This is a genomic window from Streptomyces sp. NRRL F-5650 (assembly GCF_000721365.1).
In the GTDB taxonomy this organism is placed as follows: domain Bacteria; phylum Actinomycetota; class Actinomycetes; order Streptomycetales; family Streptomycetaceae; genus Streptomyces; species Streptomyces ardesiacus.
In genome coordinates, this window is the sequence record NZ_JOGV01000004.1 from 1 (window position 1) to 56,357 (window position 56,357).

The window sequence follows — 56,357 nt, forward strand, 5'->3', positions numbered from 1 at the left end:
CTGCCGTTCTTCTACAACATCTGGAAGACCGCCAAGTACGGCAAGAAGGTCGAGGTGGACGACCCGTGGGGCTACGGCCGTTCGCTGGAGTGGGCGACCTCCTGCCCGCCGCCGCGGCACAACTTCCTCACGCTGCCGCGCATCCGCAGTGAATCCCCCGCCTTCGACCTGCACTACCCCGAGATCTCCGCGCTCGACCAGTTGGAGAACGTCGGCCACGGTGAGAAGGCCCTCGCCGGCGGCAAGGAGGCCGGGAAGTGAAGATCCAGGGCAAGATTTTCATCTGGCTGAGCGTCTTCCTGCTCGCCGTGGCGATCGTCTACGGCTACTGGTCGAAGGAGCCCGCGGGCACCACGGCGCTCTTCCTGGCCTTCGGCCTGGCCATCATGGTCGGCTTCTACCTCGCCTTCACGGCGCGGCGGGTCGACGTGGGCGCGCAGGACAACACCGAGGCGGACGTCGCGGACGACGCCGGCGAGGTCGGGTTCTTCAGCCCGCACAGCTGGCAGCCGCTGGCGCTCGGCATCGGTGGCGCCTTCGCCTTCATGGGCATCGCCCTCGGCTGGTGGCTGGTGTACTTCTCGGCACCGATCCTGCTGATCGGCCTGTTCGGCTGGGTCTTCGAGTACTACCGCGGTGAGAACCGCACCCAGTAGCACGGACCGCCCGCGAAGGGGCCCGGACACTCCGTCAGGAGGGTCCGGGCCCCTTCGTCTGTCCTACGGCCACTCACTCTTCCGGCTTATCCACCGTGCCGCCGTTGACGTCCCTCCCTAGCGTGGGCTCATGAGCAACCCGGTTCACTTCCAGGCGCGGGGGCGTACGGTCGTCGGCTGCACCCTGCTGGTGATCGCCCTCGGCGCGAGCGTCACCGCCTGCAGCGGCGACGACAACCCGTTGTCCGCCACCCCCTACGACGCGGCGGGCCAGATCTCCTTCAACGGCCCCAAGGAGGCCGGGAAGAAGGCCGACCCGGACAAACCCCTGGAGGTGGTCGCCGAGGGCGCCGACGGGCGCATCACGGACGTCACAGCCGTCGACGCGACCGGACGCCACGTCGCGGGCGAGCTGTCCGCCGACGGAGCGCGCTGGCACAGCACCTCCCCCCTGGCCGCCAACGCCAGCTACACGGTGCGCGTCAGCACCGAGGACGGGGACGGGGCGCCCGGCCGCAAGGTCCTCACCTTCGAGACCGGCAAGCCCGGCGCCAAGAAGACCCTGGACGTCGCCTTCGGGCCCAAGGCGGGCGCGTACGGCGTCGGCCAGCCCGTCACGGCGGAGCTGAGCCAGCCGGTCGAGGACCCCGCCCAGCGGGCCATAGTGGAGCGCGCCCTGAAGGTCGACTCGACGCCCGCGGTGAAGGGCGCCTGGTACTGGGTGGACGACAAGAAGCTCCACTACCGGCCCGAGGAGTACTGGCCCGCGCACGCCACCATCAAGGTGCACAGCAACCTCGAGGGCATCAAGATCGGCGACCGGATGTGGGGCGGCAGGGCCAAGCCCCTGACGATCACCACGGACGACCGCGTCGTGGCCGTCACCGACGCCGCCGCACACACGCTCACGGTCTTCCAGGACGGCGAGGAGATCCGGGAGATCCCGGTCACCACCGGCAAACCCGGCTTCGAGACCCGCGACGGCGTCAAGGTCGTCCTCGGCAAGGAATCCTTCGTACGCATGCGCAGCAGCACCGTCGGCATCGCCGAGGGCTCCTCGGAGTCGTACGACCTGCCGGTCTACTGGGCCACCCGGGTGACCTGGAGCGGCGAGTACGTGCACGCCGCCCCCTGGTCCGTGGGGTCCCAGGGCATCGCCAACGTCAGCCACGGCTGCGTCGGCATGAGCACCGACAACGCGGAGTGGTTCTTCAACACCGTCCAGGAGGGCGACCTCGTCGAGGTCGTCAACTCGGGCGGCGACACGATGGAGCCCTTCGGCAACGGCTACGGCGACTGGAACCTGGACTGGGCGAAGTGGCGCACCGGCAGCGCCCTGACGGGCGGCACGGGCAACGCGTCCGGCACGGCGGAACAGGCCAGGCTGCGGCCGGAGAGCGCCTAGCGGAGCCCGGGGGCGGCGCACCCGAGGGGGCGGAGGGGCCGCCGCGTCCCCCGGGGCCTCAGGCGCTCTGCAGCCGCTTCTCCCGCAGCAGCGAGGCCAGCGCACCCGCGAACTCGACCGGCTCCACCGGCAACGCCACCGCCGCCTCCGCCCGGCTCCAGGTCGCCAGCCAGGCGTCCTGCGGCCGTGCGATGAGCAGCAGCACCGGCGGGCACTGGAAGACCTCGTCCTTGATCTGCCGGCACATGCCCATGCCCCCCACGGGCACGGCCTCGCCGTCCAGGACGCAGACGTCGATGCCGCCCTTGTCCAGCTCCTTGAGTACGGCGGCCGGGGTCGCGCACTCCACGAACTCGACCACGGGCACGTCGGGGGCCGGCCGGCGGCCGGTCGCGAGCCGCACCTGTTCGCGGGTGTTGGAGTCGTCGCTGTAGACCAGCACCGTGGCGGTCGCCTGCATGCTTCCTCCGATACGCGGTGAGACCGGTGAAGGCTGTCGTAGCCCGTTGGGCCGGATGCTACCCCCTCGAACACCCCGTCAGCACTGGTTCGGACAGGGCTTCGACGGGCCGTTCGATGGGCCATCCGGGCAGTACAGACAGGGGGAACACACCGAACGGCACCCCCCGGGGTGAGGGCGGGATAAGCGACCGACATAATGTCGGTCGTGGCGACAGCAACGACAGTAGAAACCGGGCACGCGCACCCGTCGGTCAACCGGCCGAACCTCACCAGCGTCGGAACCATCATCTGGTTGAGTTCCGAGCTGATGTTCTTCGCGGCCCTCTTCGCGATGTACTTCACCCTGCGATCGGTGACCGGTCCGGACTTCTGGTCCGAGAAGGCCGACGCGCTGAACATCCCGTTCTCCGCGACGAACACCACGATCCTGGTGCTCTCCTCCCTCACCTGCCAGCTCGGCGTGTTCGCGGCCGAGCGCGGGGACGTGAAGAAGCTCCGGATGTGGTTCATCGTCACCTTCGTGATGGGTGCGATCTTCATCGGCGGTCAGGTGTTCGAGTACACCGAGCTGGTCAAGCACGAGGGCATCTCGCTCTCCTCGGACCCGTACGGCTCGGCGTTCTACCTGACCACCGGCTTCCACGGACTGCACGTGACGGGCGGACTGATCGCCTTCCTGCTGGTCCTCGGCCGCACCTACGCGGCCCGGAGGTTCACCCACGAGCAGGCGACCGCCGCCATCGTCGTGTCCTACTACTGGCACTTCGTCGATGTCGTCTGGATCGGCCTGTTCGCCACGATCTACCTGATCAAGTAGTCGCGGCACGCACCCGCGCAATACCAGAAGCATCGACGCAGAAGATCCTGACACCGGGGTAATCCGTGAAAAAGCTCTCCGCACGACGACGCCATCCGCTGGCGGCACTCGTCGTCCTACTCCTCGCGCTGGCATGCACAGGGGGGCTGTACGCCGCGTTCGCACCCGCGAGCAAGGCGCAGGCCGATGAAACCGCCCAGTCCCTCGCCATCGACGAGGGCAAGAAGCTCTACGCCGTCGGCTGTGCCAGTTGCCACGGCACCGGAGGGCAGGGCACCACCGACGGTCCGAGCCTGGTCGGCGTGGGCGCCGCGGCCGTCGACTTCCAGGTGGGCACCGGCCGTATGCCGGCCCAGCAGCCCGGCGCGCAGGTCCCGAAGAAGAAGGTCATCTACTCCCAGGCGGAGATCGACCAGCTCGCGGCCTACATCGCCTCGCTGGGTGCCGGTCCGGCCGTCCCCTCGGAGGAGAAGTACGGCCCCGAGGGCGCGGACATCGCCAAGGGCGGTGAGCTGTTCCGCACCAACTGCGCGCAGTGCCACAACTTCACCGGCAAGGGCGGCGCCCTGACGCACGGCAAGTTCGCGCCGACCCTCGAGGGTGTCGACCCGAAGCACATCTACGAGGCCATGCAGACCGGCCCGCAGAACATGCCCTCCTTCCCCGACACCACGCTGTCGGAGCAGAACAAGAAGGACATCATCGCCTACCTGGACGCGGTCAACGGTGACGAGACCGTGAACCCGGGCGGTCTGTCGCTCGGCGGCCTCGGGCCGGTCAGCGAGGGCCTGTTCGGCTGGATCTTCGGCCTGGGTGGCTGCATCGCCGTCGCCGTGTGGGTCGCCGCTCGGACCGCAAAGGCCAAGAAGTCATGAGTAGCCAAGACATTCCAGAAGAGAACCTGCCGGCTGAGCAGGGCGGCACGCACGTGCCGAAGCCCGCGGACGACAAGAACCCGTTCGCGGACCCGGGGCTGCCGCCCCACGAGCACCGGATCCAGGACATCGACGAGCGGGCCGCCAAGCGGTCCGAGCGCACGGTCGCCCTGCTGTTCACGGTGTCCATGCTGGCCACCCTCGGCTTCATCGCCTCGTTCGTCGCGATCCCGCACGACAAGTCGATCTACGTCTTCCCGCTCGGTCACATCAACGCGATGAACTTCGCGCTGGGCCTGACCCTGGGCGTGGCGCTGTTCACCATCGGCGCGGGCGCCGTCCACTGGGCGCGCACCCTGATGTCCGACGAGGAGGTCGCCGACGAGCGCCACCCGATCGAGGCGTCGCCGGAGACCCGCGCGAAGGTCCACGCGGACTTCAAGCAGGGCGCCAAGGAGTCGGTGATCGGCCGGCGCAAGCTGATCCGCAACACGATGCTGGGCGCGCTCACGCTGATGCCGCTCTCCGGCGTCTTCCTGCTGCGCGACCTCGGCCCGCTGCCCGGGACGAAGCTCCGCCACACGCTGTGGTCCAAGGGCAAGCTGCTGGTCAACATGAACACGAACGAGCCGATGCGCCCGTCGGACATCGGGGTCGGTTCCCTCACCTTCGCCAAGCCCGAGGGCCTGGAGGAGCACGACCACGACTTCCAGAACGAGATCGCCAAGGCGGCCCTGATGATCATCCGGCTGGAGCCGGACTCCATCAAGGACAAGCGCGAGCTCGAGTGGTCGCACGAGGGCATCGTGGCGTACTCGAAGATCTGCACCCACGTCGGTTGCCCGATCTCCCTGTACGAGCAGCAGACGCACCACGCGCTCTGCCCCTGCCACCAGTCCACCTTCGACCTTGCCGACGGCGCCCGGGTCATCTTCGGTCCCGCCGGTCACCCGCTGCCGCAACTGCGCATCGGTGTGAACGACGAGGGGTACCTCGAGGCGCTCAGCGACTTCGAGGAGCCCGTCGGTCCTGCATTCTGGGAGCGCGGATGAGTACTGCAGCCAACGACGCACCCCGCTCTCGCGGGAAGGCACCGGCCGGCGAACGGGTCGCCGACTGGGCCGACGGCCGGCTGGGGATCTACTCCCTGGCCAAGGCCAACATGCGCAAGATCTTCCCCGACCACTGGTCGTTCATGCTGGGTGAGGTCTGCCTCTACAGCTTCGTCATCATCATCCTCACGGGTGTGTACCTGACGCTGTTCTTCCACCCGTCGATGAACGAGGTCACGTACCACGGCTCGTACGTCCCCATGCAGGGACAGTTGATGAGTGAGGCGTACAAGTCGACGCTCGACATCAGCTTCGACGTGCGCGGCGGTCTGCTGATCCGGCAGATCCACCACTGGGCGGCGATCATCTTCCTCGCCGGCATGTTCGTGCACATGATGCGCGTCTTCTTCACCGGCGCGTTCCGCAAGCCGCGTGAGATCAACTGGCTGTTCGGCTTCCTGCTGTTCGTCCTCGGCATGTTCACCGGCTTCACCGGCTACTCGCTCCCGGACGACCTGCTCTCCGGCACCGGTGTCCGCTTCACCCAGGGCGCGATCCTGTCCGTGCCGATCGTCGGCACGTACATCTCGATGTTCCTGTTCGGCGGGGAGTTCCCCGGGACCGACTTCGTCGCCCGGTTCTACTCGATCCACATCCTGCTGCTGCCGGGCATCATGCTCGGGCTCGTGGTCGGCCACCTGATCCTGGTCTTCTACCACAAGCACACCCAGTTCGCGGGTCCCGGCAAGACCAACAAGAACGTCGTCGGCATGCCGCTGCTGCCGGTGTACATGGCGAAGGCGGGAGGCTTCTTCTTCCTGGTCTTCGGTGTCATCGCGGCGGTCGCCGGCCTCGTGTCGGTCAACCCGATCTGGGCCATCGGCCCCTACCGTCCGGACCAGGTGTCGACCGGCGCCCAGCCCGACTGGTACATGGGCTTCGCCGAGGGTCTGGTCCGCGCCATGCCGGGCTGGGAGATCAACTTCTGGGGTCACACACTGGTCCTCGGTGTGTTCGTCCCGCTGGTGATCTTCGGTATCTTCCTCGCGGTCATCGCCCTCTACCCGTTCATCGAGTCGTGGGTGACCGGGGACAAGCGCGAGCACCACATCCTGGACCGGCCGCGCAACGCCCCGACCCGCACCGCCTTCGGCGTCGCGTGGGTCACCGCGTACCTGATCATGCTGGTCGGTGGTGGCAACGACATCGTCGCCACGCACTTCCACCTGTCGATCAACGCGGTCACCTGGTTCGTCCGGATCGGGTTCTTCCTCGGACCGGTCCTCGCGTTCATCGTCACCAAGCGGATCTGCCTCGGCCTCCAGCGCCGGGACCGGGACAAGGTGCTGCACGGCCGCGAGTCGGGCATCATCAAGCGCCTGCCGCACGGCGAGTTCATCGAGGTGCACGAGCCGCTCAGCCAGGACCAGCTCCACACGCTCACGGCCCACGAGCAGTACCAGCCGGCCGAGATCGGCCCCACGGTCGACGAGAACGGCGTCCAGCGCAAGGTGAAGGGCACCGAGAAGCTCCGCGCCAAGCTCAGCGAGGCCTACTACGGCGAGGACTCGCAGATTCCGAAGCCGACCGTCGAGGAGTACAAGGAGATCACGAGCGGCCACGGCCACCACTGACCCTCCAGCGTCGCCACACCACAGCCGAAGGGCCCCGTCCGATCCCCGGACGGGGCCCTTCGGCCGTGTGCGGGGCTGGATAGGGTGGAAGCGAAGTCCCTGTCCACGGCTTGCCACGACACACACGATTCAGGAGCGGCTCATGAGCGCTGTGACCCCCGCTGGAGGCGACACCGCGGCGGGCCGCTCCTGGCCCGCCCTGCTGAACGGACTGCTGGACGGCCGCGACCTGTCGGCGGACGAGACCGCCTGGGCGCTGGACGTGATCATGCGCGGCGAGGCGACCGACGTGCAGATCGCCGCCTTCGCGGTGGCCCTGAGGTCCAAGGGGGAGACCGTCGAGGAGATCTCCGGTCTCGTCCGCACGATGTACGACCACGCCACGGTGATCGAGGTGCCGGGGAAGACCGTCGACATCGTCGGCACCGGCGGCGACGGCGCCAAGACGGTCAACATCTCCACCATGTCGGCGATCGTCGTGGCCGGTACGGGGGCCAAGGTCGTCAAGCACGGCAGCCGCGCCGCCTCCTCCGCGTCCGGGGCCTCCGACGTCCTGGAGAAGCTCGGGGTCAACCTGGAGCTGACGCCGAAGCGGGTGGCGGAGGTCGCCGAGGAGGCCGGGATCACCTTCTGCTTCGCGGTGAAGTTCCACCCGGCGCTGCGGCACGTGGCGGCGGCCAGAGGCCAGCTCGGCATCCGGACGGTGTTCAACTTCCTTGGCCCGCTGACCAACCCCGCCCGGGTGCGGGCCCAGGCGATCGGTGTCGCCGACGCCCGGATGGCCCCGATCATCGCCGGTGTCTTCGCCGAGCGCGGCCACTCCTCCCTGGTCTTCCGCGGCGACGACGGCCTCGACGAGCTGACCACGACCGCCACGTCCCGGGTCTGGGTCGTGCGGGACGGCCGGGTGAGCGAGGAGACCTTCGACCCGCGCGACGTCGGCATCGAGCTGGTGCCCGTCGAGGCGCTGCGCGGTGCCGACGCCTCCTACAACGCCGACGTCGCCCGCCGTGTGCTGGCCGGCGAGACCGGCCCCGTGCGGGACGCGGTGCTGCTGAACTCGGCGGCGGCCCTGGTGGCCCTGGACCCGGGCACGGGACCGCTGGCCGAGCAGATCCGGGCCGGGATGGAGCGGGCGGCCGAGGCCGTCGACTCGGGGGCGGCCAGGAGCGTCCTGGACCGCTGGGTGGCGGCGACCCAGGCGTAGCGGCCTTCCGGTGTGACGTGCGTCCCGCGATCCGGACCCGGGTTGCGGGACGCCGATCGTTTCCCCTAGGTTTTTCGACAGGTCATGAGTGACAGTCATGAGGCCCCGGCCGACTGTCCGGCAACCCTCCGTCCGTGGCGGGGTGCCCCGGGTGAAGACCAGGTCGTGGACAGCAAGGTCCACGGCAAGCGCGGACCCCTCGCGAAACCAGGGGTCCTGGGTCGTCCGAGGGAGTCTCCCGTGAACCAGCGAATGCGATAGGGCCGCAGAGCCCCGCCTCCGCACACCCTTTTCCTTGCCTTCTCGCAGCGCGTCGTCCGCGCTGGTTTCCTCACGGGAGTCCGTCATGTCCGTACCCACCGCTGTCGCCGCCCCGCTGCCCGTCCTCGGACGGGACGTCACCGTGCCGCTCGTCACCGGCGGGGAGGTCACCTACGCCGCGCTCGACTACGCCGCCAGCGCGCCCGCGCTGCAGCGGGTCTGGGACGACGTGGCCGCCTACGCCCCGTACTACGGCAGCGTCCACCGGGGCGCCGGGTACCTGTCGCAGTTGTCCACCGACCTGTTCGAGAACGCCCGCCGGACCGTCGCCGGGTTCCTGGACTGCCGGGACGAGGACCAGGTCGTCTTCACCCGGTCCACCACCGACTCCCTCAACCTGCTCGCCGCCGCGCTGCCCGCCGGGTGCCGGGTCTTCGTCTTCGAGACCGAGCACCACGCCTCGCTGCTGCCCTGGCGCCAGGCCGACGTGACCTTCCTGGACGCCCCGCGCAGCCCCGCGCAGGCCGTCGAGACCCTGGAGCGGGCCCTGGCCGCCCGGGAGCCGTACGGGCCCGCCCTGGTCTGCGTGACCGGTGCCTCCAACGTCACCGGCGAGCTGTGGCCGGTGCGTGAACTGGCCGCCGCCGCACACGCGCACGGCGCCCGGATCGTCCTGGACGCCGCCCAGCTCGCCCCGCACCACCCGGTCTCCGTGACCGGACTGGACGTCGACTGGGTCGCCTTCTCCGGGCACAAGCTGTACGCGCCCTTCGGCTCCGGCGTGCTGGCCGGGCGGGCCGACTGGCTGCGCGAGGCCGAGCCGTACCTGGCCGGCGGCGGTGCCAGCCGCAGGGTCGGGCGGCGCGCCGACGGCGGGGTGGACGTCGAGTGGCACGACAGCGCCGCCCGGCACGAGGCCGGCTCGCCCAACGTCATCGGCGCCCACGCGATCGCCTCCGCCTGCAAGGCGCTCACCGAGGCCGGGTTCGACTCGCTGGTCGCCCGCGAGGAGTACCTGATCCGGAAGGTGCGCGAGGGCCTCGCCGAGGTGCCCGAGGTGCGCGTCCTGTCCCTCTTCGGGGACGACGCCCCGCGCGTCGGGGTGCTCTCCTTCGTCGTCGAGGGCTGGAACAGCTCGCACTTCGCCGCCGCCCTCTCCGCCGAGTACGGCATCGGCGTGCGCGACGGCCTGTTCTGCGCCCACCCGCTGCTGCGCACCCTGCTCGGCAGCGACCCCCAGGCGCAGGGCGAGTGCGGCGCCCCCGAGGCGGCTCCCGGGGAGAAGTCCCTCAACGCCGTCCGGGTGAGCTTCGGCGCGGGCACCCCGGACGAGCACGTCGAGCGGTTCGTGACCGCCGTCAGGGAGCTGGTGAGCGACGGCGCCCGGTGGAACTACCGCACCGTGGACGGCCGTTGCGTGCCCGACACCGCCTCGGGCGCCGGCGCCTGAGCGGCCCGGGCCGCCCGGCCCGGCAGGCGGGACCCCAGCACCACCATCCGCAGCGCCCGCTCCGTGGCGTCCGTGAGGAGTTCCGAGGCCCGCGACAGCGCGTCCGCCAGGGCCATCGGCGCCGGCAGGATGCCGTGGCAGGCGTCCACCCCCGGCACGTCGTGCGCGCCCTCGCCGAGCGTGCCGGCCAGGGCGAGGACGGGCCGCCCGTGCAGTTTGGCGCGGCGGGCCACCTCGGCCGGGACCTTGCCGCGCGGCGTCTGGTGGTCCAGGGCGCCCTCCGCGGTGAGGACCAGGTCGGCGCGGGCCAGGCGGGCGTCGAGGTCGAGGGGGTCGAGCAGTACGTCGAAGCGGGGCAGCAGCCGGGCCCCGACCGCGGCGAGACCCGCGCCGAGGCCGCCGGAGGCGCCGGTGCCGGGGCCGTGACGCAGGTCGGTGCCGACCGGCCCGAGGTCGCGGACGAGGACGCGCGCCCAGTTCTCCAGGGCCGCCGACAGCTCCTCGACCTGCTCGGGTGTCGCCCCCTTCTGCGGGCCGAACACCCGGGCCACGCCGCGCTGCCCGCACAGCACGTTGAACGGGTTGCAGGCGACGAGCAGTTCGGTGTCCCTGAGCCGGGCGTCGAGGCCGGACGGGTCGATGCGGACCAGACGGCCCAGTTCCCTTCCCCCGTGCGGGAGTTCGAAGCCGTCCGCGTCGAGGAGCCGGGCCGCGAGCGCCTGGAGGGCGCCGGCGCCCCCGTCCGACGTACCGGAGTCGCCGCAGCCGACGAGGACGCGCCGCATCCCGGTGTCGAGGGCGGCGCGGATCAGCTCGCCGACTCCGTAGGTGGTGGTGGCGCCGGGGTCGCGCAGGGCGCGCGGGACCAGGGACAGGCCCGCGACCGCCGCCATCTCCACCACGGCCGTGTCCCCGGTGCCCAGCAGCGCGAAGTGGGTGCCGACGGGGTCGCCGACCGGGCCGGTGGCCGCCAGCGCCACCAGGCGGCCGCCGGTCGCCGAGGCCAGCGCCACGGCGGTGCCCTCGCCGCCGTCCACCAGCGGGACGCGGTCGATCTCGGCGTCCGGCAGGACCCGGCGCACGCCGGCCGCGATGGCGTCGGCGGCGGCCTGGGCGGACAAAGACTCCTTGAAGCCGCTGGGGGCCACGACGACACGGTTCAGTACAGAGGGCACGGGAACTCCTTCAACGGGTCACGGGTACGCCGAGCAGCGGCCAGACGGCGGCGGCGAAGAACAGCACGAGCGCGGCGGTCAGCGGCGCCAGGACGGCGGACAGCCGCAGCAGGTCCCGCGGGGTGTAGGTGGGGACGCCGGGGACGTCGGAGAAGAGCGTGACCGGCTTGGCGGAGGCCGGCAGCGTGTGGCAGAAACCGGCCGCCGCCGTGGACGCGAGCGCGGCGGTGACCGGGTTGACGCCGGCGCCCACGGCCGCGGCGACGACCAGCGGGACCAGGACCGAGGAGCGGGCCGAGCGGGACTGGAGCACCAGGTGCGCCGCCGTGCTCACCGCCACCACGACGCCGAGGAAGACGGCCGGTCCGACGTGCGCGGGCAGCCCCGACACCAGCCACTTCGCCGCCCCGGAGTCGGCGAGCGCGACGCCCATCGCCATGGTCGCCGCCATGAACAGCAGCAGCGACCAGGGCACGGTCTTCAGCGCGTCCTTGAGCCGTACGGTGCCCAGCACCGGGGAGGAGGCGACGACCGCGCCGATCAGCGCCACGACGGCGGGGGAGACGTGGTGCAGGGGCTCGCTGCACCACAGCGCCACCACGGTGGCGAGCAGCAGCGCGCAGCGCTTCTCCGCCTGCGTCCAGGGGCCGGTGACCGGGCTGTCGCTGTGCCGCTGTATCTCCTCGGCGGTGATGTGGACGGGGCCCTCGCGGTCCGCCCGCCGGGTGGTCGTCAGCAGGACCGTCTCGGCGGCGAGGTGGGAGGAGGCCACGGCCAGCGGCAGGCCGAGCAGCAGCCACTGGGTGAAACCGATCCGGTCGCCGGTCGCCTCCCACAGCACGGACACCGTGATCAGGTGCGCGCCCGCGCCGATGAGGGTCGCGACCGCCGACAGCAGGATCACCGTCGGGAAGAGCAGTGCCAGCATCACGACCAGGCGCTTGCGGTCCGCGAGGGCCTTGGCGAGGGCGAGGAAGACGGGCAGCGCGAGCGCCGCCCGGCCCGAGGTGGCCGGCACCGCGAACGCCGTGACGACCAGCGCGGCCGTCGTCAGGTGCGTCAACTGCCGTACGGTGCGCGCCCCGCCGACCAGGAACGCCGCCGCCCGCCCCGCGAGCCCGGTCCGGGTCACCGCCGCGGCGAGCACGAAGGCGCAGATCAGCAGCCACACCGTGGCGTCACCGAGGGTGCCGAAGAGGGTGTCGCTGCTGATCACGCCGGTCGCGGTCAGCGCGAGTCCGGCACCGAGCGCGATGTAGGTGTCGTCGATCGGCGTACCGATCCAGGCGCAGGCGGCCAGCGCGAACACGGCCAGGGTGAGGCGCGCGTCGCCGCCCGGGCCGGGGAGGGCGGAGGGGACCGCCAGCAGCGCGCACAGGGACAGGGCCACGCACAGGGCCGCCGCCAGGCGGAGGTTCGACGTCACGCCATCGACGGTGGTCCCGGGCGGTGAGCCCGCAATGAGCCGGGCATGAAGGAAACTTCACGCGGGGGCCGGTCACCCCGGCAGCCGGTACCCCATGCCCCGTACCGTCTCCACCCGCCGCGCCCCCAGTTTCTTGCGCAGCGCCCGCACGTAGACGTCCACGATGTTGGAGCCCGGGTCGAAGTCGTAGCCCCACACGTGGGAGAGGATCTGCTCCCGCGACAGGACCTGCCCCGGGTGCCGCAGGAACAGTTCGAGCAGCACGAACTCACGGGCCGTCAGGTCCACCGTCCGCTGTCCGGTGCGGGCCCGGCGGGTGCGCAGGTCCAGGGAGAGGTCGCCGGAGCGCAGCACCGTCACCTCGGGTGCCCCGGCCGCCGTACGCAGCCGCAGCCGTACCCGGGCGAGCAGTTCCTCGAAGCGGAACGGCTTGGTCATCCAGTCGTCGGCGCCGCCCTCCAGACCGGCCACCGTGTCCCGTACGGAGTCCCGCGCGGTCAGCACGATCACCGGCGTCGTCACCCTGGCCTCGCGCAGTTCGCGCAGGACCGTGAAGCCGTCCCGGCCGGGCAGCCCGATGTCCAGGACGACCAGGTCGAAACCGCCGGTGAGGGCGTACGCGCAGGCCGCGTCGCCGTCGGCGACCGCCGTGGTGGTGAAGCCGTTGGCGCGCAGGCCCTTCTCGACGAAGGAGGCGATGCGCTCCTCGTCCTCCACGATGAGGATGCGGTTCATGGTCGTGCTCCTTCCAGGACGAGTACGAAGGTGGCGCCGCCGCCCTCGGTGGCGCGCAGTTCGGCCCGGCCGCCGTGGCCCTCGGCGATGGCCCGCACGATCGACAGCCCGAGACCCGCGCCCGTGCCGCGCACCCCGCGCCGGGCCGTGCCGCGCCGGAACCGCTCGAAGATCACCTCGGCGTCCTGCGGCTGGACGCCGGGGCCCGAGTCGGCGACGTACAGCTCGATGCGGGAGCCGTCGGCGCGGGAGCCCATGCGGATCCGCCGGCCCGCCGTGGTGTGCTGCACGGCGTTCTGCGCGAGCTGCACCATGGCCTGTGTGATCCGCTGGGGGTCGACGTGGACCTCCCGGTCGGCGACGCCGTCCAGCACCCACTCCCGGTCGCCCAGGGTGCGGGCCTTCACGTAGACGTCGGCGGTGAGTTCGCCGAGCTGGACCGGTTCGGGGCGGACGAAGTCGGGGCGCTCGGCCTTGGCGAGCAGCAGCAGGTCCTCGACGATGCGGCTCATCCGGTCCAGTTCGTCGGTGACGAGGCGGACGGTCTCCTCGCGTTCCGCCGGGTCCTCGCCCATCAGTTCCAGGTGACCGCGCACGATGGTGATCGGGGTGCGCAGTTCGTGGCCCGCGTCGTCGACGAACCGGCGCTGGGTGGCGAAGGCGCGCTCCAGGCGGTCCAGCATGGCGTTGAACGTCTCGGCGAGCGCGGCCACGTCGTCGTGGCCGTGCACCGGGATGCGCCGGGTCAGGTCCTGCTCGGTGAGCTGCGCGGCGGTCGTGCGCACCAGCCGTACCGGCTTCAGGATGCGGCCCGCGACCACCCAGGCGATGCCCGTCGTCATCAGCAGGGCCACGCCGGAGATGGCGAGCAGCACCCGGAACACCTCGTCCGCGCGGGCCTGTTCGCGCCCCGGGTGGAAGGCGACCACGAACGAGGCCGCCGGTTCGCCGCCGTGGCGGGCCACGGTGACCTTGGCCCAGCGGATCTCGCCCTCGGGCCGGTGCAGGGTGCCGGTGGAGTGGGGGGAGGCGTGGATGCGGCGCCGGGCGTCGGCGTCCTTGTGCAGGGGGCGGGCGACCGGGATCTCGCGCTGCTGGATGATCTGCGTGGGCCTGCCGCCCGCCTCGCCCACCAGTCCGACCAGTTCCTCGTCCAGGTCGGCGTACTGCCGTTCCAGGAAGACCCGCAGCAGCCGGCCCGGGTCGGTGAACGGACGGCCGGTCTCGGGGTCGAAGCCCTGCTCCTCGAAGTTGGCGAACTCGCCGGCCTCCTGTGCGAGCAGGCCGTTGATCCGCTGGTCGGTGTCGCGCAGCAGGATCGAGCGGGTGGTGGCCGCCACCGAGCCCAGCGCGACCGCCATCACGAGCAGCAGCCACAGCAGGATGCGGACCCGGGCCGAGATCCGGCGGCGCTCGGGCTCACCCGTCGCCGGGTCCGTCGTCGGCGTCACCGCCCCGGTCGTCGTCATCGTCGTCATGGGAGGGGCCGTCGGTGACCGGCGGCCGTGTCACCACCTGGTCGCTGGGCGTCGGCTCGGGCGAGGAGGCGGGCCCCGGGGTGGGGGAGCCGCTCTCCAGCTCCACCTTGGCCGGGACCTCGGGCCGCTGCGGGCTGTCGGTCAGGGCGAAACTGGTCGCGGCGATGCCGAGGGGGATCAGGACGACGGCCGCGAGGGCCGCCATGCGGCGGGAGAAGACCATGCGGTGGATTCTGCGCGAGGTGTCCGGCGGGCCGGATGAGCCCTGGATGAAGGACCCTTCATGTCCGTCGGCGGACTGCTGCGGGTCCGCGGTGGCCGGTAGGGCCCGCGCGGCAGAACCGCGAGCTTCCCACTCGCCGGCGTCTCAGTTGTCCAGGCCGATGGCGAAGGCCGCTTCCAGGTCGTGCTGGGAGTACGTGCGGAACGCCACGTGGGTGTCCGTGCCCTCCACGCCCGGGATCTTGCTGATCCGGCCGGGGATCACCTCGGCCAGGTCCTCGTGCCGGCTCACCCGCACCATGGCGATCAGGTCGTAGGTGCCGGTGACGGAGAAGACCTCGCTGACGCTCTCCAGCGCGGCGATCTGCTCCGCGATCTCGGGGATGCGGTCCACGCTGGTCTTGATGAGGACGATCGCGCTGATCACGGCTGGTTCTCTCCCTCGGGCGCCGCCACTGGAACGCCCTTCACTCTAGTCGTACGCCCGAATCGCACCCAGGCGAAGGTGAAGCCCAGCCCGAAGCCCACCAGGTGGGCGAGGTAGGCCACCCCCGGGCCGTCGCCGGCCCGTCCGGCCGCCATCCACTGCAGGGTCACCCAGAACGGCAGCACGATCCACGCCGGGAAGCGCAGCGGCAGGAAGAACAGGAAGGGCAGGAGGCTGGTCACGCGGGCCCGCGGGAAGAGGAACAGGAACGCGCCGAGCACCGCGGAGATCGCCCCCGAGGCGCCGACCAGGGACTCCTGGGAGTGGGCGTTGGCGCCCGCGTAGCCCACCAGGGCCAGGTAGCCGCAGCCGAGGTAGAACAGGGCGAACTGGAGCCGGCCCATCCGCTCCTCGGTCATCGCGCCGAAGACGTAGAGGAAGAGCATGTTGCCCAGCAGGTGCACCCAGCCGCCGTGGACGAACAGCGCCGTGGCCGGGGTGAGCGCCGACCCGGGGGAGTCCTCGAACAGTTCTGCGGGGATCACGCCCCAGCGCCGGAAGTAGGCGCGCTGCGCCGCCAGCAGTTCCTCCCCGGTGCCGTACACCGGATTGAGGCCGGCCGCCGGGCTGAGCAGGAACAGCAGGCAGCAGAGGGTGATCAGCGTGTACGTCACCGGGGCCGCCCGGCGCCGGGCCGGTGCGGGGCGGACGAGCCTCCCGACCGCCGCGGCTGTTCTGCGGGCCGTCGTGCTCCAGTTGCGGATCATGAACATGAATCATGACGTAACGGGCGCAACGGGCCATAGTGCCTCGCCGCCGTGGACACGCGGGCGTCGGGCACCCGCCAGGCCGTAGGGTTACGTGCCACACGCACCGGGGGCGGCCCGGCGCGTCACCGACACTGGAAGAGAGTGAACAGCCACGATGACGGTTCCCCTGCCGACCGACACGACGCGGTGGCGCTGCACCCTCTGCGGCAACCTCACCCGCTTCGACGTGACCCGGGCCTCGAAGGTCGTCGAGTACGTGCACCTCGATCTGGCCGGCGAGCCGACGGTGGAGGAGCGCGAGGTGCTCAGTGAGACCATCGAGTCGGTGCGCTGCCGCTGGTGCAACGCCGTGGACCAGGTGGAACTCGTGGACAGGCCGGATGCCGCCTCCTGAGCGGAGCGGCCCCGCACAAGGCGGTCCCGGTCCGGGATCGCCCTGAGACATTGGGGTGACGGATGGTGGAGACACACGGCGGGGGGCCGGGCGACGGCGCCGCTGAGGTGCTCGACCGCCCGCTGCCCGACGGCGTGCGCCGCCGGGTCGTGCAGATCGTGTCCGACGGCTTCGGCTCGCTCACCCTCGGCGAGCTGCCCGCACAGCTCAGGCAGTACGCCAGGTTCGCCCCCAACCGCCGGGCGAAGTTCGCAGGCAACGCCATGGCCGCCGCCGTCGAGACCGACCCGCTCTTCCGCCAGCGCATCGGCGAGAAGCTCCGCGACGCCCAGCCGGAACTGGCCGGCGCCCTGGAGGCCGGGTCCGCGCTCCCGGCCGCCGACCCCCTGGACGTGGCCGCCGCAGCCTACGTGCTGCGCCCGCACGGCTGGGTGAAGCTCGTGACCGCCGCCGGGGAGGAGGCGCAGCGCGCGGACGCCGAGCGCGCGGGCGAGGAGAGCCGTGCGGAGCTGGAGCGGCTGCACGAGGAGCTGGCCCGGGCCCGGGAGCACACCAAGGCCGAGACCGAGCGGCTGCGCGCCGAGCTGGACGCGGCGAAGCGGGAGGCCGAGTCGCTGCACCGCAAGCTGCGCTCCGCCCTCAGCGACGTCAGACGCGGCGAGGCGGCGCTGCGCAAACTCCGGGCCGAGACGGACGCCGTCCGCTCCGAGGCGCACGCCCAGGTGTCCGCGGCCGAGAGCGAGACCCGCCGGCTCAAGGCCCGCCTCGGAGAGACGGAAGCCGCCCTGGAGGCCAGCCGCAAGGCCGCCCGCGAGGGCCGCAGCGTCGAGGACATGCGCGTACGCCTCCTGCTCGACACCCTCCTCGACGCCACCCAGGGCCTGCGCCGCGAGCTGGCGCTGCCCCCGGTGTCCGTGCGGCCCGCGGAGACCGTGGACGCGGTCGAGCCCGGCCGGATGACGCCCAAGGACATCGCCCACCGCGCCCTGTCCGAGAGCGACCCGGCGATCCTGGACCAGTTGCTGGCGCTGCCCCAGGCCCATCTGGTCGTCGACGGCTACAACGTCACCAAGACCGGCTATCCGCAGATGCCGTTGGAGAAGCAGCGGCTGCGGCTGCTCGGCCAGCTCTCCCAGTTGGCGGCGCAGACCGGCGCCGAGACGACCTGCGTCTTCGACGGGGCCGAACTCGTCGCGCCGGTGCTGCTCGCGCCGCCGCGCGGGGTGCGGGTGCTGTTCTCCAAGCCCGGGGTCACCGCCGACGAGCTGATCCGCCAGCTCGTGCGGGCCGAGCCGCCGGGCCGGCCGGTCATCGTCGTCTCCACCGACCGCGAGGTCGCCGACGGCGTCGCGCGCGCCGGCGCGCGCCCGGTGGCGTCCGCGGTGCTCCTCAAGCGGCTTTCCTAGCCCCTCATTCACTTCCGCACCAAGCGCAACGTAGGCGCTCTATGCCCGAATTGACGGAACCGTCACGCAACGTAGTGTCAGGTGAGCGTCACTGCAGGTGAGTTGTGGCGAATAACGCGGTGCGTAACCGTGATTTTTCGGCGGAGGATTTGAACTGATCACGAGTGGGTCACTAGGGTCACCCTTCGAACCCTCGAACGGGTGATCCCTCTCAAGAAGGAGCTCGTCTCCGTGGCGTCCCACCGTCGTCCCAAGCAGCCGAGCCGCACGCGCGTGACCGTGCTCACCACCGCTGCCGCCGCCGCCGTCGCTCTCAGCTCCCAGGCCGCCAACGCGGCCCCGAGCGAGAAGCCGAGCAAGGACGAGGTCAAGGCGAAGGTCGACAAGCTCTACGAGGAGGCCGAGCAGGCCACCGAGAAGTACAACGGCGCCAAGGAGAAGCAGGAGAAGCTCCAGAAGGAGATCTCCACCCTCCAGGACAACGTCGCCCGCGGCCAGGAGGAGCTCAACGAGCTGCGCGACGGCCTCGGTTCGATGGCCAGCGCCCAGTACCGCTCCGGCGGCATCGACCCCTCCCTCCAGCTCTTCCTGTCCGCCGACCCGGACAACTACCTGGACAAGGCGTCCACCCTCGACCAGCTCAGCGGCCAGCAGGTCGAGGCGCTGAAGAAGATCCAGGAGAAGCAGCGCGACCTCGCCCAGCAGCGCTCCGAGGCCTCCAAGAAGCTCAAGGACCTCTCCTCCACCCGCACCGAACTGGGCAAGAAGAAGAAGGAAGTCCAGGGCAAGCTCTCCTCCGCGCAGAAGCTGCTCAACACCCTCACCGCGCAGGAGAAGGCGGCCCTCCAGCAGGAGGAGCAGCGCGCCAACCGCACCAGCGAGCGCCAGGTCCTCACCGGCGGCAAGTCCACCCCCGCCTCCGGCCGCGCGGGCGCCGCCTTCGCCGCCGCCCAGGGCAAGATAGGCACGCCGTACGTCTACGGCGCCACCGGCCCGTCCTCCTTCGACTGCTCGGGCCTGACCTCCTGGGCGTACGCGCAGGCCGGCGTCGGCATCCCGCGCACCTCCCAGGCGCAGGCCAACTACGGCACCCGCATCTCCTCGATGAGCCAGCTCCAGGTCGGCGACCTCGTCTTCTTCTTCAACGACCTGCACCACGTCGGCCTCTACGCCGGCAACGGCCAGGTCCTGCACGCCCCGCGCACCGGCACGAACGTCCGCTACGAGTCGATGAGCACCATCGGCGGTCCGTTCATGTTCGGCGTCCGGGTCTGACCCCGGGCCCCGGGCGCCGAGGCCCCAAAGCCCACGACGTCACCCCTCCCGCAGCGCCCGTTCGGGCGAATCTCGTGCGGGCCCTGTGACCCCCCGCCCCGCCGGTGACCTGCGTCAGCGGCGGGGCGTCGTGCTGCGCGGGGCCCGAGGTCGTTGGCCGGTGCCCCGCCGTGGGGTTACTGTCTGCCGCGTTTCCCCGTCCGCCAGCGGAAGGAGTGCGGCTTCCCGTGGGGTACCATCGCCGCCTTGCACCGTCCGGGTTCGACCGCGGCTCCACCGCCGCCGTCGGCCTGCTCTCCGTGGCCGCCGCCCTCCTGGGCGCCGTACCGGCCGCCGCCGCCCCGCACGACGACCGGCGGGCGGAGGTGGACCGGCTCCACACCGAGGCGGAGCGGGCGACCGAGGCCTACAACAAGGCCGACGCGCGCACCGAGGTGCTGCGGGAGGAGGTCACGACCGCGCAGGACTCCATCGCCCGCAAGCAGGAGCGCGTCAACACCATGCGGGACGCGCTCGGTTCGCTGGCCGGCGCCCAGTACCGCTCCGGCGGCATCGATCCGTCGCTGGCGCTGCTGCTGTCCGCCGAACCGGACGACTACCTCGACCGGGCCTCCGTGCTCGACCGGATCGGCACCCGCCAGGCGGGTGAGCTGAAGCAGCTCCAGGAGGCCATGCGCGACCTCGCCCAGGACCGTGCCGAGGCGGCCGCCAAGCTCACCGAGCTGGAGAAGGGCCGCAAGGCCGTCGCCGCCCACAAGAGGACCGTGGAGCGCAAGCTCGCCAAGGCCCGCGCCCTGCTCGCCGCCCTCCCGGACGACGAACGCGCCGCCTACGAGCGCGGGTCCCGCTCGGGCCGCGAGGACCTGACCGCCCTCGCCGGTGCCGCCGCCCCCGCCTCCGGCCGGGCCGGGGCCGCCTTCGCCGCCGCCCGCTCCGCCCTCGGCAAGCCCTACGTGTGGGGCGCCAACGGCCCCTCCGGCTTCGACTGCTCCGGCCTGACCCAGTGGGCGTACGCGCAGGCCGGCGTCGGCATCCCGCGCACCTCCCAGGCGCAGACCGGCGCCGGGCGGCACGTCTCCCTGGCCGAGGCGCGCCCCGGCGACCTGGTCGCCTACCGCAGCGACGCCAGCCACATCGCCATGTACGCCGGCAACGGCCAGGTGATCCACGCCCCCCACCCCGGCGCCCCGGTGCGCTACGACCCGGTCGGCATGATGCCGATCTCCTCGATCACCAGGGTGTGACCCCACGGCGCCCTGGGGCCGCGTCCCGCCCCGCCGGTGCCGTCCGACGCCCGGCGCCCGTACGATCGGGCGGGTGGCTGGGCGAAGGCGGGTGTCGGGGGTACTGGCGGCTGTCCTGTGCCTGCTGCCCGCCGGGCTCGTGGGGTGCGGCGGGCGGAGCGCCGCCGAGTCCGACCGGGCCGAGGTCCAGCAGGTCCTGGACCGGCGTGCGGCCGCCGTCCTCGCCCACGACGCCGCCGCCTACGCCCGCACCGGCACCGGTGCCGGTCTCGGCGACCTGAGCGCGATCCCGCTGGCCGCCTGGACCTACCGGGTGCGGGCGGTGGACCGCGCCGGCGACCGGGCCACCGCCGACGTCGAACTGCGCTACCGCGTCGACGGCTACGACCGGGGCGCCGTCGCCACCGGCCGCACGATGCGGCTGAGCCGCGACGGCGCCGGCGGACAGTGGTCCGTGGACTCCGACCGGCCCGCCGGGAAGTCCGGCCAGCAGCCCTGGGACCAGGGCCCGGTCGAGGTCGTCCGCGGGAAGCACAGCCTGGTCCTCGGCGTCGGGCAGCCCACCGCCACCCTGCGCCGCTTCGCCGGCCTCGCCGACCGGGCCGTGCCCGCCGTCTCGGACGCCTGGGACGGCGACTGGGCCAGCCGGGTCGTCGTGGTCGTCCCCCGGTCCCTGGAGGGCATGGCGGGCCTGCTCGGCTCACCCGCCTCCTCCTACCGGGGCATCGCCGCCGTCACCACCGGGGAGACGGGCGGCCGGGAGCGCGCCCCCGCGGACCGGATCATCGTCAACCCGGACGCGTACGGGCTCCTCGGCGACCTCGGCAAGCAGGTCGTGCTCACCCACGAGACGACCCACGTCGCCACCCGCGCCGACACCACCTCCGCCACCCCGCTGTGGCTCTCCGAGGGGTACGCCGACTGGGTCGGGTACCGCACGAGCCACCGCACCGCCGCCGAGGCCGCCCCCGAACTGGCCGAGGCGGTCGCCGGGGGCGAGCCGCCCGCGCGGCTGCCGGCCGACGAGGACTTCGGCTTCACCGCCGACGCCCGGGCACTGGCCCGGGCGTACGAGGGCGGCTGGCTGGCCTGCCGGATGGTCGCCGAGCAGTGGGGCGAGGACCGGCTCGACGCCCTCTACCGCTCCGTGGGCGCGCACGCCGAGCGCGCCGGTGCCGTCGAGGACGCGCTGCACGACGTGCTCGGGACCACCCTCGGGGACTTCACTGCGCGCTGGCGGGAGTATCTGCGGACGCGGCTCGGCTGACCCGCCCGGACTCCCCGGCCGGCACCCGGCGCCCGCGCCGCACCGTGTCCCGCCACAGGGCACGGGCACCGACGACGGACGCGGCGACCAGCAGGCCGTTGCGGACGGACAGCAGTGCGATGCCGAGCGGGGTGCTCGTCACCACGTCGCCGAAGAGCAGCGGGAACTCCAGCACCGTCACCAGGCTCGCCACCAGCACCAGGGTGACCGGCACCCGCATCCGGCTCGCCCGGAAGCACCGGCAGACCGCCCCGAGGCCGATCAGCCACACCAGGTACTGCGGGCTGATCACCCGGCTCGTCACCGTGAACATCAGCACCGCCACGAAGGCCGCGTCCGCCGCCGTGTGCGCGGCGAACCGCGGGCGGGCCGGCCGCCGCGCCGCCGCCAGCCGCCACAGCAGCAGCCAGCCGAACGCCACCGCGCTCAGCCCCAGCGAGACCGTGCCCACCGTGCCCACGTGCGGACCCAGGAACTCCATCGAGCCGTAGTTCAGCAGCACCCCGCCCTCCCAGCCGAAGTGCCGGGCCACGTGGAAGACCAGCGAACCCAGCGACTCCACCTCGATCCCCCGCTCGCGCTGGAAGGCCAGGAACGCGAACGACCCGGGCATCGACACGGCGAACACCGCGGCGAGCCCGGCCCCGCCGAGCACCGCCGCCACCCACGGCGCGCGCCCCCGCATCCCGAGGAGCACCAGCGCCGGCCACACCTTCAGCAGCGCCCCCAGCGCGGCCAGGCCGCCCGCCACCCGGGGATGCCGCGCGGCGAGGACCAGCGCGGCCACCGCGACGGCGGTGACCATCACGTCGTAGCGGGCGTACACCGTCGGACCGAGCAGCGGGACGCCCACCACCCACACCCACGCGCCGCGCCGCGAACGTCCCGCGCCCCGGCCCGCGTGCCACAGCAGCGCGAGGACGGCCGCGTCCGTGACGCAGACCAGGACGAAGAACGCCGTCGCGTACGAGAAGAAGGGCAGCAGGGCGGGGGAGAGGATCGCGAGGGCCGCGGCGGGCGGGTACTGCCAGGTGACGTCGTCCTGGGGAAACGTTCCGGTGCGCAGGACGTCGTACCAGCCGTGGTAGATCACGGAGACGTCGCTCGTGACGTCCGGACCGGGCGAGACCAGCACCTTCAGCACCAGCAGCATCAGCACCAGCCGCGAGGCGCCCCAGGTCGACAGCAGCCACACCGGTGACCGCCCCGCGTCCATCGTCTTCACGTGCTCCCTGCCCGTCCGTGCCCGCCCTGCCTGCCGGTGCGGACATGATGACCCGGACACCTGTGCGCGTGCCACAGGAGACCGCCGCCCCCCGGCGCCCGGCGGTCGGTTCGGTAGGGTCGGCGGCGTGCGCAAGACCTTGATCGTAACGAACGACTTCCCGCCCCGTCCGGGCGGCATCCAGGCCTTCCTGCACAACATGGCGCTGCGCCTGGACCCCGACCGGCTCGTCGTCTACGCCTCCACCTGGAAGCGCGGCCGCGAGGGCGCCGAGGCCACCGCCGCCTTCGACGCCGAGCAGCCCTTCACCGTCGTACGGGACCGCACGACCATGCTGCTGCCGACGCCGGGCGCGACCCGGCGGGCGGTGGGCCTGCTGCGCGAGCACGGCTGCACCTCCGTGTGGTTCGGGGCCGCCGCACCCCTCGGCCTGATGGCACCGGCCCTGCGGAAGGCGGGCGCCGAACGCCTGGTCGCCACCACCCACGGCCACGAGGCGGGCTGGGCCCAGTTGCCCGCCGCCCGCCGACTGCTGCGCCGGATCGGGGAGTCGACGGACACGCTCACCTACCTCGGCGAGTACACCCGCTCCCGCATCGCGGGCGCGCTCACGCCGGAGGCCGCCGCGCGGATGGTGCAACTGCCGCCCGGCGTCGACGAGAAGACCTTCCACCCGGCCGCCGGCGGCGACGAGGTGCGCGCCCGCCTGGGCCTCACCGACCGCCCCGTCGTCGTCTGCGTCTCCCGGCTGGTCCCGCGCAAGGGCCAGGACACCCTGATCCGTGCCCTGCCCCGCGTCCTCGCGGCCGAGCCGGACGCGGTCCTGCTGCTCGTCGGCGGCGGCCCCTACGAGGAGGACCTGCGCCGTCTCGCCGCCGAGACCGGCGTGGCCGGCTCCGTCCACTTCACCGGCCCCGTGCCCTGGTCCGAGCTGCCCGCCCACTACGGCGCCGGCGACGTCTTCGCCATGCCCTGCCGCACCCGCCGCGGCGGCCTCGACGTGGAGGGCCTCGGCATCGTCTACCTGGAGGCCTCGGCGACCGGCCTCCCCGTCGTCGCGGGCGACTCGGGCGGCGCCCCCGACGCGGTGCTCGACGGCGAGACGGGCTGGGTGGTCCGCGGCGACGCCCCCGAGGAGTCCGCCGACCGCATCGTCGCGCTCCTGGGAGACCCGGAACTGCGCCGGAGGATGGGCGAGCGGGGCCGGGCGTGGGTGGAGGAGAAGTGGCGCTGGGACCTGCTGGCGGAGCACCTGAAGGCGTTGCTGTAACACGGCCGCCTTCGCGGCACGGGGACTGAGGACACCCAGGGGCGCGGGGCTGCGACATGTGCGGCTCCGCCGCGCTGGGCCCGACAGGCCACGACGAACGCGAAGCCGCCGACGAACCGAACCACCCGGCACCCCGCCGGGCGCCCCTACTTGGAGTAGATCGCCTCGATCTCGTCCGCGTAGTCCTTGGCGACGACATTCCGCTTCAGCTTCAACGACGGAGTCAAGTGCCCCGATTCCTCGGTGAACTGAGCCCCCAGCACCCGGAACCTGCGCACCGACTCCGCCTTCGACACCGCCGCGTTCCCGTCGTCGACCGCGTCCTGGACCGCCGCCAGCAGCTCCGGGTCCTCCCGCAGCGACATCGCCGTCGAGCCGGCCGGCTTGCCGTGCTCCGCACACCAGCGGCCCAGGAACTCCTCGTCGAGGGTGACCAGCGCGCCCACGAAGGGCCGTCCGTCGCCGACCACCATGCACTCCGCGACCAGCGCGTGCGCGCGGATGCGGTCCTCCATGACGGCGGGGGCGACGTTCTTGCCGCCGGCGGTGACGATGATCTCCTTCTTGCGGCCGGTGATCCGCAGGTAGCCGTCCTCGTCCAGGGTGCCGATGTCACCGGTGTGGAACCAGCCGTCGGCCAGCGCCTCCGCGGTCGCGCCCGGGTTGTTCCAGTACTCCTTGAACAGGTGCTCGCCGTGCAGCAGCACCTCGCCGTCGTCCGCGATGCGCACCACGGAGCCCGGCAGCGGCTGGCCGACCGTGCCGATCTTCTGCCGGTCCCAGGGGTTGAAGGCGGTGGCCGCGCAGGACTCGGTCAGCCCGTAGCCCTCCAGGACCGTGAAGCCGATGCCGCGGAAGAAGTGGCCGAGCCGCTCGCCGAGCGGGGCGCCGCCGGAGATGGCGTACTCGCCGCGCCCGCCCAGGACCGTACGGAGCTTGCCGTAGACGAGCTTGTCGAAGACCCGGTGCCTGAGCCGCAGTCCGACGGACGGACCGGACGGGGTGTCCAGGGCCTTGCTGTAGGCGATCGCCGTGTCCGCGGCCTTGTCGAAGATCCTGCCCTTGCCGTCGGCCTGCGCCTTGGCGCGCGCCGAGTTGTACACCTTCTCGAAGACGCGCGGGACGCCGAGGATCAGCGTGGGCCGGAACGCGGCCAGTTCGTCGGTGAGGTTCTTGATGTCGGGGACGCAGCCCAGCTTGATCGGCGCGATCATCGGCGCGACCTGGACCAGACGCCCGAAGACGTGCGCGAGGGGCAGGAAGAGGAGGACCGAGCACTCACCGGTGCGGAAGAGCGGACGCAGCCGTTCCACCACGTTCCCGCACTCGGCGAAGAAGCTGCGGTGGGTGAGGACACAGCCCTTGGGACGGCCGGTGGTGCCGGAGGTGTAGACGATGGTCGCGGGGTCGTCGGCCTTCGCGATCGAGCCGCGCTCCTCGACAGCCCGGTCCGTGACGTCCTGGCCCAGCTTCCCCAGGTCCTCGACGGCGCCCGCGTCGATCTGCCAGACGTTCTTGAGGGCGGGCAGCCGGTCGCGCACCGACTCGACGACCGCGGCGTGCCCGGCCGACTCCACCACGCACGCGGTGGCCCCCGAGTCGCTGAGGATCCACTGCACCTGCTCCGGCGAGCTGGTCTCGTACACCGGCACGGTGATCGCGCCCGCGCTCCAGATGGCGAAGTCCAGCAGGGTCCACTCGTAGCGCGTGCGGGACATCAGACCCACCCGGTCGCCCGGCTGGACACCGGAGGCGAGCAGGCCCTTGGCCGCGGAGTGCACCTCGGCGAGGAAGGCGCGTGCGGTCACGTCCTGCCAGGCGCCGCCCACCTTGCGGGCGATGACGGCGACGTCGGGATGCTGCGCGGCGTTTCTGCGGACGATGTCGGTCAGGTTTCCGTCCGCGGGGACCTCGTACAAGGCCGGAAGGCTGAACTCGCGCAAGACTGCTGCTCCTCATAGGGCGCCGGCGCCACGACACTGTGTGATGCGACGGTGCGGTCCAAGGCTCGGGCAAGTGCTCGGGAGAACTCATGCGCGATTCACATGGTGAAATCCCGAGCACGACTGGACTGCCCGGACGTTACCCGCCGGTATGCGTCCTCCGACAGGGGGTCCCCGCGAGATGTTCGCTGCGTCACACGGATGGGGTTTGCTTTGCGCACAGTAGTCGACGGGCCGTCCGACCAGCCAGTAACCGCAGGTCCGACCGCTACTGTTCACAACCGCCGCGCGCTGCCTACGCTTGATCGCCATGGCACCCACACCGCCCCGCAACACGACCACACGCGTCCACGTGGTCAGCGACGTCCACGGCAACGCGCGTGACCTGGCCCGGGCCGGCGAGGGCGCCGACGCCCTGATCTGCCTCGGGGACCTGGTCCTCTTCCTCGACTACGCCGACCACGCGCGCGGCATCTTCCCCGACCTGTTCGGCGTGGCCAACGCCGACCGCATCGTCGAGCTGCGCACCGCCCGGCGCTTCGCCGAGGCCCGCGAGTTCGGCGCGCGGCTGTGGGCCGGCGTCGACGGGGACCGGCGCGAGCTGATCGAGGGGGCGGTGCGCAAGCAGTACGCCGAGCTGTTCGCCGCGTTCCCCACCCCGACCTACGCCACCTACGGCAACGTCGACGTGCCCCCGCTGTGGCCCGAGTACGCCCGCCCCGGCACCACCGTCCTCGACGGGGAACGGGTGGAGATCGGCGGCCGCGTCTTCGGCTTCGTCGGCGGCGGCCTGCAAACCCCCATGAACACGCCGTACGAGATCGGCGACGAGGAGTACGCCGCCAAGATCGAGGCCGTCGGCGAGGTGGACGTGCTGTGCACCCACATCCCGCCGGACGTGCCGGAACTCGTCTACGACACCGTGGCCCGGCGCTTCGAACGCGGCAGCCGCGCGCTGCTCGACGCGATCCGCCGCACCCGTCCCCGCTACGCCCTGTTCGGGCACGTCCACCAGCCGCTGGCCCGGCGGATGCGCGTCGGGGCGACCGAGTGCGTGAACGTCGGCCACTTCGCCTCGACGGGACGGCCGTGGGTGCTGGAGTGGTGAGCGCGGGCGGCCGACCTGCGCAGGTGGGTGGTGGCATGGGCCGCCCCCGTGCGCGATAGCCTGCACGCGGCACACACGTGCGCGCGACGGGCGGCGCACGACGACCTCAGCAGCGGACCGCATCCGGAGGACCCACGGCGATGGCGGAACACACCAGCTCGAGCATCACCATCGAGGCGGCCCCGGCCGACGTCATGGCGGTGATCGCCGACTTCGAGCGCTACCCGGACTGGACGGGAGAGGTGAAGGAGGCGCAGGTCCTCGCGACCGACGCGCAGGGGCGTGCCGAGCAGGTCCGACTCGTCATGGACGCCGGGGCGATCAAGGACGACCAGACACTGGGCTACACCTGGACCGGCGAGCACGAGGTCTCCTGGACGCTGGTGAAGTCCCAGATGCTGCGCTCCCTCGACGGCTCCTACCTGCTGCGCCCGGCGGGCACGGGCACGGAGGTCACCTACCGGCTCACGGTGGACGTCAAGATCCCCATGCTCGGCATGATCAAGCGCAAGGCGGAGAAGGTCATCATCGACCGGGCCCTGGCCGGCCTGAAGAAGCGGGTCGAGTCGAAGCAGCCCTAGCCGGTTCGCGGGCAGCGGTGACGAGGCCGGCGCGCACGGGCGGCGGGGGCACCTCCCGCGCGAGCGAAGCGGGCGGGAGGGAGGCACCCGCGCGACGCCGGGCAGCGCACCCGCGTCCGGCCCCGCCCAGGCACCGGTACCGTTCCCCCTCATGCGCACCCTCCTGATCACGGGCCCCGGCGGCACCGGCCGTACCACGCTCGCCGCCGCCACCGCGCTCACCGCCGCCCGCGAGGGCACCCGCACCCTCCTGCTCGGCACCGACCGCGACGACACCCTCGGCGCCGCGCTCGGCGTGCCCACCGGGCCCGCGCCGACCCCCGTCGAACCCGGCCTCACCGCCTGGCGCCCCGACGCCGCCCAGGGCTTCCGGGACGCGCTCGCCGCCCTCCAGGACCGCGCCGCCTCCGCCCTCGACCTCCTCGGCGCCGCCCGTCTCGACCCCGAGGAACTCACCCCGCTCCCCGGCGCCGACGACCTCGCCCTGCTGCGCGCCCTGCGCGAGGCGGCCCTCGCCGAGGCGCACGACCTGCTCGTCGTCGACCTGCCGCCCGCACCCCGCGCCCTCGCCCTGCTCGCCGCGCCCGAGGAACTGCGCCGCGCCCTGCGCCTCCTGCTCCCGCCCGAACGGCAGGCCGCCCGTGCCCTGCGCCCCGTCCTCGGCCGGCTCGCGGGCGTCCCCATGCCGGCCGAGGCGCTGTACGAGGCGACCGCCCGCTGGGACCTGGAACTCGCCGCCGCCGAGGCCGTCCTGGCCGACCGGAACACCACCGTACGGCTGGTCGCCGAGCCAGGACCGGCCGGTGCCGACGCCGTCCGCGCCGCCGCCCTCGGCCTCGCCCTGCGCGGCCTGCGCACCGACCTGCTGGTCGCCAACCGCGTCCTGCCCGAGGACGTCCCGGCGGACAGTTGGCTCGGCGGCCCCCTCGCCCAGCAGCGCAAGACGCTGGCGGAGTGGCAGGGGACGTACGACGTCCGCGCCGTCGCCCACCTCGGCCGCGACCCCCGCGGCACGGACGACCTCGCCGCCCTCGGCGTGCCCGGCGTCAACCCGGCCGCCTCCCCGGTCGAGTGGCCCGTCACCGACCGGCTGGCCGAGGACGGCGTCCTGGTCTGGCACATCCCGCTGCCGGGCGCCGTGCGCGAGGAGCTCGACCTGATCCGCCGCGGGGACGAACTGGTCGTCGCCGCCGGGCCGTTCCGCCGCACCGTTCCGCTGCCGTCCGCGCTGCGCCGCTGCACCGTCGACGGGGCCGCCCTGCGGGAGGGCGCGCTCGCGGTGCGGTTCGCGCCCGACCCGGCGCTGTGGCCGCGGGGACGATGACCCGGCCGGGGCCGCCTCCGTTCGGGTAACGTCGTAAGGACGAACCGTAGTCAGGAGTCCGTCATGAGCGAAGAGCTCCCCCCGTCCGAGGCACCCCGCCCCGACGAGGCCGACACGGTCGACGGGACGCGTGCGACCGGTGGGGCGCGCGCGGCCGACGGGACGCGTGCGACCGACGCCGACGCCTGGGCGACGGCGTGCGCCGAGGACCTGGAGGCCGAGAAGGCCCGCCGCCGTGCAGCGTACGGGCCGCCGCCCGGCTCCGCCGCCGAGGAACTGCGACGGCTCGTCGACACCGTCGCCGACAAGCTGTCCGGCCTCCAGGCCCCGCTGCTCGGCCAGGTCGCCGGACCCGCCGCCCAGCAGGTGGTCCGGCAGGTCGTCCAGCAGGCGAAGGCCGCCGTCGAACCGGTCATCGAGCGCAACCCGGACGTGTTCGACCACCTCGCCGCCGCCGGCGGTGAACTCCTCGCCGCCTACCGCTCCGCCGTCCAGAACCAGGAACGCCGCTGGACCACGGGGGACACCCCGGCCAAGGACCCGCGCGACCCCCGTGACCAGGGCGAAGGCGGCACCGACGGGGGCGACGAGGGCGACGGGGGCACCGGTCCCGGACAGCGCATCGACCTGGACTGAGCCCCGCCTCGGGTACGGTTGCCCTTAGCGGGGCTCGACCGAACTGAGGGATTCATGGGACTCACCATCGGCGTCGACATCGGCGGCACGAAGATCGCGGCCGGCGTGGTCGACGAGGAAGGCAACATCCTCTCGACCCACAAGGTGCCGACCCCCACCACACCCGAGGCCATCGTGGACGCCATCGCCTCCGCGGTCGAGGGCGCGCGCGTGGGGCACGAGATCGTCGGCGTCGGTATCGGTGCCGCCGGATACGTCAACCGCCAGCGCTCCACGGTCTACTTCGCGCCCAACATCGACTGGCGCCAGGAGCCGCTCAAGGAGAAGGTCGAGGCGCGCGTCGGCCTCCCCGTCGTCGTGGAGAACGACGCCAACGCCGCGGCCTGGGGCGAGTACAAGTTCGGCGGCGGCAAGGGCCACCGCAACGTCATCTGCATCACCCTCGGCACCGGCCTCGGCGGCGGCATCATCATCGGCAACAAGCTGCGCCGCGGTCACTTCGGCGTGGCCGCCGAGTTCGGCCACATCCGCATGGTGCCCGACGGTCTGCTGTGCGGCTGCGGCTCGCAGGGCTGCTGGGAGCAGTACGCGTCGGGCCGGGCGCTGGTGCGGTACGCCAAGCAGCGCGCCAACGCCACCCCCGAGCGCGCCGAGGTGCTGCTCGCGCTGGGTGACGGCACCCCCGACGGCATCGAGGGCAAGCACATCTCCGTCGCCGCCCGGCAGGGCTGCCCGGTCGCCGTCGACTCCTACCGGGAACTGGCCCGCTGGGCCGGCGCCGGCCTCGCCGACCTGGCCTCGCTCTTCGACCCGTCCGCCTTCATCGTCGGCGGCGGCCTCTCGGACGAGGGCGACCTGGTCCTCGACCCGATCCGCAAGTCGTACAAGCGCTGGCTGGTCGGCGGCAACTGGCGCCCGGTCGCCGACGTGGTCGCCGCCCAACTCGGCAACAAGGCGGGGCTGGTCGGCGCGGCCGACCTGGCGAGGGAACCCGACCCGATCATGTGACGGCCGACTTTCGAGCGGCGGGCACCGTCCCGACCCGGAGGGCGCGGGGCGGAGTCCGTTCGGGGCTCCGCCCCGGGGGCGCGACGAGCCACGGGGGACCGGCAGTCGCCCGCCGTTCCCGCCCCCGGCCCACAAGGCGCCTGATCATGCGGTCCCGTAAATTGACCGCATGGCAACGTCCCTTCCCGCGCTCCCCAACTCCCGCACCGAACCCGACGGTTCCGCGGTCATCCGCGTCCTGAGCTACAACGTCCGTTCGCTGCGCGACGACACCGACGCCCTCACCCGCGTCATCAAGGCCTGCGCACCGGACCTCGTCCTCCTCCAGGAGGCCCCGCGCTTCTTCCGCTGGCGCAAGAAGATCACCCGCCTCGCCGCCGCGAGCGACCTGGTCCTCCTGTCCGGCGGCGGCACCGCGGCCGGCCCCGCGCTGCTCTGCTCCCTGCGGGCCACCGTGGAGCGCACCGAGGACGTGCTGCTCCCGCTCACCCCCGGCCAGCACCGCAGGGGCCTTGCCAGCGCCGTGGTCCGGATCGGCGGGGCCCGTCTCGGCGTCCTCAGCGCCCACCTGTCGCTGCGGCCGGACGAGCGCCACGAGCAGGCCGGGCTGCTCCTCGACCACCTGACCGCCCTCGGCGTCACGCACGCCGTGGCGGGCGGCGACCTGAACGAGCGTCCCGGCGGCCGTACCTTCCGGCGGCTCGGCGACGGGCTGCGCGACTGCTGGACCGCCGCGCCCTGGGGCGGCGAGTACACCTTCCCGGCCGCCGCCCCGGACCGCCGTATCGACGCGGTCTTCGTCACCGAGGGCGTCGAGGTGCTGGGCTGCGGGGTACCGGCGGGGCTGCCCGGGGTGGCGCAGGACGACCTGAGGGCGGCCACGGACCACCTCCCGGTGCTGACCGCCCTCCGCGTGCCCGCCGTGTCCGGCTGACGGTCCTGGGCGTGCGTGTTGTGTCCGGCTGGCCGGCTGTCTTCTGCGTGCGAGCCGTGTCCGGCTGACGGTCCTGCGTGTGCGTGCTGGCGTCCGGCTGGCTGTCTTCTGCGCGGGCGCTGTGTCCGGCTGATGGCCCCGGGGCGTGCGTGCTGTGTTCGGCTGGCTGTCCTCTGCGTGCGCGCCACGTCCGGCTGACCGGCCTCCGCGTGCCCGCGGCCACCGGCTGACCGGCCGGCCGCGAGCGTCCGGCCCCGTGGCAGGCGGCGAGGGCCAGGCACTGTGGCAGGGTGCGAGGGCCCGGCCTCCGGGGCCGCGGGCTACACCACCGCGCCGCGCCCCGGGTCGTCGTCGTCCTCGTCGCCCGTCCGCATCCGCACGACCAGGGTGGCGAAGCCGCCGAGGAAGCCGCCGATGCTCAGGGTCGTCAGCCACCAGGTCATGTCCCAGCCGAGCACCACCGCCAGCAGGAGCAGCACCGGGCCGCCGAGCACGCCCAGCCAGGCGAACTTCGACGTGGTGTCCGCGTCGGGCAGCGGCGGCGGCTCGGGCGGGACGAAGTGGCCCTCGTCGTCCGCGTCGAAGTCGTCGTCGGAGGGCTCGGCCAGCGTGTGGTCGCGGGGGCCGACACCGGGCGCGAACGCCACGGAGCCGCCCAGCGGCCGGTCGGAGGAGGGTCGCTCCGCCGCGGGCTTCTCGTCGTTCACCTCGGTTTCGAGCAGCGCCAGGTCCTCGACCGACTTGAACGGCTTGGTGCCCGGCGGGTCCGGAGGCTCCTCCCCGTACCCAGCGACGATCGCCTCCCAGGCGGCGCCCTCGTCGAGGGGCGCGCCCTGCGCCCCGGGCCCGCCGTCCGCCGCGCGCTCCCGCCCCTCGCGGTGCTCCCGGTCCACGCCCCGCTCCTCGCGGTCCTCACGGTCGGAGTCGTGCTCAGTCACCTGCGGCCGTCCCTTCCTTGCCGAGACCGGGCTCCGGTTCCCCGACGGAACCGGGTGCGAGCCGGCCGATGAACGCGACGCTCTCCGCGAAGATCCGGTCCGCATCGTGGTCCAACGTCGCCACGTGGTAGCTCTGTTCCAGCAGGATCTCCGTCACGTCCGTCGACGACACCCGGCCCAGGATCCGCGCCGAGTCGGCCGGCGGCACCACGTGGTCCTGCGGGCTGCGCAGCAACAGCAGCGGCTGGGTCACCTGCGGCAGGTCGCCGTCGGCCAGCCGGAAGAAGGAGCGCAGCGAGTGCGCCGAGTGCAGCGGCACCCGGTCGTACCCCAGCTCCGTGCTGAGCGGCTTGGCGATGTCGCTGGCGATGCCCTTCGTGGCGGGCACCAGGTGGCGCAGGACGGGCAGGGCATGCTGGGCGACGCCGTGCATCCGGTTGGCCGGGTTCACGAGGACGATGCCCCGCACCGCGTCGCCGTGCTTCGCGGCGAGCCGCAGGGCGAGGGCGCCGCCCATGGACAGGCCGGCCACGAAGACCCGCGCGCAGCGCCCGCGCAGGGCGCGCAGCTCGCGGTCCACCTCCGCGTACCAGTCCTGCCAGCCGGTGACCTGCATGTCCTCCCAGCGGGTCCCGTGTCCGGGCAGCAGCGGCAGCGACACGGTCAGACCGCGCTCGGCCAGGTACCGGGCCCAGGGGCGCAGGGACTGCGGGGAACCGGTGAAACCGTGGCAGAGGAGGACGCCGGTCTCCCCGCCCTCGTGGCGGAACGGCTCGGCTCCGGGCAGCACCGGCACGTCTCGGTCTCCTGTCGTCAAGGGGGACTCGCGGGTCTTTCACCGTACGCGACCGCACTGACACCGACCAGGGCCGTCGGGGCCATTGACGGCGGCCCGGGTTAAGGTCTGAACCTCACACACGGGAGGCACTCGGTTGTTGTACGGCGCGATGAAGGTCACCGTCGGGGGATCGCTGAAGCTCGCCTTCCGGCCCTGGGTGGAGGGCCTGGAGCACATCCCGGCCGACGGCCCCGCCATTCTGGCGAGCAACCACCTGTCGTTCTCCGACTCGTTCTTCCTGCCCGCCGTCCTCGACCGCAAGGTGACCTTCATCGCCAAGGCCGAGTACTTCAACACCCCCGGGGTCAAGGGCAGGCTGACCGCCGCCTTCTTCAAGGGCGTGGGCCAGCTCCCGGTGGACCGCTCCGGCGCGCGCGGCGCGGGGGAGGCCGCCATCAAGAGCGGCATAGAGGTCCTGGAGCGCGGCGAGCTGTTCGGCATCTACCCCGAGGGCACCCGCTCCCCGGACGGCCGCCTCTACCGCGGCAAGCCGGGCGGCCTGGCCCGCGTGGCCCTGGCCACCGGCGCGCCCGTCATCCCGGTCGCCATGATCGACACCGAGAAGATTCAGCCGCCCGGTCAGGTGATGCCGAAGCTGATGCGCCCGGGCATCCGCATCGGCACCCCGCTCGACTTCACCCGCTACCAGGGCATGGAGCACGACCGCTTCGTGCTCCGCGCGGTGACCGACGAGGTCATGTACGAGATCATGAAGCTCTCCGGCCAGGAGTACGTCGACATGTACGCGACCGCCATGAAGCGGCAGCTCGCGGAGGCGGCGAAGGCCGAGAAGGAAGCGGGCAGGGCGGCGGCCAAGGCCGGCCGGGACCGGACCGCCACGTAGGCGGGACAGGAACACCGGGTGTCCGGGGGGAGGGGAAGATGGCCAGGCGCGAGAGAGTCATGAGGATGTCCGTCGAGCTGCCGCTGTGGCGCGCGCTCGCCGGCTACCGCGTGCTCACCATGCTGTACGCGATCGGCTTCTTCGCCACCGCCTACTCCGGCTTCGCCCGCCCCTGGCTCGCCGTCGCCTACTACGCCCTCCTCCTCGTGTGGACCCTGGCCACCCTGCCCAAGGTCCAGAACGCCGCGAGCTGCACCAAGCGGTTCCTCGCCGCCGACCTCACCATCGCCCTGACCGGCATCCTGCTCACGCCCCTCGCCGACGCCCCCGAGCGCGTCCTGGACGGCGGGCCGACCCTGCCGTCGATATGGACCGCGGGTTCCGTGCTGGCCTTCGCCGTCAAGGGCGGCTGGCGCTGGGCCGCCGTCGCCTCCACCCTCGTCGCCGTCGCCAACCTGGTCGAACGCGGCACCCCGGCCCGCGACACCGTCCACAACGTCGTCCTCGTCTGGGTCGCCTCCATCGCCATCGGCTACGTCGTCGAGGTCGCCCGCGCCTCCGAGCGCACCCTCGCCCGCGCCCTGGAGATCGAGGCGGCGACCAGGGAACGCGAACGGCTCGCCCGCGACATCCACGACAGCGTCCTGCAGGTGCTGGCCATGGTGCAGCGCCGGGGCGCCGTCATCGGCGGCGAGGCGGCCGAGCTGGGCCGGCTCGCCGGTGAGCAGGAGGTGGCCCTGCGCACCCTCGTCTCCGGCGGCCTCGTGCCCGTCTCACGCGTGTCGGAGGACGCCGCCGAGGGCGCCCTCGTACGGGAGGTGGAGGAACCGGAGGCGGCGGACCCGGACGGTCCCGTCGACCTGCGCGCCCTGCTCGCCCCGTACGCCGGCTCCCTGGTCAACCTCGCCGAGCCGGGCGCCCCGGTGCTCCTCGCCCCCGGTGCCGCGCGGGAGCTGGCCGCCGCCGTGGGCGCCGCCCTGGACAACGTCCGCCGGCACGTCGGCGAACGGGCCCGCGCGTGGATCCTGGTCGAGGACGAGCCGGACGAGGTGATCGTCACCGTCCGCGACGAGGGCCCCGGCATCCCGGAGGGGCGGCTCGCCGAGGCCGAGGGCGAGGGACGGCTCGGCGTGGCCCTGTCGATCCGCGGCCGGCTCCGCGACCTCGGCGGCACCGCCGAACTGGTCTCGGTGCCCGGACAGGGCACCGAAGTCGAACTGAGGGCACCGAAGAAGACCGTCGGCACCACCGCACGGGGGAAGGCAGCGGACCATGACTGAACGACAGACCTCCGGACCTCCGGACCCCGGACGGCGGGACCCGGTCAGGGTGATGGTGGTCGACGACCACCCGATGTGGCGCGACGCCGTCGCCCGGGACCTGGCCGAGTCCGGCTTCGACGTCGTCGCCACCGCCGGCGACGGCGACCAGGCGGTGCGCCGGGCCGCGGCCGTCGCGCCCGACGTCCTGGTGCTCGACCTCAACCTGCCCGGAAAGCCCGGCGTCCAGGTCTGCAAGGAGGTCGTCGGCGCCGACCCGAAGCTGCGCGTCCTGGTGCTCTCGGCGAGCGGGGAGCACGCCGACGTGCTGGAGGCGGTGAAGTCCGGCGCGACCGGCTACCTGCTGAAGTCCGCCTCCACCGAGGACCTGCGGGACGCGGTGCGCCGCACCGCCGCGGGCGACCCGGTCTTCACCCCGGGGCTGGCCGGACTGGTCCTCGGCGAGTACCGCCGCCTCGCCTCCGAACCCGCGCCCGCCGCCGGCACCGACGACCCCGGCGCGCCCCGGCTCACCGACCGGGAGACAGAGGTGCTGCGCCTGGTGGCCAAGGGCCTGAGCTACAAGCAGATCGCCGAACGCCTCGTCATCTCCCACCGCACCGTGCAGAACCACGTCCAGAACACCCTGGGCAAGCTCCAGTTGCACAACCGCGTGGAGCTGGTGCGGTACGCGATAGAGCGGGGCCTGGACGACGCGTGACCCGCGCGGGACAGCGGCCGCGGCCTCAACCGCCCACGGTGGCGGGGGATCACGGGACACCGTCCCGCTCGGCATCCCGGCCGTCCGCGGCGCCCTGCCCCGCGGCGGCACGATCCCCGCTCCTCGCGCACCGACCCGCTCCTGGAGCGGGACGGCGTCCCTGGCGTCGAGGACACCCCCGGCGTCGCCACCCGCCTCGCCGGCGAGTACGGCGTGCCCCCGGGCGCCCCGCACCCCGACCGCCGAGGACACGGCCCGCCCGAGGACGGTCGGACCGGCGCGGTACGAGGAGGCCGGCGTCTCTCCGGCCGACCGGCGAGGGCCGGCCCGGGGCCGTATATTCGGCGCGGAGCCCACCACGACGGGAGCGGTCATGGAGATCCTTGCCTTCGGCGTCCAGGCCGACGAGAAGCCCCTGATCGAGCGGGCCTTCCGCGACCAGGAGGACGTCCGCTGCCTGGACGTATTCCTCAACGAGGACACCGCCCCCATCGCGGCGGGGCACGAGATCGTCTCCACGTCCGTCAACGCCGACCTCGGCGCCGCGGTCCTGCACATCCTCGCGGCCGGCGGCACCCGGATGGTGGCCCAGCGCTCCACCGGCTTCAACAACGTCGACCTGGCCACGGCCGAGCGGCTCGGCATGACCGTGGCCCGCGTGTCGTACTACTCGCCCCACTCGGTCGCCGAATTCGCCTGGGCCCTCGCCATGGCCGTCAACCGGCGCATCGTGCGCGCCGCCAACCGCACCCGCGACTTCGACTTCCGCCTCGACGGCCTGATGGGCCGCGACCTGCACGGCCGCACCGCCGGCGTCCTCGGCACCGGCAAGATCGGCGAGGCATTCGCCCGCATCGCCCACGGCTTCGGCATGCGCCTGCTCGGCTGGGACGTCGCGGAGAACCCGGCCTGCGCCGAACTCGGCATGCGCTACGTCCCGAAGGACGAACTGCTCGCCCGCTCCGACCTGGTCACCCTGCACGTCCCGCTGATGCCCGAGACCCAGCACCTGATCGACGCGGCCGCCCTGAAGTCGATGCGGGACGACGTCATCCTGATCAACTCCAGCCGCGGCGGCCTGATCGACACCGCGGCCCTCGTCGGCGAGCTGCGCGCGGGCCGCTTCGCGGGCGTGGGCCTGGACGTGTACGAGGCGGAGGCGGGCCTGTTCTTCCTCGACAAGTCCCTGGAGGCCGTCGAGGACGACACCCTGGCCCGCCTCGTCACCTTCCCGAACGTCCTGGTCACCTCCCACCAGGCGTACTACACCGAGGACGCCGTCGGCCAGATCGTCGAGACGACGGCACGCAACGTCCTCGACTACCGTCAGGGCCGCCGCTCGGACAACGTGCTCGTGCCCCGGAGCTGACCCGCCAGCTCCCGCACGATCGCGGTGCCGTTCAGGGTCAGCACCGACTCCGGGTGGAACTGCACGCCCGCGAACCCCGGACCCCGCAACGCGTGCACCTCGCCGCCCGCCGAGCGGCTCACCTCGACGCCGTGCGCGGCCAGTTCGGCGGCCACCGCGTCGTCGCAGCGGGCGGTGAAGCTGTTGTAGAAGCCGACCGTCTCCGGCCGCCCGAACAGGTCGATCTCCGTCTGCGCACCCTGGTACGGCACCTCCTTGCGCACGATGTCCAGCCCCAGCTCCGCCGCGATCAGCTCGTGCCCGAGGCAGACGCCGAGCACGCCGTGCCGGTGCGCCCCGAGCACCTCGGCGGTCAGGTTCCGCAGGAAGCGCATCTTCGGGTCGGCCGGGTCGCAGGGGTCGCCGGGGCCCGGCCCCAGCACCACCGGGCCGCCCTCGTGCCCGAGCACCGCCTCGCGCAGCCCCGGCTCGTCGTACCGCCGTACGCTCACCGTCAGTCCCGAGGAGCGCAGCACGTGCGCGAGCATCGCCGTGAAGGTGTCCTCCGCGTCGACGACCAGCGCGTGCCCGGTCAGTGCGGCCGACGGCTCCTGCATCCGCAGCCAGAACGGGGCCAGCGAGGCACGGCGCCCGTCCAGCGCGGCCCGCACCCGGGGGTCGTCGGCCAGCACCGGCCGCTCCGCCCGCGCCCGCGGCCGGGCCGGACGGACGCCCAGCGCCGCCAGCACCCCGGCCGCCTTGGCGTGGGTCTCGGCGACCTCGCCCGCCGGATCCGAGCCGCGCACCAGCGTGGCGCCGACCGGCACCCGCAGCCGCCCCTCGGCGTCGATGTCGGCGGTGCGGATCAGGATGGGGGAGTCGAGCGTCTGGAGGCCGGCCGGACGTCCCGGCCCCTCGCCCGGGTCCCGGCCGAGCAGGGCCAGCGCGCCCGCGTAGTAGCCCCGCCCGCCGCTCTCGTGCCGCTCGATGACCCGGCAGGCGTTCTGCACGGGCGAGCCGGTGACCGTCGCCGCGAACATCGTCTCCCGCAGCACCTCCCGCACGTCCAGGGAGGACCGCCCGCGCAGCTCGTACTCGGTGTGCGCGAGGTGCGCCATCTCCTTCAGGCGCGGGCCGACGACCACCCCGCCCATGTCGCCGACGGTGCACATCATCTTCAGTTCCTCGTCGACGACCATCGACAGCTCCTCGATCTCCTTGCCGTCGGCGAGGAAGCCGAGCAGGTGCTCGGGGGTGGGGCCCTCGGCGGGGTAGCGGTACGTGCCGCTGATCGGGTTCATCACGACCGTGCCGCCGGACATGCGGACGTGCACCTCCGGGCTGGCCCCGACCAGCGTGCGGTCCCCGGTGTGCACGACGAACGTCCAGTACGCGCCCCGCTCGCCCTCCAGGAGCCGCCGGAACAGCGCCAGCGCGTCGGCCCGCCCGAACCCGGGGATCCGGCCCTCGTACGTCCGCCGGATCACGAAGTTGGCGCCCTCGCCGCGCCCGATCTCCTCGTCCAGCACCCGGCCGACGATCCGCGCGTACTCCTCGTCGCCGACGTCGAAGCCGCCGCCCTCGACGCGGACCTCGTGCGCGGGCAGCCGGTCCAGCACCTCGGCGAGCGGGAGGGCGTACCGCTCCTCGGGGGTGAGCATCAGCAGCGGGGTGCCGTCGTCGCGGACGTCGAAGCCGCGTTCGCGGATCTGCCGGAAGGGGACGAGCGCCAGCCCCTCGTCGGGGAGTTCGGCGAGCGTGGCGTACTCCGTGACCGGGCCTGCCAGCAGCTCCACGAGGTCGTGGTCGTGACCGGGGGCACGGCGGCGGAGCAGGGCGAACGGGCGGTGGTCGGCCAGGAGGCGGTCGAGCGGTGTCATGGGTCCGGGTCCTTCTCGCTTGTCGGAGAGGAACGGACCCGGGTTCGGAAACACCGAAGGCCGCCCCTCGGGCGGCCTTCGCGGAGTCGTGTGTCGCGCGCAGTCAGCGGGCCGCCGGATGAGCGGTCCACCACCAGGTGCGGGTCGAGTGCGCGAACATGCCGTCGACCCTAGCGCATCCGCGCCGGGGCCGACGGCCGACGGCTCAGACGAGCATGCCGTAGATGTTCCAGCCGTTGCCGATCTTCGTGCGGCCCTTGAACGGCGCGGTGGCGCTGCCGGTGCCCTGGTAGAACCAGAGCACGCCGTCCTTGTCGCGGGCGACGAGGTCCGGCCTGCCGTCCCGGTTCAGGTCGCTCGGGCCGCGCAGCACGTCGTAGACGGACCAGCCGCCGCCGATCCGGGACTTGGTCTCGAAGGGCGCGGTGGCGCTGCCGGTGCCCTTGTAGAGCCACAGGACGCCGCTCTTGTCGCGGGCGACGAGGTCCGGCCTGCCGTCGCCGGTGAGGTCGCCGGTGTCGGTCAGCGTGTTGTAGACGGACCAGCCGCTGCCGATCCGGGACTTGGTCTCGAAGGGCGCGGTGGCGCTGCCGGTGCCCTTGTAGAGCCACAGGACGCCGCTCTTGTCGCGGGCGATCAGGTCCGGCCTGCCGTCGCCGGTGAGGTCGCGGGCGCCGGTGATCGTGTCGTAGACGGACCAGCCGCCGCCGACCCGGATGCGGGGACCGAACGGCTTCCCGACGTCGCCGGTGCCCTTGTAGTACCAGAGGACGCCGCTCTTGTCGCGGGCCACCATGTCGCCGGTGCCGTCGGCGCGCAGGGCCGTGAGCGTGGTGACCACGTCGTAGGCGTTCCAGCCGCCGCCGACGCGGAAGCGGCCGAAGAACGGCGAGGACGCGCTGCCGGTGCCCTGGTACTGCCACAGCACGCCCGAGGCGTCCCGGCCGAGGAGGTCGTACCGGTCGGTGCCCGGGTCGGGCGCGGTGCCCTTGACGAGCTGGACGTCGGCCGTGCGCACGTAGCCGATGCGGTGGTTGTAGCGGATCGGGTAGTACGTGGTGCTGCCCACCACCACCGTGCGCGAGCCCGCGCCCGAACCGTCCATGTTGCCGCTGTTGAAGTACGAGCCCTTCAGGGCGCCGCCGGCCAGGGTGTACTTCTGCCCGGCGAGGACGCCGTACTTGGTCAGCGACTCGTTGTTCTTGGTCTGCACCGGCACCCCGGTGCCCGTGTACGCGCTGTCCTCGGGGTAGGCGCGCCCGTAGACCGGGACGGAGCCCGAACCCGGCTTGGGCGTGACCACGTCCGGCGTGCCGACGGCGGTGGCGAACTGGCCGCCCCGGTTGTAGAACCAGACCTTCTTGCCGCCGTACCAGAGGGCCGTCCAGTCCTGCTGGGCCTCGGCGACCACGTACTCGCCGCCGGCCAGGACCTTGTTGGCCCAGTTCCAGCCCTCGGTCGGGCTCTGGCTGCCCAGGTAGGGGTCGGTCGGCGCGGCCGAGGAGGTGGACGGCGAGGAGTACAGGTAGGTGAAGTTCGCCGGCTGCTTGGGCACCGAGGAGCCGTTGTTGGTGATCTTCGGCTGATTCGCCGAGGTGAACGGCGGGACGACGCGGACCACCTGGCCGGCCCTGTACGGGCCGCCCGGGCCCTCGGCCCCGGTGGGGGCGCCCAGCAGGTCCATGTAGTGGTTCCAGTCCCAGAACGGGCCCGGGTCCCAGTGCTGGGACTTCACGTTGCCGTCCAGGACGCCCGGGACCTCGTCGTGGCCGAGGACGTGCTCACGGTCCAGCGGGATGTCGTACTTGCCGGCCAGGTACTTCACCAGCGCGGCCGAGGACTCGTACTGCGGCTCGGTGTACCAACTGCCGTCCTTGATCGCGTAGCCCTCGTGCTCGATGCCGATCGAGTGCATGTTGAGGGTCTTGTTGGCCGCGTGCCACGCCTCGTTCTTCGTCTCCACCATCTGGGTGACCAGACCGTCGGAGGCACGGACCAGGTAGTGGGCGCTGGCGTACGACAGGGAGTTCTGGAAGACGCCCAGGGCGCTGCTGTAGCTGCCCTCGGTGTCGTGGATCACGATCGAGGTGATCTCGTGACCGGCCGTGGGGCGGCTCGCGACGTTGTAGTTGCCCCAGTCGTCGGCGGCCCCGTTCTGCTTGTAGGCGGCCGGACGGAAGTCGCAGTTCAGGCCGGACGGGCACTCGGGTGCGGGGGCGGCGGAGGCGGCGGCCAGTTCCAGGTCCGTCGTCTTCTTCGGCTGCACCGCAGGGTCGGCCGGCAGCGTGAGGGACTGGCCGTCGGTGGTGACGCGCTGCTCACCGGTCCTGATCGACTCGAACACGCGCTGCGCGAAGAGCTGGGCGCCCTTGTGGTCCGGGGCCTGGCTGGCGCGGGCCACCGCCGGGTACCAGGCGCCGGGGTCCTCGGGCAGCGAGCCGGTCGCGTCCTTCTGGTACTTGGCCAGCAGCGCGGCGCCCGCCCGGATGCTCTCGGCGGTGTCGCCGCGCACCTCGTCGGCCGGGGCGTCGATGAGGCCGGCCGCCTCGTCGAGGGTGTGCAGCCGCGGGTCGTCGGTGTCGACCGGCTTCTCGTCGAGGCTCTTGAGCGCCTTGTCGGCGTCGAAGTGCCGCTCGACGACCGGGTCGCCGCTGCGGTTCATGTGCTCGAGCCGGTGCTCGCGCTCCTCGGCGGCGCTGCCGTGGTCCAGGCTGTCCTCGTCGACGGCCGTGAGGCCCATGACGTTGTAGGCGCCGGTGGTGCTCGGCAGCCCGTCGTGGTCCTCCCAGCGCGTCTGCCGGTAGGAAACGGCCATCAGCACGCTCTGCGGGACGTCGAACTCCTCGGCGGCCCGCTCGAACTCGCTCTGCAGCCGGGCCCCGGGCGGGCCGGTCACGGCCTGGGCGGTGTCCGAGCCGAGCAGGCCCGGCGAGGCCAGGGCCAGGCCGCCGGCCGTGGCGGCGACGGCCACCACCGAGGCGACGCCGTAGACGAGCAGTCTCTTCTTCTTGCGGTCTCTGCGATGGTCCGCGCTCAAAACCCCACCCCGGTGTGCGCTCGATGTGAACGTCTTTGCGAGTTGCCTGCGAATTCGAACTCAGAAGGCGCGTGAGGCTACCAACCCGGCCGCGGCGGCCCGCACGGGGGTCCCGTCTCACGGACTGGGCGTGGTGCTGGACGCCGTGACCGACCGCGTACTGTTGGGCGGGTGACCGTGAACGCTGATTCCCGAAACGTCGCCGCTCAGGCGACTTGGCGAAGCCTGCCCGCGGCGCAGCAGCCCGAGTACCCGGATGCCGAGGCTCTGCGCGACGTGATCGCCGAGCTCGAGTCGTATCCGCCGCTCGTGTTCGCCGGGGAGTGCGACCAGTTGCGGGCCCGCATGGCCGCGGTCGCCCGGGGCGAGGCGTTCGTCCTCCAGGGCGGCGACTGCGCCGAGTCGTTCGACGCGGTGTCCGCCGAGCACATCCGGGCGAAGCTGAAGACCCTCCTCCAGATGGGGGCGGTCCTCACCTACGCCGCCTCCGTGCCCGTGGTGAAGGTCGGCCGGATCGCCGGCCAGTACTCCAAGCCGCGCTCCAAGCCGACCGAGACCCGCGACGGCGTGACCCTGCCGACCTACCGCGGCGACTCCGTCAACGGCTTCGACTTCACCGAGGCGGCCCGCGTCCCGGACCCCGAGCGGCTCAAGCGCATGTACCACGCCTCGGCGTCCACGCTGAACCTGGTGCGCGCCTTCACCACCGGAGGCTACGCCGACCTCAGGCAGGTGCACGCCTGGAACCAGGACTTCGTGAAGTCCTCCCCCTCCGGCCAGCGCTACGAGCAGCTCGCCCGGGAGATCGACAACGCGCTGAACTTCATGCGGGCCTGCGGCACGGACCCGGCCGAGTTCCAGACCGTCGAGTTCTTCTCCTCGCACGAGGCGCTGCTGCTGGACTACGAGTCGGCCCTCACCCGCGTCGACTCGCGCACCGGGCAGCTCTACGACGTCTCCGCGCACATGGTGTGGATCGGCGAGCGCACCCGGCAGCTCGACCACGCGCACATCGAGTTCGCCTCGCGGATCCGCAACCCGATCGGCATCAAGCTCGGCCCGTCCACCACGGCCGAGGAGGCGCTGCAGTACATCGAGCGCCTCGACCCGGAGCGCGAGCCGGGCCGGCTGACCTTCATCGTCCGGATGGGCGCGGACAAGATCCGCGACAGGCTCCCCGAGCTGGTCGAGAAGGTCACCGCGTCCGGTGCCGCGGTCGCCTGGATCACCGACCCGATGCACGGCAACACCTACGAGGCGGCCTCCGGCCACAAGACCCGCCGCTTCGACGACGTGCTCGACGAGGTCAAGGGCTTCTTCGAGGTGCACAAGGCGCTCGGCACCCACCCGGGCGGCATCCACGTGGAGCTGACCGGCGACGACGTGACCGAGTGCGTGGGCGGCGGCGACGAGATCTTCGTCGACGACCTGCACCAGCGCTACGAGACGGCCTGCGACCCGCGGCTGAACCGCAGCCAGTCGCTCGACCTGGCGTTCCTGGTGGCGGAGATGTACCGGGACCAGTGACGGTCCGCCCCCCGGGCGGGCGGGAGAAATGGGGCGCGGGTCACACGGGATCCGCGCCCCTCGCACTGTCGCAGGTCCTGGGCGATGGGTAAGGTTAGGTTTGCCTCACCGATCAGTCGGGTCCTCCGGTCGTCGGTACGGCACGACCATGGATCCCGCCCGGGAGGTGAACCGCGTGTTCGTCTGCAGTTGCTTCGGTGTCACCGAGGAACAGGTCAAGAGCCACGCGGAGGCCGGTGCGTGCACGCCCCGGCAGATCGCCTCGGCCTGCAAGGCCGGTACCGACTGCGGCGGCTGCGTACGCCGTATCCAGGCCCTGCTCGGCCGTGGCGCCTGCCCCCGCAGGCAGCTCGCCGACAAGGGTGAGCCGGTCCTCGCGGAGCTTCCCGAGGCGGCCTGACACCCCCTAGAGCGAGCCCGGACCCGACGGGTCCGGCTGGGTCTGCTCGATCACCGTCGACAGGTACAGCGACTCGCCCAGCTTCTCGACCAGGTCGAGCTGGGTCTCCAGGTAGTCGATGTGGTGCTCCTCGTCGGCGAGGATCGCCTCGAAGACGTTGGCCGACGTGATGTCGTGCTTGGCCCGCATCACCTCGATGCCCCGGCGCAGCCGGTCGATCGCCTCCAGCTCGATCTCCCGGTCGGCCTGGAACATCTCGGTCACGCTCTGGCCGACCCGCACGTGGAAGAGGCGCTGGTAGTTCGGCAGGCCGTCCAGGAGCAGGATGCGGTCGGTGAGCACCTCGGCGTGGCGCATCTCGTCGAAGGACTCCGCGCGCGTGTACTTCGCGAGCTTGTGCCAGCCCTTGTGGTCCTGCAGTTTCGCGTGCAGGAAGTACTGGTTGATGGCCGTCAGCTCGGCCGTGAGCTGCTCATTGAGGAACTCGATGACTTCCGGGTCGCCCTGCATCGCTTGACGCTCCTTCGAACGGGAACAGGCGTGTTGCGCGGCATGATTGCACCCGATGTCGAAGATCGTCCAGTAAGTCTTGACTTAGTAAGTAAATGCATGCTTGGTCGCTTTAATGGCGTTGTGATGGTCCATGGTGCGGTTTGCCCGAATATAAGTGGGGCGGGTCGGGGGCACGGGTCCGGGTCTGTCAGGATGGAAGGCATGGGTCAGCCGGTGGAACACGGATCGGGAGAAGACGGTTCGCAAGGAGCGTCGCGGTTCGAGCTCCCGCCCGGGCAGCGGCTGCAGCGCGGCTGGCCGGTCACCCACTACGGACCGGTCCCCAAGTTCCGCCCGGAGCGCTGGGAGTTCCGGGTCTTCGGCGCCACCACCGACGACGAGAAGCACGGCTGGACCCACGACGAGTTCACCGCCCTGCCCTACACCACGGTCGTCGCCGACCTGCACTGCGTCACGAAGTTCAGCATGCTCGGCTCCGAGTGGGGCGGCGTCCCGGCCGCCACCATCCTGGAGCTGGCCCCGCCCGCGCCCGCCGTCACCCACGTCATGGTGTGGGCCGAGTACGGCTTCAGCTCCAACCTCAGGCTGTCCGACTTCGCCGCCGAGCGCACCCTGTTCGCCACCCACAAGGACGGCGAGCTGCTCACCGCCGAGCACGGCTTCCCGCTGCGGCTGATCGTCCCGCACCTGTACGCCTGGAAGGGCCCGAAGTGGGTCCGGGGCATCGAGTACATGACCGCCGACCGGCGCGGCTTCTGGGAGGAGCGCGGCTACCACAACATCGGCGACCCGTGGCGGGAGCAGCGCTACTCCTACCAGGAGGAGCCCGGGGACGGCCCCGAGCTGTGACCCGCCGCGGCGGCCACCGCGAGTCAGCCGTCGCGCAGCTTCTTCAGCCGCTCCACGTCCGCCGCGTGCCCCTCCTTGCCGCCGGGCGTCTCGATCACCAGCGGCACGCCCTCGGTGGCCGGGTGCGTCATCAGCGCGCGGAAGGGATCCTCGCCGATGTGACCGGTGCCGATGTTCTCGTGCCGGTCCTTGTGCGCCCCCGCCACGTCCTTGGAGTCGTTGGCGTGGACCAGCTTCAGCCGGCCCTCGCCGACCGTCTCCACCAGCAGGTCGAGGGTCTGGTGCATGCCGGACGGTCCGGTCAGGTCGTGGCCGGCCGCGAAGATGTGGCAGGTGTCCAGGCACACCCCGAGCTTCGGGTGGGCGTCCAGCGCGTCGAAGTACGGCCCGAAGTCCCAGGTCCGCGAGCACAGGGAGGCGCCCTGCCCGGCGGTCGACTCCAGGAGCAGGTACGGGTCGTCGTCGTGGGTCAGTTCGTCGAGGAGCGGCAGCATGTGCTCCCGCACCTGCTTCAGGGCCACCGCCCGGTCCCGGCCGCCGGTCGCGCTCCCGGTGTGCACGACGACGCCCAGCGCCCCGATGGCCCGCCCGCGCCGCAGCGAGTGCCGCAGCGACTCCACCGACCGCTCCACCGTCGCCTCGGTGTGCGAGCCGAAGTTGATCAGGTACGGCGCGTGCACGTACGCCGGGACCGATCCGGCCGCGCAGGCCTCCCGGAAGGCCTCGTCCTGCTTCGGGGTGCCGGCCGGGGTGGCCCAGCCGCGCGGGTTGGCGACGAAGACCTGCACGGCCTCGGCCTTCAGGTCACGGGCGTAGGACAGCCCCACGGAGTGCAGCCCGCCGGCTACCGGGACGTGGGCGCCGACGGGGTTGCGGGGGAGGGCGGCGGAGGCCGAGGTGGCGGACTGTTGACTCTTCACCCATCCAGGGTGTCATGCGGCCGGCGGTGCCCCGTCACCTGATGGTGATCTTGATGGTGGAGCCCTCCGGAGCCGTGTCCCCGCCGTCCACGGACTGCTTCTTGACGGTGTCGCCGAACAGCCCGAGCAGCCCTCGGTCCTCCTCCACCTCGAAGCCCGCGTCCCGGAGCGTGCGCTTGGCGTCGTCCACGCTGTCGCCGACCACGTCCGGGACCTCGACCATCCGGGGGCCCTTGGACAGCGTGAGCGTCACCGTGTCGCCCTCGGCGGCCCGGCCGCCCGCGTCCGGCGACTGCCGGGCGACCTGGCCGCTGTCGTGCTCCGAGTTCACCCGCTCCTCGGCGACCTTCACCTTCAGGCCGGCCTCCGACAGCTCGGCCTTCGCGTCCTCCAGGTCCTCGCCGGTGACGTCCGGGACGTCGACCGGGCTGCCCTTGCTGACGACCAGGGCGACCGCCGAGCCCGCGCGCACCGTGGTGCCCGTCCTGGGCTTGGTGGAGATCACGAAGCCCTTGGCCACCTCGTCGCTGAACGCCTTGGTCACCATGCCGGGCTCCAGGCCCTCGTCCTGGAGCAGCTTGCGCGCCCGGTCCAGCCTGTAGCCCGACACGTCCGGCAGCTTCACGGTGTCGGGGCCGTCGGAGACGGTGAGCGACACGGAGTCGTTCTTCCGGATGCGGTCGCCCACCCCGGGGTCGGTGCTGATGACCTTGCCGCGCTCCACGGTGTCGCTGTAGGCGTGCCGCACCTTGCCGACGTCCAGCCCGGCCTCGTCCAGCCGGTCCCGGGCCTGTGCCTCGGTCTTGGACAGCAGCGGCGGCACCTTGGTGAACTGGCCCGAGTTGATGTACCAGATGCCCGTGCCGATCCCGAGCACCAGCAGGGCGGCCACGACGATCGCCAGCGGGCCGCGGCGCGGCCGGGGCAGGCGGGAGCGGGCCGGGGCCGGCGCGGGGGACGCCAGCCGGCTGGTGCGGCTGACCCCGTCCGGGCCGCCGTCCTCGTCCCCGTCGACGGGCGGGCGGCGAGGCATCGTCAGCGCGCGCGGGATCACGCTCGTACGGTCCTCGGCGTTGTCGTGCTCCGCCGCGAGCGCCTGGGGCGGCACCGCGTCCAACTGCTCCGCGCTGAGCGCCGCCCGCGCCTCACGGGCCCGGGCGAGCAGGGCCACCGCGTCGTGCGGCCGGACCTCGGGATTGCGCGCGGTGGCCGCGGCGACCAGCTCGTCGAGCTCGAAGGCGGCTCCCGGCACCGAGGCCGAGGGCGGCGGCACGTCCTCGTGCAGGTGCTTGTAGAGCACCGCCGCGGGCGAGTCGCCGTCGTGCGGCTTGGCGCCGGTCAGCATCTCGTACAGCACGACACCGCACGCGTACACGTCGACCCGGGGGTCGGCGGTGCCGTGCTCGATCTGCTCGGGCGCCAGGTAGGAGACGGTGCCGAGGACGGCGCCGGTGGTGCTGGTGACGGTGTTCACGGCCCGGACCAGGCCGAAGTCGGCGACCTTGACCCGGCCGTCGTCGCCTATCAGCACGTTCTCCGGCTTCATGTCCCGGTGCACGAACCCCGCCCGGTGCGCGGCACCGAGCGCGGCGAGGACCGGCTCCAGGATGTCCAGCGCGGCCCGCGGCCTGAGCGCCCCGCGCTCGCGCAGCACGTCCCGCAGGGTGCAGCCGGCGATGTACTCCATCGCCAGGTAGACGTACGCCCCCTCGGCACCCTGGTCGAAGACCTGGACGACATTGGGGTGGTCGAGCCGGGCCACCGACTTGGCCTCGCGGATGAACCGCTCGACGAAGGTGGCGTCGGTCGCGAGCGCCGGGTGCATCACCTTCAGCGCGAGCACGCGGTCCAGGCGGGTGTCCACGGCCCGGTAGACCGTGGCCATCCCGCCGACCGCGATCCGCGCCTCGACGCGGTACCGGCCGTCGAGCACCTGACCGACGAGAGGGTCCTGGAGGGTCGTGTCCACGCAGGTGAGTCTACGAGCCGACACCGACACCCCGGGTCGTCGACCGGAATCGGGCCGGTACTGCAGCGCATCTGTGACGCTTCCCACGCGCCCCACGCACCGCGCGCCTCCGACGGCGGCGCACCGGCGCGGGATCACCGGAAGGCGGGCCGCTCCGGATCCAGCACCGCCAGGCCCTCCGAGGTGGACGACGCCTCGGCGAAGTGCCGCCGCGGAATCCGCCCGGCCCGCCGGGCCAGCCGCCCCGCCTCCACTCCCGCCCGCATCGCCGCGGCCATCAGCACCGGCTCCTGCGCCCGCGTCACCGCCGAGGCCAGCATCACCCCCGCACACCCCAGCTCCATCGCCAGCGCCACGTCCGAGGCCGTACCGGCCCCCGCGTCCAGGATCACCGGCACGCGCGCGTGCTCCACGATGAGCTGGAAGTTGTGCGGGTTGCGGATCCCGAGCCCGGAGCCGATCGGCGAGCCCAGCGGCATGATCGCCGCGCACCCGACGTCCTCCAGCCTCCGCGCGAGCACCGGGTCGTCGTTGGTGTACGGCAGCACCGTGAACCCGTCGTCGACCAGGGTCTCGGCCGCGTCCAGCAGCTCGACCGGGTCCGGCAGCAGCGTGCGCTCGTCGGCGACGACCTCCAGCTTGACCAGGTCCGTGCCGAGCGCCTCGCGCGCCAGCCGCGCGGTGAGGACGGCCTCCCCGGCGGTGAAGCAGCCGGCCGTGTTCGGCAGCACCCCGATGCCGAGCCGCTCCAGTACGGACAGCACCGACCCGTGCACCGAGGTGTTCACCCGCCGCATCGCGACGGTCGTCAGCTCCGTCCCGGAGGCCACCAGCGCGCGCTCCAGCACGTCCAGGCTGGGCGCGCCGCCCGTACCCATGATCAGGCGGGACCCGTACGACGTACCGCCGAGGACAAAGGGATCGTCGGCCACGGTCAGCCTCCCTGGACGGCGGTGAGGACCTCGACGCGGTCGCCGTCGGCCAGGGCGGTGGCGGACCACTGCGCGCGCGGGACGACGGTTTCGTTCAGGGCGGCGGCCACTCCGGACGGTGCCGCGGTGAGCGTGCCCACCAGCGCGTCCAGGGCGGTGCCGGGAGCCACCTCGCGCGGCTCGCCGTTGACGGAGATGTTCATGCGGACTGCTCCGAAAGTCGCGGGAGTGGTGGACGGGCGGGGTCGGCGCCGAAGCGGCGGGGCGTGAAGGGGCGGCCCTCCTCCGGCAGCTCCCCGGTGGTCAGGACGTGCGCCATGACGTCGCCGGTGACGGGGGTGAGCAGGACGCCGTTGCGGTAGTGCCCGGTGGCCAGCAGCAGGCCGTCCAGGTCGGTCGGGCCGAGCAGCGGGGCGTTGTCCGGGGAGCCGGGGCGCAGCCCCGCGCGGGTCTCCGTCAGCGGCAGCTCCGTGATGCCGGGGACCAGCTCGTGGGCGTCGCGCAGCAGCTCGTAGACGCCGCCCGCGGTGACCGTCGTGTCCCAGCCCAGCTCCTCGCTGGTGGCGCCGACGACCAGCTCGCCGCTCTCGCGGGGCACCAGGTAGACGTGGTTGCCGCGCACCACGGCGCGCACCGTCCGGTTCAGCAGCGGCCCGTGGGTCCGCGGCATCGTCAGGCGCAGCACCTGGCCCTTCACCGGCCGCACCGGCGGCAGGACGGCCTCCGGCACGCCCGCGAGCCGCCCGCTGAGGCTGCCCCCGGCCAGCACCACCTGCCCGGCCTCCAGCGGGGTGCCGTCGGCGGTGACGACGCCCGTGGCCCGCTCCCCGCGCCCGACGGCGAGCCGCTCGGCCCACTCCCGGTGGAAGACCACGCCCGCGTGTTCGCAGGCGGCCACCAGCGCGCGGGCGAGGCGGCGGGGGTCGATCTGGTGGTCGCCGTCCACCCGGAGCCCCCCGCGCACGCCCGGCGCCAGCATCGGCTCCAGACGCCGGCACTCGCGCCCCGACAGCCACTCCGACTCCAGGCCCGAGCGCTGCTGGAGCGCATGCAGGTCGCGCAGGTGGGCGCGGTCGTCGGCGTCCAGCGCGACGGCGAGGGTGCCGCAGCGCCGGTACCCGAGGTCCCGGCCGGTCAGTTCGGCCAGTTCGGCCGCGAAGCCGGGGTAGCGGCGGGCCGAGGCGAGGTTCAGCGCGAGCAGTGTCTCCTCGCCGTAGTGCAGCTCGGTGACGGCGGCCAGCATCCCGGCCGCCACCCGGGCCGCCCCGCCGCCCGGTTCGGGGTCCACGAGGGCGGTGGCCAGACCGCGCTGCGCGGCCCGCCAGGCCGTGACCAGCCCGACGATCCCGCCGCCGACGACGAGCACGTCGGGCGTGCGGGGTGTACGAGGCGTGTGTGGTGGAGACGACATGGGCGTCCAGCCCCTCCCTTCGCCGGCATGACCCGGATCAGGTTCGTACGGTCGGAGGCCGCCAGCCTCCCTCTCAGCCCGGTGCGTCCGGGCTCCCGCGAGTGCCTTGCGTCGGCCACCCTAGCCCGCGGCGCACGGCCCGGGTAAGGGACCCCGCGCGGCCGGGGGCCTCGCGCGGCTCACCCGGCACGGGCACTCACCGGCGGAACAGGGGGTGTCTATGGTGATCGGGTGAGTGAGCAGACGCGGGAACGGGGACAGGGACCGGCGGCGGGCGCGGAGCGCCGGGTGGTCGTGGTGGGCGCCGGGATGGCGGGCGTGCAGACCGCGGTCGCCCTCAGGGAACAGGGCTTCACCGGCCCGGTGACCCTGATCGGCGCGGAGCCGCACCAGCCCTACGACCGCCCCCCGCTGTCCAAGGCCGTCCTGCTCGGCACGGCCGAGGGCTCCGCCTTCGACGTCGACTTCGAGGCGCTCGGCATCACCCTGCGGCTGGGCTGCGAGGCCCTGGGCGTGCGCCCCGGCGACCACGTCCTCGACACCTCCGAGGGGCCGGTGCCCTACGACTCGCTGGTCCTGGCGACCGGCGCCGAACCCGTCCGGCTCCCCGGCACCGAGGGCGTGCCCGGCGTGCACCTGCTGCGCACCCTGGACGACGCCGAACGGCTGCGCCCGGTGCTCGCCCGGCAGCACGACGTCGTGGTCGTCGGCGCGGGCTGGATCGGCGCCGAGTTCGCCACCGCCGCGCGGGAGGCGGGCTGCGCCGTGACCGTGGTGGAGGCCGCCGACCGGCCGCTCGCCGACGCGCTGCCCGCCGATGTGGCCGCGCCGATGACCTCCTGGTACGCCGACGCGGGCGTCGACCTGCGCACCCGCGCGTGCGTGGAGCGCGTGGAGCGCGTCGAACCCGGCGGCCCCGGCGGGGCCGCCCGGGTCGTCCTCGACGACGGCACCCGGCTGCCCGCCGACGCGGTCGTCGTCGGCATCGGCGCCCGTCCGGCCACCGGCTGGCTGGCCGGCTCGGGGATCTCCCTCGGTCCGCACGGCGAGGTCCTGGCCGACGACCGCCTGCGCGCCTGCGCACCGGACGTCCACGCGGTGGGCGACTGCGCATCCTTCCCCTCCGCCCGCTACGGCGAGCGGCTGCTGGTGCACCACTGGGACAACGCGCTCCAGGGGCCGCGCACGGTCGCCGCCGACATCGTCGGCGCCCCGGCCGGCGAGATCCCGGCGGCCTACGATCCGGTGCCGTACTTCTGGTCCGAGCAGTTCGGCCGCTTCGTCCAGTACGCCGGTCACCACACGGCCGCCGACACCACCCTGTGGCGCGGCGACCCCTCGAGCCCGGCGTGGACGGTCTGCTGGCTGCGCGCGGGCCGCCTGGTGGCGCTGCTGGCGGTGGGCCGCCCCCGTGACCTGGCCCAGGGCAGACGCCTGATCCAGGCGGGCACGACGATGGACCCGGACCTGCTGGCCGACCCGGCGAAGCCGTTGAAGGCGGCGACGGCGGCATCGGCGTAGTCCGGTTTCCGAGTGTCAGTGCCAGGTGGCAGGCTGGGGGCGTGACCGAGATTGACGCAAAGACCGATGCTCTCGTGCCTGCCTGGCTCACCGTTCCCGACATCGCCGAGAAGCTCGGCGTCGAGGTGACCCGGGTACGCCAGCTCATCAAGGAAGGCCAGCTCATCGCCGTCCGCCGCGGGGAGAACCGCGCGCTGCACGTCCCCGCGGCCTTCATCGACGAGGACAAGGTCGTCAAGGGCCTGGCCGGGACCCTGACGCTGCTGCGGGACGACGGCTTCACGGCCGAGGAGATGCTGGAGTGGCTCTTCACGCCCGACCCGAGCCTGCCCGGCACCCCCGCCCAGGCACTGACGGAGAACCGCGGTACGGAGGTGAAGCGCCGCGCCCAGGCGCTCGCCGTCTGACCGCCGCGACGCCGCCCCGTCGCCCCGCTGATCCGCGGCGGCGCTGATCCGCCGCGCCGATTCACCGCACCACCCGGCGTACGCGCCGCGGACCACGGCCCGAAAACGGCCCGGTCCGCGGCCCGTGTGCCACCACCGCGCGGCCCGCCCCGGGCCCGCGCCGCCACCGAACGAACCGGGGGGACACCCGCATGCCCGACACCGCCGCGACCACCGCCCGCGCCCGGCTCGCCGACGCCCGGCTCTACCTGTGCACGGACGCCCGCCGGAGCCAGGGCGACCTGCCCGAGTTCCTCGACGCCGTGCTCGCCGCCGGGGTCGACGTCGTGCAGTTGCGGGACAAGGGAATGGAGGCGGCCGAGGAACTGGAGCACCTGGAGGTCCTCGCCGACGCCTGCGCCCGCCACGGCAGGCTCCTCGCGGTCAACGACCGCGCGGACGTCGCGCACGCCGCCCGCGCCGACGTGCTGCACCTCGGCCAGGGCGACCTGCCGGTGCCCGCCGCCCGGGCCGTGGTCGGCGACGGCATGCTGATCGGCCGTTCCACGCACGCCGAGGCGGAGGCCGCCGCTGCCGCCGTCCAGGACGGCGTGGACTACTTCTGCACCGGTCCGTGCTGGCCGACCCCCACCAAGCCCGGCCGCCACGCACCCGGCCTCGACCTGGTCCGGTACACCGCGGCCCTGGGCACCGACCGCCCCTGGTTCGCCATCGGCGGCATCGACCTCGGCAATCTCGACCAGGTGGTGGAGGCAGGAGCCCGGCGCGTGGTCGTCGTCCGCGCGATCACCGCGGCCGACGACCCGGGCGCGGCGGCGGCCGAGTTCGCGAAGCGGCTGCGCGAGCTCCCGACAGGGAAGTAGCCGCACCCGGCGGGGGAGCAGCCGCACTCGGCGGGGGAATAGCCGCACCCGGCAGGGGCGGGGCGCAGGGCCGTCGGGAGCCGATCACGGGCCGTGTGCCGGAACGGCCGCGGCCCGTGTGTCACGACGACCTCGGGCCATGTGTCCAAAAGATGGACAACAATTCGACAATATGGACGAAAGTCCCGCATCCGGTTGGGTGACCGCCGTCCCCTGGCTAACCTGCCGGTATGGCCCTCGGAACCGCAAGCACGAGGACGGATCGCGCCCGCACGGTGCGTGACGTCCTCGCCACCGGCAAGACGACGTACTCGTTCGAGTTCTCCGCGCCGAAGACGCCCAAGGGCGAGAAGAACCTGTGGAGCGCGCTGAGGCGGGTCGAGGCCGTGGCCCCGGACTTCGTCTCCGTGACCTACGGCGCCGGCGGCTCCACGCGGGCGGGCACGGTCCGGGAGACCGAGCAGATCGTCTCCGACACCACGCTGACACCGGTCGCCCACCTGACCGCGGTCGACCACTCCGTCGCCGAGCTGCGCAACATCATCGGCCAGTACGCCGACGCCGGGATCCGCAACATGCTCGCCGTGCGCGGCGACCCGCCCGGCGACCCGACCGCCGACTGGATCGCCCACCCCGAGGGCCTGACGTACGCCGCCGAACTGGTCCGGCTCATCAAGGAGTCGGGCGACTTCTGCGTCGGCGTCGCGGCCTTCCCCGAGATGCACCCGCGATCCGCCGACTGGGACACGGACGTGGCGCACTTCGTCGACAAGTGCCGGGCCGGCGCCGACTACGCGATCACCCAGATGTTCTTCCAGCCCGACTCCTACCTCCGCCTGCGCGACCGGGTCGCCGCGGCCGGCTGCGAGACCCCGGTCATCCCCGAGGTGATGCCGGTGACCAGTGTGAAGATGCTGGAGAGGCTGCCGAAGCTCAGCAACGCCTCGTTCCCCGCGGAGCTGAAAGAGCGGATCCTCTCGGCCAAGGACGATCCGGCGGCTGTACGCTCGATCGGCATCGAGTTCGCCACGGAGTTCTGCGCGCGGCTGCTGGCCGAAGGTGTGCCCGGACTGCACTTCATCACGCTCAACAACTCCACGGCGACGCTGGAAATCTACGAGAACCTGGGCCTGCACCACCCACCGCGGGCCTAGACCGGCCGCACGTATTTGCGACACACTGCGTAACGGCCACTGGGAGAGGGGCGTACATGGGCTGGACGGTCCTCTACATCGCGTTCGGCGTCGTCGCGTTGTGGCTGCTGGGCGAAGTGCTGCTGCAGTACAAGGCGCGACTGCGCTGGCGGCTGCTCGCCTTCGGCGGCTTCGCGGGCGTCGTGGCCGGTGTGCTGATGTCGAACGTGCTCGTCATCGGGGTAGGCGCCGCCGCCTTCGCGGTCGGCCAGACCTACGTCACCCTGTCCTTCCGCCGCGGCTTCGAGGCGGGCTGGGCGGTCAACGCCCCGGCGAGCCTCGTCGGCAAACGCGCACGTCCCGAACGGGGCGGCCACACCCCGGAGCCGGAGGCCCCCGGGGCCGGACCCGTCGACGGAGCCCGGGACCATCACGACGGCTACGACGAGCGCGTCCAGGGCCACGTCCCGGTCCCGGACCAGGAGGTCCCGGCGTACGGGTCCGACGACCACGACCACGACGACGTCTTCACCCCCGCCCGCCCCGCCGCCGACCCCACGGCCGCCGAGACCACCGCCGTCTACGCACCGCAGCCCATGCCGGACGACACCGGCTCGTACGGCGTGTACGCCGACTCCGGTTACGGCACCGGCCAGCAGCCCGCGGCCGCCCCGGGCGCCGACCAGAACTACGCCTACGACTACTCGGGCTACGGGCAGCAGCAGGGGTACGGCTACGACACCGGCGCCCAGCAGCAGTACGCCGCCTACTCCGACCCGTACATCGGCACCCACACCTACGGCGGCGGGACGTACGACACCGGCGGCTACGACACGAGCGGCGGGCAGCAGCAGTACGGCCAGCAGGGGTACGGGCAGGACCCGTACGCCACGGGTGCCACCGGCACGTCCGGCGCGCCCGGCGGCTACGGCGGCGAGACCCCGCCCGGCGGAGTGTGGGTGCCGCAGCAGCGCAGCACCGACGACCCCTACGGCGGCGAACTCCCGGCCGAGCAGCAGCCGTACCCCTACCAGGGCAACGGGCAGGCGCAGGGCCAGGGTTACGACGAGCAGTACCGCTACTGAGGACCCGGCTCACTGGGAGCCGCGGAACTCCGGTCCCTCCACCACGAGTCCGGCGACCAGCGCGCCCGACATGCCCGCGTGCGGAAGACCCCCGCCGGGGTGCGACCAGCCGCCCACCGTGAACAGGCCCTCGGTGCGCGTCGAGTTCGCCGCGTGCAGCAGGCGTCCGCCGGCCGCCGCCAGGGCCGGCACCGGGATCGCTCCGTCCGGCACACCGGTGTCCGCCGCCACCTCGGCCGGGGTGCGCACCTCGTGCCACAGCAGCCGGTCCCGCAGCCCGGGCACCGCCCGCTCG

At 72.8% G+C, this 56,357-nt stretch carries 54 protein-coding genes, 1 pseudogene and 2 riboswitches (1 of these 57 running past the window's edge); of the genes and pseudogenes, 33 read left to right on the plus strand and 22 right to left on the minus strand.

Annotated elements, in window-relative coordinates:
• The 3 genes and pseudogenes from IG88_RS38375 to IG88_RS0105915 form a co-directional block, all read left to right on the plus strand.
• Positions 1-261: pseudogene (locus tag IG88_RS38375) on the plus strand (cytochrome ubiquinol oxidase subunit I); the annotation flags it as partial.
• Positions 258-656 carry a cytochrome c oxidase subunit 4 gene (locus tag IG88_RS0105910; RefSeq protein WP_031035752.1) on the plus strand — a complete coding sequence of 133 codons (399 nt, stop codon included), beginning with the start codon at positions 258-260 and terminating at the stop codon, positions 654-656. The pseudogene IG88_RS38375 and the gene IG88_RS0105910, both read left to right, overlap by 4 nt.
• A gap of 130 nt (positions 657-786) precedes the next feature.
• Entirely contained in the window at positions 787-2,061 is a 1,275-nt protein-coding gene (locus tag IG88_RS0105915; RefSeq protein WP_031035754.1) for a L,D-transpeptidase, read from the plus strand.
• A 58-nt stretch (positions 2,062-2,119) separates the two neighbouring features.
• Here IG88_RS0105915 and IG88_RS0105920 read toward each other — a convergent pair whose 3' ends face one another.
• Positions 2,120-2,521 carry a hypothetical protein gene (locus IG88_RS0105920; RefSeq protein WP_031035756.1) on the minus strand — a complete coding sequence of 134 codons (402 nt, stop codon included), beginning with the start codon at positions 2,519-2,521 and terminating at the stop codon, positions 2,120-2,122.
• A 198-nt stretch (positions 2,522-2,719) separates the two neighbouring features.
• Between IG88_RS0105920 and IG88_RS0105925 the strand changes: the two genes are divergently transcribed.
• The 6 genes from IG88_RS0105925 (at position 2,720) to IG88_RS0105950 (ending at position 9,819) form a co-directional block, all read left to right on the plus strand.
• Complete coding sequence (locus IG88_RS0105925; RefSeq protein ID WP_003976664.1) at positions 2,720-3,340, plus strand: cytochrome c oxidase subunit 3; 621 nt, start codon at positions 2,720-2,722, stop codon at positions 3,338-3,340.
• Between the two features lie 65 nt (positions 3,341-3,405).
• Complete coding sequence (locus IG88_RS0105930) at positions 3,406-4,215, plus strand: c-type cytochrome (protein WP_031035759.1); 810 nt, start codon at positions 3,406-3,408, stop codon at positions 4,213-4,215.
• The gene (locus IG88_RS0105935) at positions 4,212-5,267 is read left to right on the plus strand and encodes a ubiquinol-cytochrome c reductase iron-sulfur subunit (RefSeq protein ID WP_031035761.1); all 1,056 of its coding nucleotides are present in this window, start codon (positions 4,212-4,214) and stop codon (positions 5,265-5,267) included. The genes IG88_RS0105930 and IG88_RS0105935 overlap by 4 nt, the downstream gene beginning before the upstream one ends.
• Positions 5,264-6,901 (plus strand): cytochrome b, encoded by a 1,638-nt coding sequence (locus IG88_RS0105940; RefSeq protein WP_031035762.1) that lies wholly within the window; start codon positions 5,264-5,266, stop codon positions 6,899-6,901. The genes IG88_RS0105935 and IG88_RS0105940 overlap by 4 nt, the downstream gene beginning before the upstream one ends.
• A gap of 142 nt (positions 6,902-7,043) precedes the next feature.
• Complete coding sequence (gene trpD / locus IG88_RS0105945) at positions 7,044-8,108, plus strand: anthranilate phosphoribosyltransferase (RefSeq protein ID WP_031035764.1); 1,065 nt, start codon at positions 7,044-7,046, stop codon at positions 8,106-8,108.
• An 80-nt stretch (positions 8,109-8,188) separates the two neighbouring features.
• Positions 8,189-8,305, plus strand: a riboswitch (SAM riboswitch).
• A gap of 149 nt (positions 8,306-8,454) precedes the next feature.
• Positions 8,455-9,819, plus strand: coding sequence for an aminotransferase class V-fold PLP-dependent enzyme (locus IG88_RS0105950; protein ID WP_031035766.1), 1,365 nt, complete (start codon positions 8,455-8,457; stop codon positions 9,817-9,819).
• On the opposite strand, the gene IG88_RS0105955 is transcribed toward IG88_RS0105950, so the two are convergent.
• From IG88_RS0105955 to IG88_RS0105985, 7 genes are all read right to left on the minus strand, one after another.
• Positions 9,762-10,994 carry a glycerate kinase gene (locus IG88_RS0105955; RefSeq protein WP_031035767.1) on the minus strand — a complete coding sequence of 411 codons (1,233 nt, stop codon included), beginning with the start codon at positions 10,992-10,994 and terminating at the stop codon, positions 9,762-9,764. The genes IG88_RS0105950 and IG88_RS0105955 overlap by 58 nt on opposite strands.
• Before the next feature lie 10 nt (positions 10,995-11,004).
• Positions 11,005-12,420, minus strand: coding sequence for an SLC13 family permease (locus IG88_RS0105960; RefSeq protein ID WP_031035768.1), 1,416 nt, complete (start codon positions 12,418-12,420; stop codon positions 11,005-11,007).
• Between the two features lie 72 nt (positions 12,421-12,492).
• Positions 12,493-13,155 carry a response regulator transcription factor gene (locus IG88_RS0105965; RefSeq protein ID WP_031035770.1) on the minus strand — a complete coding sequence of 221 codons (663 nt, stop codon included), beginning with the start codon at positions 13,153-13,155 and terminating at the stop codon, positions 12,493-12,495.
• On the minus strand, positions 13,152-14,624 hold the full coding sequence (locus IG88_RS0105970; protein WP_031035772.1) for an ATP-binding protein: 1,473 nt from the start codon (positions 14,622-14,624) through the stop codon (positions 13,152-13,154). The genes IG88_RS0105965 and IG88_RS0105970 overlap by 4 nt, the downstream gene beginning before the upstream one ends.
• On the minus strand, positions 14,575-14,856 hold the full coding sequence (locus IG88_RS0105975) for a hypothetical protein (protein WP_031035775.1): 282 nt from the start codon (positions 14,854-14,856) through the stop codon (positions 14,575-14,577). The genes IG88_RS0105970 and IG88_RS0105975 overlap by 50 nt, the downstream gene beginning before the upstream one ends.
• A gap of 144 nt (positions 14,857-15,000) precedes the next feature.
• Positions 15,001-15,282, minus strand: coding sequence for an Lrp/AsnC family transcriptional regulator (locus tag IG88_RS0105980; protein WP_031035777.1), 282 nt, complete (start codon positions 15,280-15,282; stop codon positions 15,001-15,003).
• Positions 15,279-16,049 carry a rhomboid family intramembrane serine protease gene (locus IG88_RS0105985; protein WP_031035779.1) on the minus strand — a complete coding sequence of 257 codons (771 nt, stop codon included), beginning with the start codon at positions 16,047-16,049 and terminating at the stop codon, positions 15,279-15,281. The genes IG88_RS0105980 and IG88_RS0105985 overlap by 4 nt, the downstream gene beginning before the upstream one ends.
• A 157-nt stretch (positions 16,050-16,206) precedes the next feature.
• Between IG88_RS0105985 and IG88_RS0105990 the strand changes: the two genes are divergently transcribed.
• The 5 genes from IG88_RS0105990 (at position 16,207) to IG88_RS0106010 (ending at position 21,638) form a co-directional block, all read left to right on the plus strand.
• The gene (locus tag IG88_RS0105990; RefSeq protein WP_030402115.1) at positions 16,207-16,446 is read left to right on the plus strand and encodes a hypothetical protein; all 240 of its coding nucleotides are present in this window, start codon (positions 16,207-16,209) and stop codon (positions 16,444-16,446) included.
• Positions 16,447-16,508: 62 nt separating this feature from the next.
• On the plus strand, positions 16,509-17,852 hold the full coding sequence (locus IG88_RS0105995) for an NYN domain-containing protein (protein WP_031035781.1): 1,344 nt from the start codon (positions 16,509-16,511) through the stop codon (positions 17,850-17,852).
• A 231-nt stretch (positions 17,853-18,083) separates the two neighbouring features.
• Positions 18,084-19,127 (plus strand): C40 family peptidase, encoded by a 1,044-nt coding sequence (locus IG88_RS0106000; protein ID WP_031035783.1) that lies wholly within the window; start codon positions 18,084-18,086, stop codon positions 19,125-19,127.
• A gap of 227 nt (positions 19,128-19,354) precedes the next feature.
• A complete protein-coding gene (locus tag IG88_RS0106005) occupies positions 19,355-20,371 on the plus strand; it encodes a C40 family peptidase (protein ID WP_031035785.1) in 1,017 nt (338 codons plus the stop codon).
• Between the two features lie 73 nt (positions 20,372-20,444).
• Positions 20,445-21,638 carry a hypothetical protein gene (locus IG88_RS0106010; RefSeq protein WP_051851784.1) on the plus strand — a complete coding sequence of 398 codons (1,194 nt, stop codon included), beginning with the start codon at positions 20,445-20,447 and terminating at the stop codon, positions 21,636-21,638.
• Here the strand turns inward: IG88_RS0106010 and IG88_RS0106015 are convergent.
• Positions 21,595-22,863, minus strand: a complete 1,269-nt coding sequence (locus IG88_RS0106015; RefSeq protein WP_031035788.1) for a glycosyltransferase 87 family protein — start codon at positions 22,861-22,863, stop codon at positions 21,595-21,597. The genes IG88_RS0106010 and IG88_RS0106015 overlap by 44 nt on opposite strands.
• A 127-nt stretch (positions 22,864-22,990) precedes the next feature.
• Here IG88_RS0106015 and IG88_RS0106020 point away from each other — a divergent pair, with 127 nt between their 5' ends.
• Positions 22,991-24,133: a glycosyltransferase family 4 protein gene (locus tag IG88_RS0106020; protein WP_031035791.1), complete on the plus strand. Its 1,143-nt coding sequence runs from the start codon at positions 22,991-22,993 to the stop codon at positions 24,131-24,133.
• A gap of 146 nt (positions 24,134-24,279) precedes the next feature.
• Here the strand turns inward: IG88_RS0106020 and IG88_RS0106025 are convergent, their stop codons facing one another.
• Positions 24,280-26,076, minus strand: coding sequence for an AMP-dependent synthetase/ligase (locus IG88_RS0106025; protein ID WP_031035792.1), 1,797 nt, complete (start codon positions 26,074-26,076; stop codon positions 24,280-24,282).
• A gap of 310 nt (positions 26,077-26,386) precedes the next feature.
• Between IG88_RS0106025 and IG88_RS0106030 the strand changes: the two genes are divergently transcribed.
• The 6 genes from IG88_RS0106030 (at position 26,387) to IG88_RS0106055 (ending at position 31,667) form a co-directional block, all read left to right on the plus strand.
• A complete protein-coding gene (locus tag IG88_RS0106030; RefSeq protein WP_063760582.1) occupies positions 26,387-27,184 on the plus strand; it encodes a metallophosphoesterase family protein in 798 nt (265 codons plus the stop codon).
• Positions 27,185-27,324: 140 nt separating this feature from the next.
• Complete coding sequence (locus IG88_RS0106035) at positions 27,325-27,765, plus strand: SRPBCC family protein (RefSeq protein WP_031035797.1); 441 nt, start codon at positions 27,325-27,327, stop codon at positions 27,763-27,765.
• Between the two features lie 151 nt (positions 27,766-27,916).
• On the plus strand, positions 27,917-29,089 hold the full coding sequence (locus IG88_RS0106040; RefSeq protein ID WP_031035799.1) for an ArsA-related P-loop ATPase: 1,173 nt from the start codon (positions 27,917-27,919) through the stop codon (positions 29,087-29,089).
• A 63-nt stretch (positions 29,090-29,152) separates the two neighbouring features.
• The gene (locus IG88_RS0106045; RefSeq protein WP_031035801.1) at positions 29,153-29,725 is read left to right on the plus strand and encodes a DUF5304 domain-containing protein; all 573 of its coding nucleotides are present in this window, start codon (positions 29,153-29,155) and stop codon (positions 29,723-29,725) included.
• A gap of 54 nt (positions 29,726-29,779) precedes the next feature.
• Positions 29,780-30,733: an ROK family glucokinase gene (locus tag IG88_RS0106050; RefSeq protein WP_031035803.1), complete on the plus strand. Its 954-nt coding sequence runs from the start codon at positions 29,780-29,782 to the stop codon at positions 30,731-30,733.
• Positions 30,734-30,902: 169 nt separating this feature from the next.
• Positions 30,903-31,667, plus strand: a complete 765-nt coding sequence (locus IG88_RS0106055; protein WP_031035805.1) for an endonuclease/exonuclease/phosphatase family protein — start codon at positions 30,903-30,905, stop codon at positions 31,665-31,667.
• A 320-nt stretch (positions 31,668-31,987) separates the two neighbouring features.
• Here the strand turns inward: IG88_RS0106055 and IG88_RS0106060 are convergent, their stop codons facing one another.
• Together IG88_RS0106060 and IG88_RS0106065 are read right to left on the minus strand one after the other, a co-directional pair.
• Complete coding sequence (locus IG88_RS0106060) at positions 31,988-32,605, minus strand: hypothetical protein (RefSeq protein ID WP_031035807.1); 618 nt, start codon at positions 32,603-32,605, stop codon at positions 31,988-31,990.
• On the minus strand, positions 32,598-33,401 hold the full coding sequence (locus IG88_RS0106065; RefSeq protein WP_031035809.1) for an alpha/beta hydrolase: 804 nt from the start codon (positions 33,399-33,401) through the stop codon (positions 32,598-32,600). Before IG88_RS0106065 ends, IG88_RS0106060 begins: the two co-directional genes overlap by 8 nt.
• Positions 33,402-33,552: 151 nt before the next feature.
• Between IG88_RS0106065 and IG88_RS0106070 the strand changes: the two genes are divergently transcribed.
• The 4 genes from IG88_RS0106070 to IG88_RS0106085 all read left to right on the plus strand — a co-directional run bounded on the left by IG88_RS0106070 (position 33,553) and on the right by IG88_RS0106085 (position 37,636).
• Entirely contained in the window at positions 33,553-34,287 is a 735-nt protein-coding gene (locus IG88_RS0106070; protein ID WP_051851785.1) for a lysophospholipid acyltransferase family protein, read from the plus strand.
• A gap of 38 nt (positions 34,288-34,325) precedes the next feature.
• Positions 34,326-35,567, plus strand: coding sequence for a MacS family sensor histidine kinase (gene macS / locus IG88_RS0106075; protein ID WP_031035813.1), 1,242 nt, complete (start codon positions 34,326-34,328; stop codon positions 35,565-35,567).
• A complete protein-coding gene (locus IG88_RS0106080; protein ID WP_031035815.1) occupies positions 35,560-36,267 on the plus strand; it encodes a response regulator in 708 nt (235 codons plus the stop codon). The genes macS and IG88_RS0106080 overlap by 8 nt, the downstream gene beginning before the upstream one ends.
• A gap of 373 nt (positions 36,268-36,640) precedes the next feature.
• A complete protein-coding gene (locus IG88_RS0106085; RefSeq protein ID WP_031035816.1) occupies positions 36,641-37,636 on the plus strand; it encodes a 2-hydroxyacid dehydrogenase in 996 nt (331 codons plus the stop codon).
• Here the strand turns inward: IG88_RS0106085 and IG88_RS0106090 are convergent.
• The 3 genes from IG88_RS0106090 to IG88_RS0106095 form a co-directional block, all read right to left on the minus strand.
• Entirely contained in the window at positions 37,594-39,495 is a 1,902-nt protein-coding gene (locus IG88_RS0106090; RefSeq protein ID WP_031035817.1) for an anthranilate synthase family protein, read from the minus strand. The genes IG88_RS0106085 and IG88_RS0106090 overlap by 43 nt on opposite strands.
• 103 nt (positions 39,496-39,598) lie before the next feature.
• Complete coding sequence (locus IG88_RS45240; RefSeq protein ID WP_078861419.1) at positions 39,599-39,655, minus strand: trp operon leader peptide; 57 nt, start codon at positions 39,653-39,655, stop codon at positions 39,599-39,601.
• A 45-nt stretch (positions 39,656-39,700) separates the two neighbouring features.
• Positions 39,701-42,532, minus strand: coding sequence for an N-acetylmuramoyl-L-alanine amidase (locus tag IG88_RS0106095; RefSeq protein WP_031035818.1), 2,832 nt, complete (start codon positions 42,530-42,532; stop codon positions 39,701-39,703).
• Positions 42,533-42,703: 171 nt separating this feature from the next.
• Between IG88_RS0106095 and IG88_RS0106100 the strand changes: the two genes are divergently transcribed.
• Together IG88_RS0106100 and IG88_RS0106105 are read left to right on the plus strand one after the other, a co-directional pair.
• Entirely contained in the window at positions 42,704-44,059 is a 1,356-nt protein-coding gene (locus tag IG88_RS0106100) for a class II 3-deoxy-7-phosphoheptulonate synthase (protein ID WP_031035819.1), read from the plus strand.
• Positions 44,060-44,207: 148 nt separating this feature from the next.
• The gene (locus IG88_RS0106105) at positions 44,208-44,459 is read left to right on the plus strand and encodes a (2Fe-2S)-binding protein (RefSeq protein WP_031035820.1); all 252 of its coding nucleotides are present in this window, start codon (positions 44,208-44,210) and stop codon (positions 44,457-44,459) included.
• Positions 44,460-44,465: 6 nt separating this feature from the next.
• Here the strand turns inward: IG88_RS0106105 and bfr are convergent, their stop codons facing one another.
• Entirely contained in the window at positions 44,466-44,969 is a 504-nt protein-coding gene (gene bfr, locus IG88_RS0106110) for a bacterioferritin (protein WP_030402138.1), read from the minus strand.
• 204 nt (positions 44,970-45,173) lie between these two features.
• On the opposite strand from bfr, the gene IG88_RS0106115 reads away from it, so the two are divergent.
• Positions 45,174-45,821 (plus strand): sulfite oxidase-like oxidoreductase, encoded by a 648-nt coding sequence (locus IG88_RS0106115; protein WP_031035821.1) that lies wholly within the window; start codon positions 45,174-45,176, stop codon positions 45,819-45,821.
• A 23-nt stretch (positions 45,822-45,844) separates the two neighbouring features.
• Here the strand turns inward: IG88_RS0106115 and IG88_RS0106120 are convergent, their stop codons facing one another.
• From IG88_RS0106120 to thiO, 5 genes are all read right to left on the minus strand, one after another.
• Complete coding sequence (locus IG88_RS0106120) at positions 45,845-46,741, minus strand: deoxyribonuclease IV (protein WP_031035822.1); 897 nt, start codon at positions 46,739-46,741, stop codon at positions 45,845-45,847.
• Between the two features lie 34 nt (positions 46,742-46,775).
• A complete protein-coding gene (gene pknB / locus IG88_RS0106125) occupies positions 46,776-48,710 on the minus strand; it encodes a Stk1 family PASTA domain-containing Ser/Thr kinase (RefSeq protein WP_031035825.1) in 1,935 nt (644 codons plus the stop codon).
• Positions 48,711-48,844: 134 nt separating this feature from the next.
• Entirely contained in the window at positions 48,845-49,642 is a 798-nt protein-coding gene (locus IG88_RS0106130; protein WP_031035826.1) for a thiazole synthase, read from the minus strand.
• 2 nt (positions 49,643-49,644) lie between these two features.
• On the minus strand, positions 49,645-49,845 hold the full coding sequence (thiS, locus tag IG88_RS0106135; protein ID WP_030402143.1) for a sulfur carrier protein ThiS: 201 nt from the start codon (positions 49,843-49,845) through the stop codon (positions 49,645-49,647).
• Positions 49,842-51,053: a glycine oxidase ThiO gene (thiO, locus tag IG88_RS0106140; RefSeq protein ID WP_031035828.1), complete on the minus strand. Its 1,212-nt coding sequence runs from the start codon at positions 51,051-51,053 to the stop codon at positions 49,842-49,844. Before thiO ends, thiS begins: the two co-directional genes overlap by 4 nt.
• Positions 51,051-51,162, minus strand: a riboswitch (TPP riboswitch). It overlaps the preceding gene by 3 nt.
• Before the next feature lie 122 nt (positions 51,163-51,284).
• On the opposite strand from thiO, the gene IG88_RS0106145 reads away from it, so the two are divergent.
• The 5 genes from IG88_RS0106145 (at position 51,285) to IG88_RS0106165 (ending at position 56,062) form a co-directional block, all read left to right on the plus strand.
• On the plus strand, positions 51,285-52,574 hold the full coding sequence (locus tag IG88_RS0106145; RefSeq protein WP_031035830.1) for an NAD(P)/FAD-dependent oxidoreductase: 1,290 nt from the start codon (positions 51,285-51,287) through the stop codon (positions 52,572-52,574).
• 41 nt (positions 52,575-52,615) lie between these two features.
• On the plus strand, positions 52,616-52,981 hold the full coding sequence (locus IG88_RS0106150; RefSeq protein WP_031035831.1) for an Rv2175c family DNA-binding protein: 366 nt from the start codon (positions 52,616-52,618) through the stop codon (positions 52,979-52,981).
• Between the two features lie 191 nt (positions 52,982-53,172).
• The gene (thiE, locus tag IG88_RS0106155; RefSeq protein WP_031035833.1) at positions 53,173-53,844 is read left to right on the plus strand and encodes a thiamine phosphate synthase; all 672 of its coding nucleotides are present in this window, start codon (positions 53,173-53,175) and stop codon (positions 53,842-53,844) included.
• Between the two features lie 230 nt (positions 53,845-54,074).
• Positions 54,075-54,998, plus strand: coding sequence for a methylenetetrahydrofolate reductase [NAD(P)H] (gene metF, locus IG88_RS0106160; protein WP_037835437.1), 924 nt, complete (start codon positions 54,075-54,077; stop codon positions 54,996-54,998).
• Positions 54,999-55,054: 56 nt separating this feature from the next.
• Positions 55,055-56,062, plus strand: a complete 1,008-nt coding sequence (locus IG88_RS0106165) for a hypothetical protein (protein WP_031035837.1) — start codon at positions 55,055-55,057, stop codon at positions 56,060-56,062.
• Between the two features lie 9 nt (positions 56,063-56,071).
• Here the strand turns inward: IG88_RS0106165 and IG88_RS0106170 are convergent, their stop codons facing one another.
• On the minus strand, positions 56,072-56,357 hold the 3' portion of the coding sequence (locus IG88_RS0106170; protein WP_031035839.1) for a phytoene desaturase family protein. Its footprint extends 1,235 nt past the window's final position; only the last 286 of its 1,521 coding nucleotides appear in the window; the start codon falls outside the window, past its right edge; its stop codon occupies positions 56,072-56,074.

What these genes read in the sequence shown, in the direction of transcription:
- macS (WP_031035813.1), top strand. Translation starts at nt 34,326, where the DNA reads ATGGCCAGGCGCGAGAGAGTCATGAGGATGTCCGTCGAGCTGCCGCTG.
- trpD (WP_031035764.1), top strand. Translation starts at nt 7,044, where the DNA reads ATGAGCGCTGTGACCCCCGCTGGAGGCGACACCGCGGCGGGCCGCTCC.
- IG88_RS0106045 (WP_031035801.1), top strand. Translation starts at nt 29,153, where the DNA reads ATGAGCGAAGAGCTCCCCCCGTCCGAGGCACCCCGCCCCGACGAGGCC.
- IG88_RS0105935 (WP_031035761.1), top strand. Translation starts at nt 4,212, where the DNA reads ATGAGTAGCCAAGACATTCCAGAAGAGAACCTGCCGGCTGAGCAGGGC.
- IG88_RS0106040 (WP_031035799.1), top strand. Translation starts at nt 27,917, where the DNA reads ATGCGCACCCTCCTGATCACGGGCCCCGGCGGCACCGGCCGTACCACG.
- IG88_RS0105965 (WP_031035770.1), bottom strand. Translation starts at nt 13,155, where the DNA reads ATGAACCGCATCCTCATCGTGGAGGACGAGGAGCGCATCGCCTCCTTC.
- IG88_RS0105995 (WP_031035781.1), top strand. Translation starts at nt 16,509, where the DNA reads ATGGTGGAGACACACGGCGGGGGGCCGGGCGACGGCGCCGCTGAGGTG.
- IG88_RS0106035 (WP_031035797.1), top strand. Translation starts at nt 27,325, where the DNA reads ATGGCGGAACACACCAGCTCGAGCATCACCATCGAGGCGGCCCCGGCC.
- IG88_RS0105975 (WP_031035775.1), bottom strand. Translation starts at nt 14,856, where the DNA reads ATGGTCTTCTCCCGCCGCATGGCGGCCCTCGCGGCCGTCGTCCTGATC.
- IG88_RS0105940 (WP_031035762.1), top strand. Translation starts at nt 5,264, where the DNA reads ATGAGTACTGCAGCCAACGACGCACCCCGCTCTCGCGGGAAGGCACCG.
- IG88_RS0105990 (WP_030402115.1), top strand. Translation starts at nt 16,207, where the DNA reads ATGACGGTTCCCCTGCCGACCGACACGACGCGGTGGCGCTGCACCCTC.
- metF (WP_037835437.1), top strand. Translation starts at nt 54,075, where the DNA reads ATGGCCCTCGGAACCGCAAGCACGAGGACGGATCGCGCCCGCACGGTG.
- IG88_RS0106030 (WP_063760582.1), top strand. Translation starts at nt 26,387, where the DNA reads ATGGCACCCACACCGCCCCGCAACACGACCACACGCGTCCACGTGGTC.
- IG88_RS0105915 (WP_031035754.1), top strand. Translation starts at nt 787, where the DNA reads ATGAGCAACCCGGTTCACTTCCAGGCGCGGGGGCGTACGGTCGTCGGC.
- IG88_RS0106050 (WP_031035803.1), top strand. Translation starts at nt 29,780, where the DNA reads ATGGGACTCACCATCGGCGTCGACATCGGCGGCACGAAGATCGCGGCC.
- thiE (WP_031035833.1), top strand. Translation starts at nt 53,173, where the DNA reads ATGCCCGACACCGCCGCGACCACCGCCCGCGCCCGGCTCGCCGACGCC.
- thiO (WP_031035828.1), bottom strand. Translation starts at nt 51,053, where the DNA reads ATGTCGTCTCCACCACACACGCCTCGTACACCCCGCACGCCCGACGTG.
- bfr (WP_030402138.1), bottom strand. Translation starts at nt 44,969, where the DNA reads ATGCAGGGCGACCCGGAAGTCATCGAGTTCCTCAATGAGCAGCTCACG.
- IG88_RS0106080 (WP_031035815.1), top strand. Translation starts at nt 35,560, where the DNA reads ATGACTGAACGACAGACCTCCGGACCTCCGGACCCCGGACGGCGGGAC.
- IG88_RS0106070 (WP_051851785.1), top strand. Translation starts at nt 33,553, where the DNA reads ATGAAGGTCACCGTCGGGGGATCGCTGAAGCTCGCCTTCCGGCCCTGG.
- IG88_RS0106055 (WP_031035805.1), top strand. Translation starts at nt 30,903, where the DNA reads ATGGCAACGTCCCTTCCCGCGCTCCCCAACTCCCGCACCGAACCCGAC.
- IG88_RS0105920 (WP_031035756.1), bottom strand. Translation starts at nt 2,521, where the DNA reads ATGCAGGCGACCGCCACGGTGCTGGTCTACAGCGACGACTCCAACACC.
- thiS (WP_030402143.1), bottom strand. Translation starts at nt 49,845, where the DNA reads ATGAACATCTCCGTCAACGGCGAGCCGCGCGAGGTGGCTCCCGGCACC.
- IG88_RS0105970 (WP_031035772.1), bottom strand. Translation starts at nt 14,624, where the DNA reads ATGACGACGACCGGGGCGGTGACGCCGACGACGGACCCGGCGACGGGT.
- IG88_RS0106090 (WP_031035817.1), bottom strand. Translation starts at nt 39,495, where the DNA reads ATGACACCGCTCGACCGCCTCCTGGCCGACCACCGCCCGTTCGCCCTG.
- IG88_RS0106115 (WP_031035821.1), top strand. Translation starts at nt 45,174, where the DNA reads ATGGGTCAGCCGGTGGAACACGGATCGGGAGAAGACGGTTCGCAAGGA.
- IG88_RS0105925 (WP_003976664.1), top strand. Translation starts at nt 2,720, where the DNA reads ATGTCGGTCGTGGCGACAGCAACGACAGTAGAAACCGGGCACGCGCAC.
- IG88_RS0105985 (WP_031035779.1), bottom strand. Translation starts at nt 16,049, where the DNA reads ATGATCCGCAACTGGAGCACGACGGCCCGCAGAACAGCCGCGGCGGTC.
- IG88_RS0106085 (WP_031035816.1), top strand. Translation starts at nt 36,641, where the DNA reads ATGGAGATCCTTGCCTTCGGCGTCCAGGCCGACGAGAAGCCCCTGATC.
- IG88_RS0106165 (WP_031035837.1), top strand. Translation starts at nt 55,055, where the DNA reads ATGGGCTGGACGGTCCTCTACATCGCGTTCGGCGTCGTCGCGTTGTGG.
- IG88_RS0105950 (WP_031035766.1), top strand. Translation starts at nt 8,455, where the DNA reads ATGTCCGTACCCACCGCTGTCGCCGCCCCGCTGCCCGTCCTCGGACGG.
- IG88_RS0106105 (WP_031035820.1), top strand. Translation starts at nt 44,208, where the DNA reads ATGGATCCCGCCCGGGAGGTGAACCGCGTGTTCGTCTGCAGTTGCTTC.